Origin of the sequence: Lactobacillus sp. UCMA15818 (assembly GCF_030400225.1) — a bacterium.
GTDB lineage: Bacteria > Bacillota > Bacilli > Lactobacillales > Lactobacillaceae > Liquorilactobacillus.
The window spans coordinates 173,014-230,684 of the sequence record NZ_VJYB01000001.1; the positions used below are offsets into that span (position 1 = coordinate 173,014).

Here is a 57,671-nt window from a genome sequence, read left to right on the forward strand (position 1 = left end):
GCATCCTGTGCACCTTCTGCGAGCTTGCCTTTGCGCGGTTTGACCGCAGCATATTCTGCACCATAAGTTTCGTGGATAAAAGCTGAGGCCTCATGCTTGGCAATATCAGAAATTCTGGTTGAATCCGTACGCATATAGGTTATTAATCCCACTGCGCCTCCTCTTCCAATATTAATTCCTTCATAAAGCTGTTGTGCAACCATCATCGTTTTTTGAGTTCTAAAATTAAGTGAATTATTAGCTGTCTGCTGCATTGTACTTGTGGTAAAAGGAAGTGCTGGAAAGCGTTTGCGCTCCTTGGGTGTAACTCGCGTCACGCTAAACATCTTATTTTTATCAATCTTTTGCATAATCTCCTGAACTTCATCATTATTATGCAATTCATTCTTCTTGCCGTTTACACCATAATAATCAGCATTAAATTTAGTTCTGCTAGCTTGGAATTGTGCATCAATTGTCCAATACTCTTCCGGGATAAATTCGCGAATCTCTTGTTCACGTTTAATAATCAGATTCAAAGCAATTGACTGCACACGACCAGCACTCAATCCCTTTTTTATTTTTGCCCAAAGTATTGGACTAATCGAATAACCTACTAGGCGATCAAGCACGCGCCTTGCTTGTTGTGCGTCCACAAGATCCATGTCAATTGCACGCGGATTTTTGAATGAATTCTTGACTGCATCCTTGGTGATCTCGTTAAAAACAACTCGATTCTTGTCTTCAGGATTTAAACCTAACAGATAAGAAAGATGCCAGGCAATTGCTTCTCCCTCTCGATCCGGATCGGCTGCAAGGTAGACATGTGCAGCTTTCTTGGCCTCTCTGCGTAATTCTTTGATAACATCACCCTTACCACGTATTGAAATATAATGGGGCTCGTAATTGTGCTCAACATCAACACCCATTGTACTTCGCGGTAAATCTCTGATATGGCCTAAACTAGCCATAACCTTGTAGCGAGATCCTAAATACTTTTCAATTGTTTTAGCCTTTGATGGAGACTCAACAATCACAAGGTTTTTCTTAATTTTTCGTTTTGTTGTTGTTGTTTTCTTCTGGGTCTTAGGCATCGACCAGGCTCCTTTTTAATATCTTTTTTTAACATATAAAAATCGCTAATAACTTTAGACCATTACCATAGGCCTTGTCAAGTATTTCGAAATTCTTCAATGATATCCAACGCATCTAAGACAGGTTTTGCTCCAGCCTTAATGAGCTCATTGGTACCCACAGACAAGGTAGAATTGATTGGACCAGGAACCGCAAGAACATTGCGATTTTCTTGTAGTGCAAGATTTGCAGAAATTAGACTACCACTGTGGTGTCGGGCTTCAACAACTAATAAAGTTTGCACCAACCCCGCAATAATTCGATTCCTCGCAGGAAAATGAAATTTTCTTGGACCAGTACCAAGTCCATACTCACTAATCAACAGTCCTTCACACGCAATTTTTTGTTGCAATCCACGATTTTGACTAGGATAAAAAATATCTAACCCTGTCCCGATAACTGCAACTGTTCTACCACAATCTGCAAATGTCTGCAAATGTGCTAGGCTGTCAACTCCCTTTGCCAAACCGCTCACAGTTACAATCTTAGCTGCGATAACAGCTGGCAGCAGCTTTGCGAGAACGACTGTTGAGTACGTACTATTTTGGCGCGCACCTACTACCCCTAATAATTTTCGCTTATCTGCAATCAGAGATAAATCCCCACGATAAAAAAGTACGTTCGGTGGATTGTAACTCTCCAATAAACATTGTGGATATACAGAATCAATTATTGTAATAGCCTTACTATGATACAAATTGCGATCAACTGCAAGTTCTAATTCAATCGAATTAAATTTTTTCCAAAAAAGATTGCGTTGAAAATTTGTAATTCCAGCCAATTCTTCTAATTTTTTGATGTCTGGGATAGCTTGGTATTTCTTTACCCAGTCACATACTCTTTTTACTTTGGAAACACTGAGAAGATTGCTCAGATGCAATTTTATTATAAACTCTTTTATCTCCATAGAATCACCCTTTAAAGTGTTTTCTATAAAAATACGCATTTGATTAGAAATTGGACTTAATCGGTTCAAAACTTCTCCGGTGGAGCGGCGTTATCCCATACGTACTCAATGCATCAAGGTGTCTCCTTGTACCATAGCCATCATTTGATTTAAAATCATATTGTGGATATAATTCATCGTAAAAATTCATCAGGTGATCACGCCAAACTTTTGCAACGATGCTCGCTGCAGCAACACTTACACTCTTTGAGTCTGCCTTAATCAACTTTACTTGTGCGATCGGTGAATCGATATCCATTGCATCAATAATCAACTGTTGTGGTTTACGTGAGAGACCATTAACCGCTTTTAACATCGCAACGCGTGCGGCTTGGTAAATATTGACGGTGTCTATCTGATAATTGTCGCAAACTCCAACAGAGACACTAAGTGCCTGCTCAATAATCTGACTATACAGCCTTTCCCTTGTTTTTCTTGTCAATTGCTTTGAATCATTAACTTCAACAATTCCAAAATCATGCGGTAAAATAACAGCTGCAGCTACAACTGGACCGGCCAACGGTCCTCGACCAACTTCATCAACCCCACAAACCAATTGCTTTCCAGCCTGCCAAAAAGCACGTTCATAGCTAAAACGATTTTTGAATGCTTCTAGTGCAGCTTGTTTCTTAATTTTTCGTTTTTCATATTGAAGCAACAAACTTTGCACACCTTTACGAGTATCACCGGCTAATTCTTTCAACAAATCTTGCTGTGGGTTGATAGCGATTAATGCCTTTATTTCACTAATTGATTTTTTCTTATCCATCATGTCTCTGAGTACTTTCTGGTACTGCATCAAGTGTGTATCTACCTAATTTACCCTTTCGACACTCCAATATCATTCTTTCACTTGCTTTATCATAATCATCCTTGAATCCGCTTTTTTTAGTTATCAACAGCAATAAGTCCACTGTTGAAAGTGATAGTTCACTGTCTGCCAAGTGATAGCGTTCCTTAAGACTTGCAGGAGCAAATTGCCGAAAATGTTCAAGCAAATATAGTGCAACATCATCTTTAGCATACAATGTTTCTTTAATTGCACCAGTCAATGCTAACTTTTTTCCAATCATTGGGTCTTCAAATTTTGGCCATAAAATTCCAGGTGTGTCTAATAAAAGCATATCTTTTCCAGCTTTAAGCCATTGCTGTGATTTTGTAACCCCCGGACGATTACCGACTTGAGCTACATTTTTCTTAATCAAATGATTAAGCAGTGTCGATTTACCAACATTTGGAATACCAATGCACATTACCCTAATGCGTTTATGCAGTATTCCTTTTTTTGCTTGCAATGCAAGTTTATCAGCAAGCACTTGTTTAATTTTTTCCTCAATAATTTTTAAACCGATGGCTGTACTGTTAACCGCAATTGCTGGTTGTTTCTGTGTTTCATAATATCTAACCCACCCAGCTGTGGTCTGTGAATCTGCTAAATCTTTTTTTGTTAACACTAAAATGCTTGGTTTATTTTGCAGAATCTGAGCCAATTGCGGATTACGTGATGACTCTGGTAATCGTGCATCAACAAGTTCAAGCACAATATCAACCTGTTTTATATTTTCTTTGACTTGACGCAGAGCCTTAGCCATGTGACCTGGAAACCATTGAATAATTGCCATAAATTTTAATCCTTTCGCTATATAACTAATTTAATTGGGTTAGGTCAAAAGTTAGAGTTTGATCTAACCTCATTATTTATTCCGTATAAACGTGTTCCATAAGTCAAAATTTCCGTCTAACTCGAAATTCACCGACCTATGGAACACTCCCTCTAATTTATGTTGATTACATTATCGCCCAATCAAGCGAATCTTAATTAGCGGCCAATAAACAATGATTGCCCGGCCTTTGATCCAACTATCTTTGACTGGCCCAAATGTCCGTGAATCTTTGCTTATTCGTCGATTGTCACCAAGTACAAAGTATTCATTCTTTGGTATTTTAGATTTCCCAGTTAGTTCCTTTAAAGTGAAATCTGATGTGTACGGTTGGTGCTTGGCCGCGAGTATTCTTTTTAGAAAATTCTCCTTGACGCGTTTACCATTTATACGCAGCACATCGTTTTTATACGATAAACGTTCCCCAGGCATTCCAATAATCCTTTTGATATAGGTCTCTCCATTAGGCATTCTGATGATAACCACATCAAATCGCTGGAGCTTCCCAAAATTCATTACAAGAGCCTCTTCTTTTGACTCAAGTGTTGGCTCCATCGAATTGCCATCAATTTGAAGTGGTGTAATTAAAAATGAGCGGATAAAAAGTGCGCTAAGAACTGCAATTGATGTAAGTAAAATCCAATAGCTCCAATGAAATCTTTTTATAAAGCGTTTCAAAACTTTCCCTCCAACAATTTAACTACTTCTTTTTGAATTCAATTAAACACATTTCTTATCAGAACTCTATCTTCCTTAACCTTAACAAAAAAAATGAAATTGTGCGAGTATTGTTTTATTACAAACTAAAACAACGACCCATCCCTCATGGAGATAAGACGCTGCTATTTAATGCTGAAGAGAACAATGAAATGCCCATTCATCATGAATTATTAATCTTAAAGTTAATTACCATTAAGTTGAGAAATAGCTGTCTTAAGTGCATTATCACTGTCAGCAACTTTTTCTGCAGCTAATTCTTCAAGTTTGTTAACCGTTTCTTTATCTATATTGCCATTAACAGTCAGCTTATTATCAGTCTGGAATTTCTTCACAGCAGTGACTGTTGAATCACCATAATAACCATTTGCTGATCCTACACTATAATTCAAAGCATTCAAGATAACTTGGGCTTTCTTAACCTGGTCGGAAACTTCACCTTGAGTGTACGTCTTCTTTGTACTAATTGCTGTTTGGTAAGCATAGCTTGGATAATCGGCTTTAATAGTAGGCTGCAGTCCCTTATGATTAATCCAAGAACCATCTGGCGTCAACCACTTAGCAATTGTCATCTTAAGTTCTGTTTTATCAGTAAAGGGTAGCGTTGTCTGAACAGTTCCTTTACCATATGACTTAGTTCCGATTAATTTAATATTAGCCGATTGATTCAAGGCCGCAGAGAATATTTCAGCCGCACTAGCACTACCACTATTGATCAAGACAACCGTTTTTTCGGTAACCTTGAACCCTTTGTCATACTTTTTGCCAGCCTTATATACTTGAGCTGCTTGACCACGTTGTTGAACCTGTAAGATTGTCTTGCCGTTTTTCACAAACATTGAAGACATAATAAGGGCTTGAGTCATCAAACCACCAGGGTTATCTCGCATATCAATTACGAAGGACTTGGCCCCTTGTTTGCGCAAACTCTTAATTTCTGCCTTGAATTCAGCAGCAGTTTTTTCAGAGAAAGTTGAAACTTGGATGTATCCAATCGTTTTGTTCTTCTTAAGAAGATGCCCAGTTACCGTCTCAACCGGAATTGTTGCCCTTGTTAATTTCTTGGTAAAGGTTGAGTCACCACGTTTAATAGTCAATGTAACACTTGTTCCCTTTTTACCTCTAATCAATGCGATTGCTTTGGTCAATGAGTAGCCTTTAATTGATTTACCGTCAATCTTCAAAATAATATCATCAGCTTGCAAGCCTGCTTTTTTAGCAGGAGTTCCCTTAATCGGAGCAATTATTTGAACATAAGCACCTTTCTTTTGGACCTCAGCACCAATTCCTGTAAAACTGCTTGAAATTGTATTGTTCAATGATTCAGTTTCATCTTTTGACATGTATTCCGTAAATGGATCGCCAAGCGCATTAACCATTCCCGACAATGCACCATTTTCAAGTTTTTGCTTGCTGACAGATTTGTAATAGCCACTATAAAGTGATGAAAAAACCGTTTCAATTTTGCTCATTGATTGATTTGTTTCAGTTGCCGCTGTTAATTTTTGATTCATGTAATAAAAAACTCCACCACCACCAATTAACAGGGTTACTAAGCTGGTTATAATCAAGGTTAATAGGCTATATTTACGCCTGATCTTCTTTTGTTTTTGTTGCTTTTTTGAGTTCTCTTTCTTTTCCACTTCTATTACCTCAGCTTTACATATAATTTAATTCATTTTATCAAGATACGATTCCCACGCTTCATCAAAAATAGTCATTGACGGCAGATAATTGCCGTTTAATTCAAGATACTGTGATAGTTCATCATAAATCTGTGACTGCTTTGGAAAGGATTGATCATAAAAAGCATTATTAGCAAATTGTGCAACTTCCTTATGACTGTCCGGATCTCTTTCAGTCATCAAATATTGATAAAAACTCAAGCGATGCATAAAAGACCTCCTTATTTTAATGGAATTGAAAGAGTAAAATGAAAGTTATTATCTTTCAAATCAATGGTTTTAGCTTTGATGCTAATTCCCTTTGCCGTTGCAAATTTATTAAGATTAAGCCCGATTCTGTCTTTTTTAGCATCAATTGTAATTCCCTTACTGAGCTTATAATGATTTTTCACATAATTAAGTATGAAAGAAGGCGGGGCGCTTAAAGAGCCTATCCCTACACCCTTTGCAAGCAACACAATATTACCATCTTTTGTGACTCTAGGGGTTGTGTAAAGCGAAAATGAAACACTTTGCCCTAATATTTGGGTTGTCCCCACCATAATAGCAGCCGAATCACTAACATAAAAACGATACCTAATGTTATTTTTTTGCTGCTGTTTTTTCAAATAATAATTAATTGTACCATTCAATTGTTTTCTATTCATCTGCACATTAATTGTAGTGTACTTACCTGTCCTAGCCGTTTTTGCAATCACTTCTTTTTGCTGTACAGATTGTGTGGTTATCTGTTTATAAACAAATAGCGTAGTCCCCAAAACAAGTGCAGCCAAAACAACAAACGCCCACTTCCAATAATTTATCTTAGCCTTTGTTTTTATTTTCTTTGGCCGTTTCAACTCACTCACTAATTATTCACCTCATTCAACCAAGTTTTTTTATGTTTCATCATTACTGCATACAATCGTTCTGTCATATAATTATACCCTTTTAAATTCGGATGAAAATGGTCATCAGACGATAAATAATTATTTTTCTCTTCTTTATTAGATACAATTTGTGTAAGCTTATTCCCATTGAGTTTATCTAAATCAGTTACGGTCGTCGTCTTCAATTGTGATGTTTTACCCAAATACTGACCTTCTGACAATTGCTTATTGATTTGCACCATATATATATTGCGCTTCTTAGCAATTACTTGAAGGGTCACATTATTCCACTCATTAGTGTACTTTTGCAGCTGCGTTAGTCTTGGAAAATATACGTAGAACGGATTATAAACACTGTAAATAAATACCGGTGCTTTTGCATTATATATTCTGACTGACTGTAGCAGTTTATTCAATTTATCAGTATAAACTTTTTCTGCGCTTGCCATAACTTTTGTGAAATCAGCGGAAGACAGTGATGTAAAATTTTTCTGTAATGTCTGCATTAAATCATTTCCACCAACAGTTAATACAATCACATCAGCATTGCTTAACTGCTTTTGCATACTTGCACTTTTTTTTAGCCGCTCTAATATCTGATCACTGCGGTCCCCAGCCTTACCGAAATTTTCGGTTGCGACACTTAACTTATTATTTTTCTTTAACTTTTCTTGAATCAGGTGAACGTAGCCGCCTTTATTAGTGGTATCTCCTACACCTTGTGTTAATGAATCTCCCAAGGCAACTAATCTGATCTTCTTCTTTTGTTTAGTTTGCTTACTTGCTGCTTGTTTCGAGCTTGAATCAGTTCTTTGATTAACTTTCGTCTCATTTGAACCAAAAGCAAAGGAGAATAGCAAATAAAAAATAAGTCCTAAAATACAGCAAACAATAACCGGAACAAGATTTTTTATAATTTTATTCAAAAAAGTATCCTTTCCAACAATTAAAGAAATTTAAACGTGCTAATTATAACAGAGTTTTTTCAAAATTTCATAAAATCATTTATTATTTAATATATTTTTACTATTTTTTGTTAGGATTTATCCTAATTATTCCAATTTCAATAAAGAAAAGACTTTGAATTTGCACTAGGCCTGACTAAACGTAGGGAAGGGATTGGGTCAAAAGTTAGTTTTTGGCCTAATCCCTTCATTGCTTAAGTATAGATATTTTTCATAAGGTAAAACTATCTAGTTTGAAGCATTGCATAGCAAAGAAAATCTATTTACTAACTTCATGTTAGTACTAAAATCTTGCTGTCTTGTAATCATACTCTTTTTAAAGCTCCTCTATGCTTTCCTTTGATAGACTTCGAAAATATGTGGAAATTTGTTTTTTTCATCGATAGTTCCAACTACTTGTTTGATTAATTCAAAAGTATCCATCTGAAGTTCAGGCATAAATGTATCTCCAGCAAACTTTTCTTTAATCCGCGTGACATATAAGCAATCAACGGCATCTGCAAATTCTGCAAAAAGGGATGCTCCCCCAATGATGAAAACAGTGCTATCTTCTTGTGCAAGGATTTTTTTTAAATCTTCACTCTTATTTACAACGGTTATTCGTTGATCATCTTTATATTTATTACCAAAATCAGTCGATCTAGTTAAAACATAATGATGTCTCTTTGGTAAAAATCCAGGGAAACTATCAAAGGTCCTGCGACCCATCACAATTGGATGATTCTTTGTAACAGCCTTAAAATATGCCAAATCAGCAGGTAGTGTCCATGGTAAATGACCATCAATCCCAATATGATGTTGTTCATCTTCTGCCCAAATATATGCTAACATTTTATATTCTCCTCAGATAATAATTACACTGCAACAGGTGCTTTGATGGCAGGTGCAGGAGTATATCCTTCTACCTTGATATCAGACATCTCAAAATCAAAAACACTGCTTTTATCAGGATTCAACCATAGTGTTGGCGAATCCTGAGGCGTCCGGGTCAATTGCTCCTTTATCTGCTCAATATGATTATTGTAAATATGTGCATCTCCCAAAGTATGCACAAATTCCCCAACCTCAAGACCAGTCTCTCGTGCAATCAAATACGTTAATAATGCATAACTTGCAATATTAAAGGGAACTCCTAAAAAGACATCGGCACTGCGCTGGTAGAGCTGACAACTTAATTTACCATCAACAACATAGAATTGGAACAGGGTATGACATGGAGGCAGCGCACTCGTTGGAACATCTTCTGGATTCCATGCAGATACAATTAGCCTGCGTGAATCGGGTGTATTTCTAATGCCATCGATAACATCCTGAATCTGATCAATAACTTGACCATCCCTTGTCTTCCAGTGACGCCACTGAGCTCCATAAACATCCCCTAAATTACCGTATTTTGCAGAGAATTCATCGTCAACTAAGATCCGATCACAAAAGAGCTTTTTTTGTTCCTTGTAATCAGCTGCAAAATTCAGATCAACAAGTGCCCTCCTGCCAAAATTTGTCATATCTGGTCCAGTATATTCATCACTTTCAATCCACTTTTTAAATGCCCATTCATCCCAGATATGGTTTTTATGTTGCAATAGAAACCGAATGTTAGTATCCCCACGTAAGAACCATAGTAGTTCACTTTTTACAAGTCCAAATGCGATCTTTTTAGTTGTAAGAAGAGGAAAACCGCGGCTGAGATCGAAGCGCATTTGATATCCGAAGAGACTTTTCGTACCTGTACCAGTCCGATCATCTTTTTGATGTCCTTTTTCTAGAATATCATTTATAAGTTGCAAATATGGTGCCTCAAGGATTGCCATAAATATTCCTCCATTATTCAGATTATTTCGTAAACTGACTTAGGTATTCCCAGCGTGCCATTTTTGTATCAATCAACTGATCATGCTCATCTATTTGCTTTTGTAAATCAGCTAATTCACCATAGTTAGTTCCATCCGTATTGTTCATTTTTTTCGTCAATTGTGCTTTTTCATTTTCTAAAGTATCAATCAAATCTTCAATTTTTTCAAACTCAATTTTTTCAGCATATGTCAGTTTTTGTTTTTCTTTCTTTACAGTATTTCCTTCTTTTTCGCCAGACTTAATTTGTGCTTTGCGATTCACGTTCTGCTGTTTTTCAAAATCACTGTGCTGACTTAAATAATCTGTAAATTCACCCGTGAAGCGGTCAATCACACCGTTACTCTTAAAAATTAATAAGTTTGTAGCAACCTTATCAAGGAAATAACGATCATGCGAAACTGTAATCACGGTTCCATTAAAATTGCTAACATAATCTTCCAAAACAGTCAATGTAGCAATATCCAAGTCATTTGTCGGCTCGTCTAATAGTAAAACATTTGGCTCACTCATTAATAACTTCAACAAATAAAGCCTGCGCTTTTCACCACCCGAAAGTTGCCGAATCAATGTTCCATGCATAAACCGTGGGAACAAAAACTGTTCTAAAAGCTGCGTTGTACTTAATTGTAGGCCGTGTCTATCAGTTACACTCTGGGCAACTTCGTTTAAATAACCGATCAAACGTTTATCTTCTGGAATTGGTTCAGTCTGCTGTCGATAATAAGCAATTCTGACTGTCTCGCCAATTTCTAAAAGGCCTTCATCAAGCGGCAATTCCCCCGCAAGCGCATTTAAAAAGCTTGACTTTCCTGCACCGTTGGCTCCTGTAATCCCAATTCGAGCACCAGCCTGTACCAATAAACTAAAATTATTGATAATCACGTGATCAGCAAGTGCTAATGATGCATTCTTCAACGAAATAACCTTTTTACCAAGCCGCCGCTGGCCTAAAGAAATATCAACAGCACCCTCATCTTTAGTTACTTTCAGATTTTCTTCGAGTTCGTTAAAACTGTTAATTCGGGCCTGTTGTTTAGTTGTCCGTGCCTTTGCACCAGTTCTCATCCATGCCAGTTCTTTTTTATATAATTGTTGCTGCTTGTGTTCAAAGTCAGCTTCTTTTTGAACACGTTGAGCTTTTTGTGCGACGTAGTCTTGATAATTACCTTGATATGGATAAAGACTACCAAAGGATAATTCTAAAATCTGTGTGGCAATCTGATCCAAAAAATATCGATCATGTGTAACTACGAGTAATGCACCTCTGTAGCTTACTAAATAGTCTTGCAGCCAATTGATTGAGTCGAAGTCAAGATGGTTAGTCGGTTCATCCAATACTAGTAAATCGGGTGCTTGGATTAAAACTTGGGCTAACCCGACACGCTTTTTCTGCCCACCAGAAAGTGTTTTAATTGCAACATCAAGCTGTTCCAAATGAAGTTGATTAAGAATTGTTTTTACATCACTCTCTGCGCTCCATGCATCTTCACGGTTCATGGCTGCTTCAGCATTATCATATCGTCGTTGAGCTTTAGGAGCATTCGGATTTTGGCCATAAGCAACAATAGCAGCTTCATAATCACGAATAGTTTTAAAAATTGGAGCAGCTCCTTCGAAGATAGCGTCCATGACTGTTGCATCTTCATCCAATTCGGGAATTTGCTTCAGATAACTAATTCGGTAATTATTGGGTGCATTCAATTCTCCACTATCCGCACCGTCTTCCCCAGTTAAAACATTTAAAAGTGATGTTTTTCCAGAGCCATTAGTTCCAATCAGACCTATTCTGTCATGTTCGTTGATTAGAAAATTAAGATTTTCAAAAAGTGTTTTTTCACCATAAGTTTTGCTCAAATTTTCAACACGTAATGTCTGCATTTTTCCACTCTTTCACTATCAATTATTCTTGATTTTTACCGCTGCTGCTTCTAATGAACCTAATTCGTTCCTTAACTCACCGCAGACGACTTTTTTCTCAATTATCGCTAAAGTCTTACCTAAAAATGACCCAGGAGTAAACTGTAAATCCTTAATCAAATTTCCGCCATTAATAGCCAACTCTTTTTTATTCTTAATTGGTAAAGCCTCATACCTACTCTGAATAACAGCAATATCTCTTGAAAAGCCTAACATACTTGCAACTGAAGCAGCCGTTTCAAATGCTGGTAACCCAATTGTATATAAATTCCATGCACTAATTTGGTTGGCTCTGAACAAGTTGAGCGCTGAAAAACTACTTTGAACATCTACTATCAACTCATTGGAACATTTCCATGATTTTAATAATCTACTGATCTGCTTATGATCATCATCCAGTGCCAAATAACATACAAGTGTCCATGCAGCAACATCATTTTTGAAATGTAGCTGTGCGAGAGAAAGCATGGTTTTAAGTACCTGTTCCATTGTATTGAACAGTGGACAGTACACAAAAAGCTTTGTCTCAAGGAATCCAGCTATTCCCTTTTTTGGATTCTTCCCCAAAAGTAATTTAGTCCATTCAACATTGATTCTCTCGACAGCGATTTTTTCAAGCAAGTGTGCATTCTCAGCAACTGCATTCAAAGTAGCTTCCTCAATTTCAAAATCAAGTTGGCTAGCAAACCGAACAGTCCGCATCATGCGTAAAGCATCTTCATGGTATCTTTCATTAGGATTACCAACGGCCTTTATCAAACCATTTTTTAAATCCTCGAGACCACCAAACAAATCAATCACCTCACCATCAAGACTGAGAGCCAAAGCATTGATGGTTAAGTCTCTGCGTTTGAGATCATCTTTGAGCGAGCGAACAAATTGGACACTGTCTGGTCTTCTATAATCTTGATAGGTTGACTCGGTTCTGAAGGTAGTCACTTCATAGCCTTCACCATGGTCAAGGATGGTCACAGTGCCGTGCGCTATTCCGGTATCAACTGTCTTCCTAAATATCCGCTTGATCTCTGCGGGGTAGGCACTTGTAGCAATATCAACATCATGCAGTGGTAAGCCTAACAGGGTATCACGTACCCCACCTCCAACAAAATAAGCTTCAAACCCTGCATTGCGAATCTTTTCAAGAATAATTCTAGCTTTTTGGAACTCAAGGGGCAGCTTATTTAATTTCATAGGAGGTTCTCAAGTCCTACAAGCAATTCATCATAGTCTCTTATCTTCTTCACTGCTACTGCAACCCCTGACATAAATGAGATACGGTCAAATGAATCTTGTCTAATTGTCAATGCCTCGCCTTGTCCACCAAACAAGACCTGCTCATGTGCAACATAGCCTGGTAAGCGGACACTATGGATACGCATCCCTTCATAGTCAGCCCCACGTGCTCCAATCAAGCTTTCCTTTTCTTCAGGATTTCCTTGAATTTTTTGCTTGCGAACTTCCGAAATTAGTTTTGCAGTATTTAATGCTGTCCCGCTAGGTGCATCCAATTTCTTGTCATGATGCATCTCAATAATTTCTACATCTGGTAAATACTTTGCTGCCTGTTGTGCAAATTGCATCAAGAGCACAGCAGAAATTCCAAAATTAGGCGCAATCAATCCCCCAACTTTATTTTTCTTTGCGATTTTTTTTAGTTCATCAACTTGATCATTAGCTAAGCCAGTTGTACCAATAACTGGTGAGATATTGTGTGCAAGAGCAAATTTAACATTTTCATACACTGAAGCAGGTGATGTGAAATCTATCCAAACATCTACTTTGCTTTCATCGATTTCATCTGGTTTAGTGTAAACCGGCACATCTTCATTTTTAAAATCAGGTAATTCACTAAGATTTTTTTCAGTCGCTCTCGGATCATATACCCCAGTCAACTTAAAATCTGCATTCTCTAAAACCATTTTTGTTGTTGTATTGCCCATCCGACCTTTAAAACCAGCTACTAAAACCTTAATCATAACTATCATCCTTTTCACTTTTGTTTATTCTTATTTATTCTAACAGATTGTTGCTTTGCCTGCATCTGCAAGAATAATGAAATTCTGCTTAGCAAGTGCTCAGAGAAGAGCTATTTTAATAAAACTTATGTTATGCTCTTAAAAGACACTAAGTTCTTGGAGGTAAAAAGATGTATTCAACTGATTCAAAAGTTCGTCTAATTGATTTTATTATGATTGCTTTTGGCTGTGGGATGTATGCTTTTGGTTTCGTCATGATTAACATTGGTAACGACCTAGCTGAGGGTGGTGTAACGGGTATTTCGCTCATCACTCGCTATTGGCTGCATATTGACCCCGCCTTTACAACACTTGCAATTAATATTCCTTTAGTAGTTATTGGCTATAGATATCTCGGGAAAAAGGCACTTATTTATACCGTGTACGGCACCGTTTCACTTTCAATCTTCATCTGGTTATGGCAAAGACTGCCATTCTCAATTAATATTCACCATGACTTATTTATCGCTGGGATACTAGCTGGTGTGCTTGGAGGGATTGGCTCAGGAATTGTTTATCGTTTTGGCGGTACAACAGGTGGTGCAGATATTGTTGCACGAATTTTAGAGAAAAAGCAAGGTATCGCAATGGGGCGAACCTTGTTGATCCTTGACTGCATTGTTTTAACTGCTTCGCTAAGTTACCTTGATATCAGAAGGATGATGTATACCTTGCTAGCATCATATGTTTTTTCGAAAATTGTAACCTTTACTCTTGAAGGTGCATATACTGCACGAGGTGTCATTATAATCAGTAATCAATATGAACAAATTACAAAAGATATTATGGATATTTTGGAACGTGGTGTGAGCCATTTACAGGCAACAGGTGCATATTCAAATGAAACAAGACCGGCAATTTATTGTGTTGTCAGTCCAAGTGAATTGATGACTTTAAAACATATTGTAGCTAAACATGATGAAAAAGCTTTTGTTTCTGTCTTAACGGTAAATGAGGTCTTCGGCGAAGGATTTAGTTATTCTATCCCGAAAAAAAGAATTTTTAAGTTAAAGAAATAAGAGCCTGGACGTTATCAATCAATTCCTATGCACTAATAATAGATTACAAAGGAAGTATTTAGAGCTGGATCAAGGATAAAAACTTGCTCCGGCTTTTTTCATCTAAATTAAACATGGTTCATAAGTTAAAATTCTTTACAGCTAACCTTGAATTTTAACTTATGAACCATGTTTTTCTTAATTACGAATTATTCTGCATTCATGCGCACAACGAAAAATTTGTTTTACTGCCTTGATCAAACAAAATGATTCTGATTCTGATTTTGGATTATTGGTTAATACTTACTAAAAATCTTCAAGTAATTCATCCTCAAAATCTTGCATTTCCAAATCATCAGGTGCAAGTTCGAGATAAAGAGCAACATTTTCACGAGCTGCTTCAAGATTACCAACTCGTCGATTCAAAATGGCAAATTCTCTGAGGAATGTTGGATTATCATCGTATACACGCCTAGCTGCCTGATAATATTTAAGTGCTAGTTCATCATTATCAAGAGCATTATATGACTTTCCAAGATTCCAATAAATTTGCGGATCTATTTCGTCATTTTGAACAAATGAACTCAAAAAGTCAATTGTTTCCTGATACTTTTGCCGACTGACTAACAAATTACTGAGTTCAATTACTAATGTCAGACTGTCTGGTTCTAACTCGAGGGCTTTTTCTAGATACACCTGTGCTTCGTCAGGCTGTTGCAATTTCAAGGAAACCGCACTAGCCTTTTCATACAATTTAATATTGTATTGATCTACCCGTAGCCCCTCTTGCAGTGTCTCAAGTGCATTCTGCAAAAAGCCCAGTTGCTCATATGCAGTTGCTAAGAATGGATATAGTGTTGTGTAATCTTTATTATCTTTTTTTAGCTTTTTAAAACTTTCAATAGCATCTTCATAATTTTTGACTTGGAGCTGTGTAAACGCAATCTGGAAACGCGTATCTGGACTAATTTGCTCATCCTCTAATTGTTCAAAATATCCCAGTGCTTGCTCAAATTTGCCAACTTCCGCATATGCTTGTCCAAGACGCTGAACCATTGACACACCTGCTAATTGAGTAAATCCCATCTTGACTAGTGCCAAATATGATTCAATCGCCTTTCCAAATTTCTTAGTATTAAAATAAAATTCTGCTAGTCCAAAGATAACCGCCTCTTCATTTGGGGCAATCTGCAGTGCCTCCAGCAACTTGTGCTCACTGACTTCCAGTAAGCCTTGCGTTTGATACAAATCTGCTGCAACCAAAAGTGAATTCACATAGGCATCAGAATCAGGCTTAATTGCAGATAAATACTCAAGTGCCTCATCATCATGCCCATCACTGACTGCAAGATCTGCCAATTGTGCACGTAAAATATCCTCATCTGGAAATTTGATTAGTAACGATTTATATGCTTTTACCGCAAAATTAGAAAAGCCAAGCATATATAAATCTTCTGCCAAATTATAAATATCATCTGGATCAGCTTGCTTAAGAACCAGCTCAAAAACTTGAGCTGCTTCTTCAATGTTTCCTTCTTCAATTAAATTAACTACATCTTCAGAACGATTCATAAATTCCCCTTTTTCATTTGTTTATTCAGTAAAGTTAGTATGAAAAACTATAGGTTAGGACAGTGAAAAATGGCAAACAAATAAGACTTTATTTTAAAAGTACCAAGTCGATTTCTGGTTCTAATAAAAAAAGAGGAGGAAGTGTGATGTAAGCCCGGAAAATCTTGACTTATGTTACACATTTACTCGCAATAAATAAATAGAAGGGCTCGATCAAAATTTAACTTTTGACCTAGCCCCCTGACGAATAAGTATTAATGCTTATTTAACAGCATCTTTTAAAGCTTTACCTGGCTTAAATGCAGGTACTTTGCTTGCAGGAATTTGAATTTCTTTACCAGTTTGTGGGTTGCGACCTTTACGGGCTGCACGATCACGTACTTCGAAGTTACCAAATCCGATTAATTGAACCTTTTCGCCTTCTGCTAACGTAGTTTGAATTGTTTCAAAAACTGCGTCAACAGCAGTAGTTGCATCTTTTTTTGTCAAACCTGTCTTTGTTGCAACTGTTTCGATTAATTGTGCTTTGTTTGCCATGTGTTTCACCTCCTCATACGAAGAAATAGGCACAGATAATAAATTATCTGTTGGCGTAATTTCGCCCTTATCATAATGACGAAACAATGACTAACAAATCATTATCTCTTTAAATAAGATAGCATATAAAGCCTAACATAACAAGGTTTTTCACCTTTTTTTAAGAAGTTTTAGCTTTTTGATAATTGTAAAATACTAGCGAAAAACTAAGTCTAACATATTGAGCAATTAATTAAAACTATTTACGCTTGCGCTCAATTATATGAACAGGTGTACCAGTAAAATCAAATGAATCACGAATTTGATTCTCTAAGAATCTTTGATATGAAAAATGCATTAACTCAGGATCGTTAACAAAAACAATGAAAGTGGGTGGTTTGACCGCAACTTGTGTTGTGTAATAGACTCTAAGGCGCTTGCCATGATCAGTTGGTGTAGGATTACGTGCAATTGCATCCATGATTACATCATTCAACACAGCTGAAGCTATCCTTCGTTGATGATTATCATTGATTTTCTTAATTAACTCAGGAAGCTTATCTAATCTTTGTTTCGTCACCGCTGAAACAAAGATTATCGGTGCATAGCTAAGATACTGAAACTCTTGGCGAATTTTTTCCTCAAATTCTGTCATCGTGCGATTATCCTTCTTTAACGTATCCCACTTATTGACCAAAATAATAATGCCTCGCCCTGCTTCGTGAGCATAACCGGCAACCTTTTTATCTTGTTCTCGGATTCCCTCTTCAGCATTTAATACTACCAATACTACATCTGAACGATCAATTGCTCGCATAGCACGCAAAACGGAATATTTTTCAGTATTCTCATAGACCTTCCCTCGTTTTCTGATCCCTGCAGTATCAATAACTGTGAACTCGTCACCTTGAGTTGAAATAAAGGGTGTATCAATTGCATCTCTGGTTGTTCCCTCAATATTTGAAACAATCACACGATTTTCACCCAAAATAGCATTTACAAGTGATGACTTGCCAACATTAGGGCGGCCAATTAAACTAAATTTGATTGTGGTATCTTCTTCTTCAACTTGTTTTTCTGGAAAAGAATGACAGATTTTATCAAGTAAATCACCAACACCTATTCCGTGTGTACTGGAAACAGCTAATGGTTCACCAAAACCAAGTGAATAAAAATCAAAAATATCTCCTCGTAATTCTGGATTATCAACTTTATTAACTGCCAAAATAACAGGCTTGTCAGACTTATAAAGAATTCGAGCAACTTTTTCATCAGCATCAGTTATGCCTTCGCGAACACTAACAACAAAGACAATTACATCAGCCTCATCAATTGCAATTTCAGCCTGTTCTGTTATTTGAGTCAGAAATGGTTCATCACCAATATCAATTCCCCCAGTATCAATTAAACTAAATTTCTGTCCGAGCCATTCACTGTGAGCATAAATTCTATCTCTCGTAACTCCAGGAACATCCTCGACAATTGAAATTCTTTCTCCCGCAATTCTATTAAAAACAGTTGATTTTCCGACATTGGGACGACCAACAATTGCTACAACTGGATTTGCCATTTTTGCAACCCTCTTTTCTATTTAAAATTAAAACATACTTATATCAGCAAAAAAACGATAGATTTGTTCAACAATCTACCGTTTCCATACTAAAGAATAACTACTAGATTTATCATACTAGAAAAATATACAATCAATTAATCTTGATCCTTGTTCTTCAAATCACCAACAAGGTCACCTAGTGTAAAGCCAGTGCTTTCATCTGGAAGATCAACTTTTTCTTCAGAAACTGTCTCTCTTTTCTCTCCACCAGCAACACTTGGCTTTTCTTCAAGTGCTTTAATTGAAAGTGCCAATCTATGTTCATCTGCATGGACATTTAAGACCTTAACCTTAATTGTCTCACCAGAAGTCAAAACTTCATTTGGTGTAGCAATATGCTTGTGTGAAATTTGAGAAATGTGCACGAGACCTTCAACACCTGGGAACACCTCTACAAATGCACCAAAACTTGTAAGACGCTTAACTTTTCCTTCAAGGATATCGCCCTCAGCAACTTTTTCTGTAATATTATCCCATGGTTGTGGTAATGTCTGCTTAATTGAAAGTGAAATTCGATCCTTTTCAGCATCCACTGAAAGAACCTTAACCTTAACGGTTTCGCCAACCTTCAATACATCAGATGGCTTGTTAACACGTTCAAATGAAATCTCTGAAACGTGAACTAATCCATCTACTCCTCCTAAATCAACAAATGCACCAAAACTTGTTAAGCGTGCAACTTTTCCTTCAACAACATCACCTACAACTAGATTGGCTAATATCTCTGCCTTCTTAGCTTCATGAGCTGCCTTAACAATTTCCTTATGAGAGAGAATTAAACGATTCTCACTTGGTTCAATTTCGATAATCTTTAGTTCAAGTTCTTGATTCTTATATTGATTTAAGTCCTCAACAAAACGATCATCAACCATTGATGCCGGAATAAAGCCACGAACACCAGCATCAACTACTAGACCGCCCTTAACAACTTGTGTCACAGGAGCAGTAATTGTTTCACCTGCTTCAAACTTCTTTTCAATATCATCCCAGACCTTGCGTGCTTCAAGACGGCGCTGTGATAACAAATAACTGCCGCCTTCCTTGTCAGAACCAATACGGGAAATAACAACTAGGTCGATTACATCACCGATAGTTACATCGTCTGAGACCTCTTGATCGGGTTTCAAGCCAAGTTCCTTAAATGGAACTACACCTTCAACTCCTGCCCCTTCAATTCCAACAATAACTTGTTTAGCATCATCAACGGCCAAAACCTCGCCCTTAACAACATCACCAATTTTTACTTCATTCACGCTATTTAAAGCTTCTAATAAATCCTTGTTTGCTTCTGATTCACTCATGGATCATGTCCTCCTTAACGACTCAACTCTAATCTCTATTCTAGCTGAATTCAATCAAAAATTCCAGTTAAAATACACTTTTAGTTAGATTTCAAGCTTTTTTTTCAATTATTTCCATTATTTTGTTAACAACTTGCTCAATTGTCAGGTTCGTTGTATCTAATTGAACGGCATCAGCAGCTTTTGAAAGCGGTGAAATCGTTCTGGTAGAATCTTTACGATCTCTCTCTTCTATCTCTTGTTCAAGAACCTCAAGCGGTGTTTGGATCCCTTTTTCAATATTTTCCTTATATCTTCTCAAGGCTCTTTCCCGTACACTTGCCACCATGAAAATTTTGATTTCAGCATCAGGTAAGACTGTTGTTCCGATATCGCGGCCGTCCATTACAATTCCACCAGCATTTGCAATCTCTTGCTGCAAATCAGTAAGAGACTTGCGGACTGGAACCTGCGCAGCAACTGTGGATACGTTATTGCTAATTTCAGGCATTCTAATTTCTTCTGTGACTTCTTTTTTATTCACAAAGACTCGTTGCCCAGTAGCAGATGGTATAAATCTAATATTGATACTGTGTAAAAGTACTCTTAGTGATTTCTCATCATCAAGTCGAATTCCATCATGAATCGCTGCCCAAGTAACAGCACGATACATTGCTCCAGTATCACAGTATATGTAATTTAATTTGTGTGCAACAAGCTTTGCGACCGTGCTTTTCCCTGCCGAAGCTGGGCCATCAATTGCAACTTGTAATAACTTCCCCATCTTGACTAAACCTTCCTATCAAAACATTATTTTCTATCACTGCTAAATAGAGTTAAACCAAAAATCAAATTTTACTCTAATATCTTTCTTGCTTTTTAGCTAAATGTCTTCCATAAATCAAAAAAACCGTCTAACTTCAATCTTAATTTTATGCTGCACATCCATTATTTAATACGAATTGACTCACCTGCAGTAAGTGTTGAAGTTGAACTCAATGTTGGATTCAGTTCAAGCAGTTCTTGCATTGTCAAACCATTATTAACAGCAACACGATAGATTCCTTGACCAGCAACAACCGTTACATATTGAGCGCTCGTTGATGAAGAACTGGCTGTGCTTGTGCTATACGAACTAGAAGAACCTGCTGTTTCGGTCGAACTGGCTGCTGCTACTTCACTTGAACTACTTGAAGAAGCAGCTTCTGTATATTCTTTAGTAGAGCTGGAAGATGATGATTCGGCAGTTGAACTTGCTGAACTTTTCTTAGCCGATGATTCTTCCTTTGAACTGCTCTTCTTACTAGAACTTGATTCAACAACACCTACATTATCACTACCTCCAGAAGAAGATTGTGATGTCTTTTGCGAAATAAAATAAAGTGCGACCGTTCCCAAAATAATTGCAATGAACACAACTAACAATGATGTGGTTAGTACGCTGTTGGCCCGGTTACTCTTTCGACTTGCTGACCGTGAATAGTTACCACTCTTGTCGCGAGCGTTGTCAAAAGATTTATCCCAAGGCTGTTGTTGGCCTGGAGTTTTTCGACTCATACAAATTTCCCCCTCAAATAATCATTTATTATTCTACCATACGTTACCGTAGCAAGTCATAATTCTTTACTTAAGAATTACGTTTAATTACTAAGTCCTAAAGAAAGAATCAAGAGTTACCTTATAATTTGGCAGTGAATCACTTTGATATTTCCTTTTTTCAAATTTAAACTCATTTAAATTCAATTGTTTTCCTTTCAGCTGGCAACATTTGTCATCATGTCTAGGCAGCATATTCTCTCCGAAGTATCTCAGTATGTATTTTCTTCTGCAGCCTTCAGTTGCAATATACTGCAAAAGTACATTCAACTTCTCAAATTTTTCCTTACGCCTTTTGAAAAAAATATTTTTAATCGTGTCAATCTTCATATTTTGGTCAAAATAGTACTGCAAAACTTGATCCTTGCTGGACAGATTATCCTGCTTTTTTAGATTGTTAAAATTATCAATATCAAATTCATCTGGTAAACTATCTATGCTAAGCTGTTGTTGCAATCCATTATCTGTTTTTGAGTACAACAAGATTGCAATGCTTTTTTTCCCATCTCTGCCAGCTCTTCCAATTTCTTGGACATAGCTTTCTAAATCACTTGGAAAATGGTAATGGATGACATAACGTACATCCTGCTTATTTATTCCCATCCCAAAAGCACTAGTAGCACAGACAATATCTAATTGATTCTCCATAAACTGATGCTGAATTGTATATCGGCTCATTACACTTAAATCTGCGTGATATGGTGCTGCACGCAGATTTGTCTTCATTCCTATCATTTCACTAATTCTATCGGCTTGCTTTTTACTTGAAAAATAAATCAAACCCGGTCCAGTGAGCTGAGAAATCAATTCTATCAAGTACTTATTTTTCTCTGTGACAGTTGGTGATTCATGGACCACCAGGAATATATTAGGACGGTCAACAGAGTAGCGAATTGTCCGTGGTGTCTCACTGCTGTCAAATAAACTAGTCTGGATATCTTGTGCAACTTTATTCGTCGCTGTTGCAGTCAAGGCTAACGTTAGCGGATTATGCAATAATTTTCGGAAATGCTTGATCTGCAAATAATCTGGGCGAAAATCAGGTCCCCATTGAGAAATACAGTGTGCTTCATCGACAACTAAAAGCCCAATATCGATTGTTACTAGTTGAGCTGCGACTTTATCATTTTTTAGCATTTCTGGTGATAAGTAAATAAACGAATATGACGCAAGATTATGCAAAATAAAATTTCTTTCGCTATATGACAATTCTGATGTCAATGCAGTAACTTTTTTTTCGCCAATATATTTCAATTGTTCTACTTGATCATTCATCAAAGACAGTAGCGGGGAGATTATCAAGACTGTCTTCTTAAGAATTTTGCCACTTAGCTGATAACATAATGACTTACCCATACCTGTTGGCAAGATACCTAACGTTGAATGATTGGCAAGCAAATTTTTGATGATTTCAAGTTGTCCTTTTTTAAATTCGGAATATCCAAAATATTGTTTTAGTAATCCCTTTAATTGCAGATCATTCAATTTTTTTACTCCTTTCAATCTGAAATAGCCTAAATTTAAAAAACTCAATTCGATTGTCCAACTGCTCATAACTCCAGTCAATTGCCACACCCGAAAAAGCACCTTTTAGAATGGCATAATCATTCGCGGTGATTAGCCTACTATATGCAAAATCATCGCGAAAAATTGCACTTTCCAGCAAATGTTCTTTAATTGTACTCAATTTTAAGTTACGCTTTTTTGCAATTTGCTCTAGACTCTGATTTTCGTTAAACATTTGATAAGTAATCAAAGTACTCTTGGATAATTTCTCCGTAATATTCAAGGGAATTACCAGTTGCCTAAAAACAGAATCTTCCTTTAAAAGAAAAAAAGCAAATTGCGTGCTTAGATCACGCCATAGCGAGATAACATCTTCCCGTGAAAAATGCGGCAGCAAAACCGCGACTTGTTCAGCTGTTTTTCCTATAATTCCATGACCACTGAAGAAAACCATAAAAACATTAGCCTCTTCTTGCGAGAAATGTGCTAAAAAACAATTGAGTAATTGCTTTAAAACCTTAGCCAATTCATCTTTATTTACTATTGTCTGATACCAACTCTTAAAAAAGAACTGTGCTCTAATTGAAGAACCAACCACGTAGTAATGATGATTATGATATGACAGCTCAGATATCACTTGAATCACTAACGGCAAGAGTTCAATCCATTGCCTTTCATTTATATGCTGAAAAAGTGAGGGTTCAGTTATTATGTAATTCTTCTTTTGATAACTTTCTTTCTGAATAGTTCCCGTTTCTGATAAGACAAGGCCTTTCGGAGCCGCTACAAGATATTTTGCCTTGCGCAAATTATTTATTTGTAAATCAAATTGTTTTTCATTTAATTCAGGTTCAACATTCAACCAATCTAACAGATGATACTGCATTCCCCAATATAGGCTTGAGACAGTTCTCTTATTCCCTAATACTTGCCTGATTACTGCACTCCTTCTTGGTTGGGTATTCGAGAAAAAAAGTAACCATTTTTTTTCGTTCACTAATAAGTCTCCTTTATATATTCTACAATTATTCTACAATATTAATACGTATTTAGTTAGTATCGTTACTTTTATCTGCAAAAAAATAAAAAAAACAGAACTAGAAGTTTTTTTACTTCTAACTCTGCGTAAAATCGATCCAATAATGTTACTTCAGTACAACCGATTGCTTAACAATCCAGTCCTTCATCTTAATAAACAAGGTCCAAAATACTATTCCGACCAAAAGTCCCTTAATCAAATTGAAAGGAACAACTCCAATTAACACAAACTTTGCCAATGGCATAGATAACTTCATCCCTAATACACTCATATACAGTGGCATAATTACAAAATAGTTGGCTAATGATAAGATTACCGTTAAGCTCATCGTCCCCAAGAAAACAGAACGAACAATATTCCAGATACGCGCATCGTGATGCTTACGCAACGCATAAAAAATTGGTAATGTAAGTGTCATCGAAGCAATAAAGTTAGTCACCACCCCAATTAAATTATCAATCGATGGACCAGAAATTAAAAAATATAGGATTGAACGAATTAAAGCAATTTCAATTCCTCCAAGCGGCCCAAGAATAAACATTCCAAAAAGAATTGGTAAATCTGAAAAATCAACCTTCATATAAGGAACTAGCGGAACTACCACAAAAGATAAGAACATTAACAAGTATGAAATACCTGCTAAACTAGCGGAAATAACATAACGACGTGTAGCTGTATAGACCATCAAAAAACCTCCTGATGTTCATCTTCACGGATCTTATTTGAGATACAAAAAAGCCCTGCTGATCAGAGACCAACAGGGTTCAATTGACTTTTACAATCAAATAAGCCCTATCTTCTTTATCCAGACTTTACTGTCGGTTTTGGATTTGCACCAAATCAACTGCACGAATGCAGGTCGCGGACTGTCACCGCCGGTCGGGAGTTTCACCCTGCCCCTGAAGATAAACCATATTATTTTTATTACAACTAAATCTTAGCATTGTCTAAAGAATAATGCAACCATTTATTTACTTACTTTTTAGACGCTTAATTTCGTCATGTGTTAACTCTCTAAAATCACCAGAGGTTAAACCATCTAAGGTCAAAAAACCATATGTTTCACGTTTTAATTTTTCAACGGGATGACCAATTGCATCAAACATCTTTTTAACTTGATGATACCGACCCTCGTGAATTGTCAATGAAACAAGAGCCCTTTTCTTTTTCTGGTCTGCTGATAACAATCTTGCTTTTGCTGGTGAAGTCTTTTTTCCCTCAACCATCATACCCAAGCGTAGTTTCTTAAAGTCTTCATTTTCAGGTATACCGGAAACCTTAGCAACATAGGTTTTATCAATCTTGTTTCTTGGGTGCATTAACTTGTTGGCCAAATCACCATCATTAGTCATCAAGAGCAACCCAGAAGTATCATAGTCGAGTCTTCCTACCGGATAAATTCGTTGCTCAATCTTCTTAAAATAATCAGTTACAACTTTCCTTCCCTTATCATCACTTGCTGCAGTGATAACCCCACGTGGTTTGTAGAAAAGAAAGTACACCTTCTTCTCAGTATCCAAAGTCTTCCCAGCAACGACAACTACGTCACTGCCTGATACCTTTGTGCCAAGCTCATTGACCACTTTACCATTCACAGAGACCATCCCATCCAAGATCATTTTCTCAGATGCTCTCCTAGAAGCTACGCCTGCATTAGCCATAACTTTTTGTAAACGCTCATTTGATTCCATATTTGCTTCTCCTATTTTTTCATTCGCCATCTTCGAGGGTCTCATTAAATAAGTCTAATAAATTTTGTTCACCATCATTTAACACACCTTCTTCAGATACTTCCGGCAAAGATGGTAATTCGTCTAATGAATGTAGACCAAAATAATTCAAAAAATTTTCTGTTGTTTTATACAAAATTGGGCGCCCTGGTGCATCAAGGCGCCCAGCTTCTTCAATCAGTTCAAATGCCAGCAGCTTTTGGATTGAACCATGGGATTTAACTCCACGAATCTCATCAATACGTACACGCGTAACCGGTTCCTGATATGCAATAATTGCAAGCGCTTCTAGTGCTGCCCGTGAGAGAACAGACATATTAGGAGCTTCGAAATAATCCCGTAAAAGGTCTGCATATTTGCTCTTAGTAGCCAAGCGATAGAATTCATTAGTTGTAATTACTTCAAGGCAACAACCTTGATCGGCTGCATATTTTTTATTTAGCAGGTTAATCTGTTCTATCACAGCCGGCTTCATCAAGCCAGTCAATTGTGAAAGTTGTGCCAAAGATATTCCTTCATTTCCCGCAACAAAAAGAAGAGCTTCAATCTCTGCTTGAATTGTTGGTTGCATTAACTACACTCCTCAAAATAATGGTATCTAAACTCTTTTTTTGAATTATCTCAATTGTTCCTCTTTTTACTAGTTCCAGCATCGCTAGAAAAGAAGTCACAACTTTTCCAACTTGGACTTCCTCTTCAATAATCAAGGAATCAAAGGAGATAACAACCTTCTTCGATAAGTGGTAAAGAATATTTGCCATTTCGCCCTCTATTGTAAAATGTTCTTTCCTAATACTTCCTTTTTTGGCAATAACAATCTTTTTTCTAGTCATTAGCCGTATAAAAGTTTGCTGTAAGAGCGTCACAGGCTGACTGCCGTTGAGTAAAACCTTACGTGTTCCAGTTGGTTCATCCGACTGTTCTCTCGTATAATGTAAAGCCCTTGATTCAAAGAGTTCATCCAAGTTCTCAGCTGCCATCTGATAACATTGATGCTCCAAAAGCTGTTGCACGAGTTCTAGCCTTGGATCGTCAACTGTCCCATCATCTTCAAACTCATCATGATGCGGTAAAAGCAGCTTGCTTTTTATATTTAATAATGTGGAAGCCATAACTAAATACTCTCCAGCTATATCCAATTCCATTGTCTGCATTTGATGTAACTGATCAATATACTGTGAAGTTATTTCTGCCATCGGAATATCATAAATATTCATTTGATTCTGCCGTATAAGATGCAGTAATAAATCTAAAGGTCCCTCAAAACTTTTTAGTTTAAAGGTCAGCTTCTGATTCTCAAAACTAGTCGCCATCGTTATGATGCTCCCACTTGGTGATTAGTCCTGCTGTTTCGAGACTTCCCATCATCTTTCTTCCAGGATATAGCTCACATAATCCACTAAGCATATTGAAACTGACTCCTTCATTTCTTTCTGTAGGTGTTATTGCAATGTGCCGTACCATCAAGATATCATCCGAAATTTCAACACCGATAACGCCAATAAAATCACCATTATCGTTCTTCCAGAGATAAAGGCAACGTTCATCTGCACCACTATACCAATTCAATTCAGTTTTCAGATGTGAATATTCCTTCAAGTCTGGGATAAATGAAAGTAATCCCATCGTTATTTTTTCATAATCATTTTTATACTTATAAAGCATGATGACCTCCTGTGGTCGCAAGAAAGTATTAATAAGTAAAGTTGCGTCAACTTTATCATAATTTTATTCTATAAACAATTTATTCTAAGCACGCGGGTGATATTTCCCATAAATTTCTGCTAATCTTCTTTTCGACAAATGGGTATAAATCTGAGTTGTTGCAATATCTGAGTGTCCTAAAAGCTCCTGAACAATCCTTAGATCTGCTCCATTTTCTAAGATATGCGTTGCGAACGAATGCCTCAGTGTATGCGGAGTAACATTCTTTTCTATTCCAGCCCTTAAAACATCTGCTTTTAGATTTTTCCAAATTCCTTGTCTCGTCAACTTCCTACCATGATGATTTAGAAATAGAAAATTACTTCGCTGTTTCTTCAATAACTGTGGGCGAATGTCATTCAAATACCTCTCAACCCATGAAATGGCCTGATCCCCAATTGGAACAATTCTTTCTTTTTGGCCCTTTCCAATTGTTTGAATCAATCCCAAACTTAGATGCAAATCTGCAAGCTGAATATTTATTACTTCACTGACACGCAATCCAGTAGCATACATCAATTCCAAAATAGCTCGATTTCTAAGTCCAAGAGGTTTTGATGTATCAGGCGAATTCAGGAGTTTTTCAACTTCGGCTGTTGAGAGTACCTCGGGAAGATGTTCACTTTTTTTGGGAGCATCAATTAATTCCATTGGATCACTTTGAATAATACCTTCTTCAACCATATATTGAAAAAACTTTCTTAGGCTCGTCACAGATCGTACTATTGAACTTGTAGCCTTCTGCTGGTTAGATTCCAATTCCAGAAAATCGACAATGAGTTGCCTTGTAATAATCTTAAAATTATCAACTTGTCGTGTTTTAAGAAAGGCAATAAATTGCATCAAATCATTTTGATAGCTATTAACCGTATTTTCAGAAAGTCCCCGCTCTACTTTTAAATAATGTATATAATCTAAAATAGTATTTTTAATAAACTCACCCTCATTAATACTGCTTTAACGGCTCTTCTTCGCCAAGCAATCTGCACAGATACCATGAAAAATCAAACGATGATCTGTTACCTCGAAACCAAATTTGTTTTTTACCTTTTCTTCAACATCTAAAAGCAAGTCTTCATGAACCTCTTGAATTTTGCCACACACTTTACAAAGTAAATGATGATGAAAATGGCCCTGATCAGACAACCTTAAATCATAACGCGACATGCCATCTTCAAAATTAATCTTGTTCACTATTCCAAGTTCAAATAAAATCTCAAGTGTTCGATAAACGGTAGCTAGACCAATATCCTTCTCTCTTTTTCGCACGAGGGTAAATAGCTCTTCTGCAGAAAGATGTTTCTCATAGTTATGTAAAAGAGTGCTGACAGTAGCACGTCTTTGCGGCGTTAGTTTCAGACCAGCTTGATGGAGTTGAGATTCAATGTCAGTTATTTGTGTTTCCAAAAATTCCATTGCATTAACTCCTTCTTTCTTACATCAAATAGTTATTTCTCGTTAAGATACATCTTTCCATCGGATTGCTTTACCAATCCGGCCTTCATTAAATGCCCGACAGCCCGCTTGAATTGCCCTTTACTAACCCCAAAATAATCTTTAATATCTTCTGGTTTAGATTTGTCAGTGTAACTTAGCACACCTTCAGAATGCTGTAACGCTGCTAAAATCATCTGAGCATCATCACTGATTGCTTCATAGGCTCTTCTACGTAGTGAAAGATTCAATGTTCCGTCCGGTCTAATTCCAATTACACGAGCATTAAGATGTTCACCTAGACGTGGTTCACGGTCTCGTTCACTTGGATGAATAAAACCCAATTCAAAATCTGGAGTTATTACGTGAGTCCCTGCCATTTTTAAACGGTAAGCAACTGCTTCCACATTTTTATTTTTCATACTATCATCTGCTTTGCCAGAAATCCCTTTGAAAATTTCTTCACTTGCAATTGACCCCCAAAGGCGGCCCTTTGAATCAACTCTAAGAGCAATCATCAAACTATCGCCCTTCTTGGGCCAGAGATTTGTCAACTCAGGTAGTTCATCTAATGAAACCGCGACATCCTTATTTGGTAACCCAATATCAACAAACACACCTAAGTCACGCCTGCTGGAAACAACTTCTCCAAATGCATAACGACCAATTTGGCTAGTTGGAATTTTTTTTGTTATCTGCATTTCATGATTCTCATTTTCATATGCAAACCCAGAAATTAAACTACCGTTACCCAGTTCTGATTCAACCTCTTCTTTATCAAGTCTAAAAGTTGTCCCTTCACACTGTAAGAAATATAAATCATCATTTTGATCAGTTACACGAGCTTCTATAATGTGGCCAATCATTTTATCTTTTTCCATTATTTTCCTCCATTAGTTAAGACTCACATGTAACAAACTCATTATACAATAAGCAATTCCAGAAGCAATTACAGGTCCAGCAGCAACACCGCGCAAGAAGACGACCCCGATTATTGTACCAATCACCAAAGCAACTGTCACTTGTGGAGAAACTGACAGCAAGGAAACTCCTTGACGAGACAAAACTGCAACCAAAATTCCACACACAACTGAAATAAGACCTACAGGTGTTTTAAAAATCTGAATTAAGTCATTAAAAGTTATTTGTCCAGTAGCGATTGGGATAAGAATAGCAACCGAAATGACTGTTACACCCCAATTGATACCCTTTGTTTGTATTACAGGCATCCATTCATTCGTAAATGGAATTGCTTTCAATAACAAAACAACTACTGCAGCAATTGTAAGCGATGTATTCTTCGCAAAAAAAGCAACTAAAAAAATAATTCCCAAAAAAATCCAACTTTCCATTCTTTCACCCCAAAGTATATATTCGCTACCTATTTTACCCGAAACAATTATAAATTGCTAATTAATATCTAAATTTACTCAACAAAGCAACAAAAAACATCATTCCAAAAGTCACATTCTGCTGAAAACCTGCATACTTTTATTCCAACAAAATAAAAAAGCCATACCAACAGTTTTCTTGGTACAACTTTCCTATTGAGTTATGTGCTAAAATCAGAAAAAGTAACTTCGACTGCACATACTTCTCTTAATTAAGATTCAAGTTTGAATTTCAATATCCTAAAGCGCGCTTGAAGCACCACGATAAACAATTCCGCGACGTGAATCAACCGTTACAACTTCACCATTCGAAATCAATGATGTTGCATTTTCAGCGCCAACAATTACAGGAATTCCCATAGAGATACCCACAACAGCAGCATGTGATGTCAATCCACCGTTTTCAACGATTAAAGCACTGGATTTTTCAATAGCAGGAAGATACTCTTTGTCAGTTGTTTTTGTAACTAAGATCCCACCTTCAACAGCATTTTTGTTTGCCTCTGCAGCTGAACCAGCTACAACAGCTTTTCCAATAACTGTTTCATCACCAACACCTTGACCTACAACAAGCTTTGAACCGATTAATTGAATCTTCATAACATTTGTTGTACCTTTTTCTCCAACTGGCACACCAGCAGTAATCAAGATCAAGTCACCTTCTTTAGCAAAACCAGCCTCTTTAGCTTTTTCTGTTGCTAAAGCAAACATATCATCAGTTGAAGCAGGAGTTTCTGCAAGAACAGGATGAACACCCCAATTGATTGATAAGCCACGGCGAGTACGATCATCAAATGTCACAGCTAAAATATCAGCATCTGGACGATACTTCGAAATCATTTGTGCTGTATGACCTGACTTTGTAGCAGCAACAATTGTCTTGATTCCAAGATTGTTAGCTGCTTCGGCAACGGCACGACCAACAGCTTCTGTGACATCTGTTTTGTCAAAATCATTAATTGAGAATGTATGATGTTCACGTAAAGTATTCTCGGCTTTGATGTCAATCCTTGCCATCGTTGCAACTGATTCAACAGGATAGTCCCCGTTTGCACTTTCGCCAGAAAGCATCGTTGCATCAGTACCATCAAAAACAGCATTAGCAACATCAGAAGCTTCGGCACGTGTAGGACGTGGATTTTCTTGCATTGAATCAAGCATTTGTGTTGCAGTAATAACTGGTTTGCCAAGAGCATTACATTTCTTAATCAATGTCTTTTGAACCAACGGAACATTTTCTACAGGAATCTCAACACCCATATCACCACGAGCAACCATCAAACCATCAGAAACCTTGATGATTTCATCAAAGTTATCAATACCTTCTTGTGATTCAATCTTAGGGAAGATTTGTACATGTTCCATATGCTTTTCTTCAAGTAATTCACGAATATCTAAAACATCTGCTGGTTTACGAACAAAACTAGCTGCAATAAAGTTAATTTCATTATCCAAACCAAAACGGATATCGTCTGAATCTTTTTCAGTGATACCTGGTAAATTGATTGAAACGCCAGGAGCATTAACACCCTTACGTGAACCTAACACACCAGCGTTCAAAACTTTACATACTAATTCTTTTTTGTCTTGATCGATTTTTTCGACTTGCATATCAATTAAACCATCATCAAATAATACATGGCCACCTACATGAACGTCATCAATCAATCCAGGATAAGTAACTGCGATCTTCTCACGAGTTCCTTCGATAGAACTATCCATTGAAATACGAACCTCATCGCCGATTTCATAATGAATTTTGCCTTCTTTTTGAACAGTTGTCCGAATCTCAGCACCCTTGGTATCAAGCATGATACCAACCATTTTTCCTGTAATCTTTTCTGCTTCATGAACGAGCTTCATACGTCCTAAGTGTTCTTCATGATCACCGTGAGAAAAGTTAAAGCGGAATACGTTGGCACCTGCTTCGATTAACTTAACAATTGTTTCCAAACTATTACTAGCTGGACCAAGTGTACTTACGATCTTGGTTTTCTTCATGAGTAAAATCTCCCCTTTGAATAATTTTTAAAGACGACTTTAATGTCAATTCTTTACAAAGTTATTAGTGCATTAAAAACGAAGACGATCATTTAAATCAAGTAATGATACGTCAGTGATATGCTTATGGTTCTCTAAAGTATCGATGATATCAGTTGCAACCAATTTGTTGTCTCTAATACCAATTGCTAAGCCGCCTTTTCCTTCAAGCAGCAGGCGAATAGCATAATCACCAAACATACTTGCAAGAACACGATCTTTTGCGGTTGGACGTCCACCACGCTGAATATGACCCAAAGTAATTGCACGGCTGTCAAAATTGCCATATTGGTCAAGTTGTTTCTTAAAATCTGCCGCAGACATAACACCTTCAGCTAAAACTATCAACCCATGATCTTTGCCATTTTCATAATTGCGTTTAAGATGTTCAGCAATTTTCTTAACATCATGGTCACGCTCTGGAACAACGATTGCATCTGCATCGGCAGCAATTCCTGCCCACAGTGCGATATCTCCGGCTCCGCGTCCCATAACTTCGACAACAAAAGTTCTCTGATGAGAAGTAGCTGTATCGTTAATTCTGTCAAGTGCATCAAGTGCAACATTAACCGCCGTATCAAAGCCAACAGTAAAATCAGTCCCTGGTATATCGTTGTCAATAGTTCCTGGTACTCCGATTGAATTGAAGCCATGCTGTGTAAGGCGTTCAGCACCATGGTAAGAACCGTCTCCACCAATTACAACTAAAGCATCAATTCCAAACTTCTTAAGCTGCTCAATTCCCTTAAGCTGAGTCTTTTCTTCTGCAAACTCAGGAAAACGAGCCGAGTACAAAATCGTACCACCACGGTCAATGACTCCATCCATATCCTTTGAATCTAATTGACGGATATTTCCAGCAACCAATCCCGCAAAACCATAATTAATACCATAAGCTTCCAAGCCTGCTGAAATGGCCGAACGAGTAATCGAACGGATTGCAGCGTTCATTCCAGAAGCATCTCCACCACTTGTTAAAATACCTATGCGTTTCATTTTTTTCACCTCAAGTAAATATAATGGAACAACACATTCTCCAAGGGTTATAGTATCACTTTTAGAAGAGAATGTCTTGTAAAATTATAAATTAAATTCAATTTATCACATGATATTTTCATTTGCTTTCATTTTGAAAGACGACATTGCTTCTACCAATCAAATTTACCAGCTGATCTTCCAGTTCTTGCGACCTGTTTACCCAGTATTTTTCATCTAAAACCCATTTCACAGCTCGTTTTTCTTCATACAAAACAACTGGGACTGAGCCTGTGTGTAACTGTAATATTTTTAAAAGCTGCTTGTTTATAACGTCTGAATCATTTGCGGCCAGCCTTAAAAATAATCTTCTTTTCATTTCTGTTTTCAGTTTTTCCGCTGCAACCATCGTTGAAACAATAATCTGTATTTTTTGATTACGTTTTTCACTCTTTCCAGCAACAAGATAAACCTGATTTGTCTGCAAATCATTACTAATCTTTTCAAAAATGTTTGGAAAAAGGGTTAACTCGATTTCACCAGTCTGATCCTCGACCGTCAAAAAAGCCATTTGCTCGCCATTTTTTGTTCGGATTATTTTTATCTTCTTAATTAAACACAAAATTTTCTGTTGCTGATTTTCGTGGATATTTGTGATTGTCTCCACATTATGCAGCTGTGCAATTTCTGTAAATTGTTCCACCGGATGAGCCGAAAGAAAAATTCCAAGATATTTTTGTTCTCCAGCTAGAATCTCTGCTAAAGGAAGTTCATCATATTCTTCTTGTTTTGGTGCAAGCAGTGATAACAATTCGCTGCTTGCACCACTTAGCTCCACATTGCTCATCTTTTTACTAAGATTACCCAACAACGTTGCTCGATTAACAGAAAATACATCAAAAGTACCAGAATATATCAAGGCTTTCAGCGGTTCTTCCTTCAAGTACTTGTGATTAATTCTTCTTATGAAATCGTCAAATGAACTATAATGACCTGCGCTTTTGCGTTCCTCAATGATTTCCTTAATAAAGTCTCTACGCAGAGTCTTAATATTACCTAAACCGATAATCAAGTTCTTTCTTCCAGAGAATGTATAATAATTGCTTCTATTTATATCTGGCGTTTCAATCTGCAATTGATGCTGTTTTGCTTCAATTATAAAGTCTCTTGTCTTGACCCCATCACCGATAACGGAATTCAGAACTGCTGCAAAAAAGGGGGCCGCATAATGAACTTTTAAAAATGCAAGCTGAAATGCTATTTTAGAGTAGGCAACAGCATGTGAACGGTTAAAGCCATAATTAGCAAAGCGTTCAATGTAATCATAGACTTGTTCTGCATTTTTTGAAGAATACCCCAGTTTTGTGGCACCATTAACAAATTTCGATTTCAGTTCTTCAATCACACTAGCCTTCTTCTTGCTCATTGCTCTTCGCAATATATCAGCCTGACCTAAAGTAAAGCCACCCATTATGGAAGCAGCCTGCATAACTTGCTCTTGATAAACTAATATTCCATACGTATTCTTCAAAATTGGAATCAAGGAATTATCTGGATAAATAATCTTTTCTTTGCCATGCTTACGTGCTATAAAATGTGTAATATTTTCCATAGGACCAGGCCTGAACAATGCATTTACAGCGGCAATGTCTTCAAAAGAGGTTGGATAAAGATTCCGTAAAACATTGCGAATACCAGATGATTCAAACTGAAATACTCCACTAGTATCAGCTTTTTGAAATAGTTCCAGTGTTTTTTCATCATTTAGCGAAATCTTATTAATATCAATAGCCTGACCAAAGCTTCTCTTCACTGCCGACAATGTATTATTTAAAATCGTCAGGTTTCTTAATCCTAGAAAATCAATCTTAAGCAATCCCACACGCTCAACATCGTCCTTGGTATACTGTGTCAGCAAAACATCATCATTACCCATTTGCAATGGCACAACTTTTCTCAGATCCGTATCACTCAAGATCACTCCGGCAGCATGGACAGAATAATGTCTTGGTAAACCTTCTAGTAATGATGCAGTTTTAAATAAAAGATGATTACGTTCACTTTTATTAATTAAATCATGTAACTGAGAAGATTTCTTTGCTGCTTCCGGCAACGTAATCCCAATTTGGCTAGGAATTACACGACTCCAATTGTTACTTTCTAATTGCGAGAAACCCATGACTCGTGCAACATCACGCAAAGCTTGTTTTGCTCCAAATGTCCCGAAAGTAATTATTTGTGCCACATGGTTTTCACCATATTTTCTATTAACATATTCAATGATTTCTTGTCTCCGGTTATCTGGAATATCCAAGTCAATATCAGGCATTTGCGCCCGTTCTTCATTCAAAAAGCGCTCAAAAAGTAGATTATATTTGATTGGATCAACATCTGTAATCCCTAAAAGATATGAAACCAGCGAACCTGCAGCAGAACCTCGACCTGGACCAACAAGTATTCCATGCTCATGAGCATAGTTTGTAACATCCCAAACAATCAAGAAATAGTCAGCAAATCCCATCTTCTTAATAATATTTAGTTCCTTATTCATTCTCTGTAGATATTTTTCATTCACATCATTTGTTCGTTCATGCAACTTTATTTGCATTCCATTGTTGCATAATTTTTTCAAGTAACTATTGGCATTAATATTTTGTGGCGTCTCAAATTTAGGAAGCATTACTCTCCTTGGCACAAAATCAAATGTAGCTCGTTTAATTAACGAAAGCATATTTTTAAATGGCTCGACTCGCTTTTTTTCCATATAATTCCGTTTAATATCATTTAGTGGTTTTAGCCATGAATTCCCATCAAAATCATTTGCATGCTGCAATTCTTTGCTATCTAGCTGTTTACCCTGCTTAATTGCGTCCATAACCTTACAAACAAACAACCCGTTCTTTTCCAAATATTTGACCGATTCAACAGCAACAGCTTTAACATTCAGTTCATTTGCATATTGCAATGTTTTGCCATACAAAGCGTCAGACGTTTCTATACTTATTCCTATATATAGGTTTTCTTTTGCTAAATTTACCATTTGCTGCAAATTTTTTTTTGCAAGTTCATCCTTACCATTTAATAAATTGTTGGTAAGAAAACTGTTAGCGGGTGGAATTATTATAATTATATCTGTAAAAAGAGCAGGATTTTCACTGATTATGAATTCTGTAGAATTTTTTGCGAGTAATAATTGTTTTTGAGTCGAAATTTGAATCAAATTATGATAGCCATTTTCATTTTTTGCAATTAAAATCAATGTCTCTTTTTTTTCAGTGGATATCTCTAATGTCATCCCTATAAGTGGTTTGATTCCCTCAGCCTGACATGTGTCATAAAATGAAATAGCTCCGTACATAACATTAATATCAGTTAAGGCTAGTGCCGTATAACCCTTTGATTTAGCATTTATGACAATATCTTTTATTCGAATTGAACTTTGCAACAAACTATAACTGCTAATCACTTGAAGTGCTGCACCACTCATATATCACTCAACCCCTTATCATCTTGTCTAATATTATAACAATACTCTTTTAAAAAAACATCTTCGACTTTTTTAGGGTGTCAAATTGCAAAAATTGTGCTAAACTACACTTATATTGTGAGGTGTTGATTAGATGACTAAACAGTTAACAATTTTGTTTTGGGGCTTCATCTATGGTGAAGTCATTGGATATATCAGTGCTGCACTTTCAGGTGGCACATTTTCACCACTATTTAGCGGACTCTTTGCAATGGTAGTTGGAATAGTCATGGTAAATGGACTAAACTATTTTGTAAAGTCTCCAACCAAATAAACAAAAGAAACAATAAAGGAACCTGATCAAAGTATAACTTTTGATCTGATTCCTTTATTGTTTTTATGCAGATCATGTAGAGCACAATATTTCTTTAAGGTTGCTTTTATTCTGTAATTCCAGCTGACTCAAAAATCAAATTATATTCTGCACCTAATGTAATTGTAACTAGCGAGTGTGGCATAATTTTGCCAGCAATTATCTCTTTAGCAAGTGGTGTTTCTACATTATTTGTGATAAACCTTTGCAGTGGTCTTGCTCCATAGGCAGGATCATAGCCTTCTTTTGTAATCCACTGCTTAGCTTCATCACTAATTTTAAGCTCGATTTCTTGCTCACTAAGTCGATTTGATAACAAGTCAATGAACTTAGCCACAATTTCTTCAATCGCTTCAAAACTCAACGGTGCGAACATTATAACATCATCAATTCTATTCAAAAACTCAGGTTTAAAGTGCTGCTGTGCCAATTTCATTACCAATTGTTTTGTTTCAGCTGTGATTTTACCATCACCTGCATTATCCAGCAAAATATCCGACCCTAGATTTGAAGTCATGATTATAATAGTATTCTTAAAATCAACAGTTCTTCCCTGACCATCCGTCAAGCGTCCATCATCAAATACCTGCAATAAAATATTGAATACATCTGGATGTGCTTTTTCAACCTCATCCAATAAAATAATTGTATACGGATTTCTTCTGACAGCCTCGGTTAATTGCCCACCTTCCTCGTAGCCGATGTATCCAGGGGCAGCACCAATTAACCGCGATACTGACTGTTTTTCCATATATTCACTCATGTCAATTCTAACCATGTGTTTCTCAGAATCGAATAAATTTTCTGCCAGTGCTTTAGCAAGTTCTGTCTTCCCAACACCCGTTGGCCCTAGAAACATGAAGGTTCCAAGTGGCTGATCAGGATCTTGCAAACCAGCACGAGCGCGGATAACCGCATTAGCAACTGCATCCACGGCTTCATCTTGCCCAATTACACGTTTATGCAAAACCGTTGGTAAATTCAAGAGTTTTTCCCTCTCTCCTTGAACTAACTTTGCAACAGGAATACCTGTGGTTCTGCTGACAACTTGTGCAATTTCATTTTCAGTTACTGATTCCTCAACTAACCAATTATCAGGTCGCTCAACTTGTTCTAAGTCTTTCAACTCTTTTTCAATTTGTGGAATTGTTGCATGCTGCAACTTAGCTGCTAATTCTAGATCATAATTATTTTCAGCCTCTTCAAGCTCATGCTTTGCTTTGTCTAATTTGGCCTTTTTGCTGCTAACTTTTTGGATGTCTTCTTTCTCATTTTCCCAGCGCATTTTTAAAGTATTGGCTTTTTCACGTGTTTCCGCTAATTCGCTTTGTAATTCTGTCAGTCTTTTTTGAGATGCCACATCTGATTCCTTCTTTAATGCAGCCTCCTCAACTTCCTGTCGCATCAATTGATGTGTGACCTGATCAAGTTCAGTTGGCATTGAATTCATCTCAACTCTAATAGTTGCACATGCTTCATCCACCAAATCAATCGCCTTATCTGGTAAATAACGATCTGTTACATAACGATTTGATAATGTGGCAGCTGCCACGAGTGCATTATCATGAATTCTAACGCCATGATGAATCTCAAAACGTTCACGTAATCCACGTAGAATTGAAATCGTATCTTCGACCGATGGTTCTTGCACTAAAACTTTTTGGAATCGCCGTTCAAGCGCCTTATCCTTTTCCATATATTCACGATATTCATCTAAGGTCGTTGCTCCAATCAAGTGCAGTTCACCCCGTGCAAGCATCGGTTTCAACAAGTTACCAGCATCCATACTTCCCTCAGTCTTACCTGCTCCAACAATATTGTGAATCTCATCAATAAAGAGAATAATCTGACCTTCACTTTTAGTGACTTCCTTTAGCACTGCCTTAAGCCGTTCTTCAAATTCACCACGATATTTTGCACCCGCAATTAATGACCCCATATCTAAGGAAAAAATCTTCTTATCTTTTAAATTTTCTGGAATATCCTTGCGTACAATTCTTTGTGCTAGGCCTTCAATAATTGCCGTCTTCCCAACACCAGGTTCACCAATTAATACAGGATTATTTTTTGTCTTACGTGATAAAATCCTGACAACATCCCTAATCTCTTCGTCACGCCCAATAACAGGATCTTGTTTCCCACTTCTAACTTGTTTTACAAGGTCAATCCCATATTTTTCCAGTGCCTTATAATTTTCTTCTTGATTCTTTGATGTCACTTTTTCTCCTCCCCGCAAGTCATCGACCACTTCTTTTAATTTTTTCTCCGTCAATCCTTGCCTTTCAAGATATACCTTCAATGGATGACTTTTAAGCTTCATGAGCGCTAAAATCACTGTGTCCAAAGCAATATATTCGTCACCCTGTTTTTTTCTTAATTGTTCCGCTTCCTGCAATAATCTTGCTAGATTCTGACTAAAATTTTGGCCATATGAAACTTGACCTTCAACAACTGAGACTCTATCCAGCTCCAAATCAATCTCTTTTTCTAGCAAACTCACGTCAAGTCCAGACCGCTGAAAAAGATCAGCTCCAAATTCACCCGGTTGGATAATTACTTTGAAAAGTTCTGGAATATCAATTTCTTGATGATGTCTAGTCATAGCTACTTGTTGTGCCTCAGCAACTGCTGACTGGACAGCACTTGTTAACCGATCTTCTGGCATAAATTTCACTCCATTTCATTTTTTTATTCACAATAACGCCGATTGAATAAATACTCCAATCGGCGTTTGTTTTTTGGGGTGTCATTGTACAACACGCCTTTATTCTATTATTATAATACGAACATAGGTTTGTGTTAACTGTTTTGCTCATTAGTTAATTTAATAATTTCGAGAAGGACATCAGTTGCTTTTTCCATGACTTGTACTGAAACATATTCGAAGCGTGAATGCATATTTTCGCCACCCGCAAATAAATTAGGCGTTGGCAACCCCATAAATGAAATCTTAGAACCATCAGTTCCGCCACGCACAGGATAAATTACAGGTGTGATGCCTAGGTTATTCATAGCCACTCTTGCTAGCCCAACAACATTCATATCTTTTTCAATTACTTCACGCATATTATAATATTGATCTTTTAGGTCTAAAATAAGTCTTGGTTCAGCAAATTGTGCGTTCATTTTGTCCACTATTTCTTTGAATAGTTCTTTCCTAGCCTCAAATTTTGAACGGTCATGATCTCTTATAATATATGACATCTGTGCTTCATCAACTGTTCCATCTAACTGTAGTAGGTGGAAGAATCCTTGCCGTCCTTCAGTTTTTTCAGGAACTTCATCTTGAGGCAATTGATTTTGAAAGTCAATTGCAAGTTGCAAGGCATTAATCATTACATTTTTAGCTGTCGCTGGATGAACATTTTTACCAATAATCTTTATTTTTGCTCCAGCTGCATTAAATGTTTCATATTCAAGCTCGCCTAATGGACCACCATCAACTGTATAAGCAATATCGGCACCAAATCCTGCAACATCAAAATGATCAGCTCCTGTTCCAATTTCTTCGTCAGGTCCTATGCCAACTTCAATCTCGCCATGCTTGATTTCTGGATGTTTGGCTAGATATTCAACTGCCGTAATAATTTCTGCAACACCCGACTTATCATCAGCACCTAACAATGTACTTCCATCGGTTGTAATTAAGTCATGACCTTTATATTTTTTCAAATTTGGGAAATCCTTAGGATCAAGTGTTAGTGTGCCAGTCTCATCTAATTTGATTACGGATTCACCATCATAGTCTTTTTGAAGTTGTGGAGAAACATTTTTTGCATTGAAGTCTGCAGTATCCATATGTGCAATAAATCCAAGCTTTTTTACATTTTTATTATCCGTATTAGCAGGTAGTGTTGCAAAAACATAGCCATCTCTAGCAGAAATTCTAACATTCTCCAAACCAATCTTCTTTAACTCTTCTGCAATATTCCTTGCAAATTCTACCTGTGTCGCTGTTGATGGAATCGTCGTTGAATTCTCATCAGATCGAGTTTCTTTTTTTACATATTCTATAAATCTTGGAACCAATTTTTCATACTTTGCCATTAATAATTTCTCCTTTTATATAAACATGAATGGATCCGTATTTATCGCAGATTGTACTACTTTAATTTGCCATCCATATTCGTTATTCCATTGCGCAAACAAATTTTGCAAATGCGGTTTGCAGATTTGCTCAATATGGTGTCCGGGGTCAATTGCTGTTAACCCACTTACAATTATATCATGTCCTGTATGATAAGAAATATCACCAGTTATATAAACATCGGCTTTTTTTCGCAAGGCATCTGTGTAGAACTGACCACCGCTTCCACCAAGAATTGCAACTCTTTTGACTTTTTGTGTTGTATCTGCCGTCACGACTCGTAAATGCAAAACATCAAATTTTGTCTTGCAATATTCTGCAAATGCACTGATTGTCATTGAACTTTTTAAATCACCGATCCTGCCCATTCCATACTTAGTTCCGTTTCCTTGAACTGCAAATAAGTCAAATACAGGCTCCTCATAGGGATGCACCACTCTCATCACTTTCAATATTTTAGAACAAATTCTCTTAGGAAAGACAACTTCAATTTTGTCCTCAGCAACTTCTGTTGGTTCTAATAAATTACCAATCGTCGGATTGGATGCAGCTTGTGGTGTAAATCTTCCTGTTCCGCTAATCGTATATGAACAGTCTTGATACTCGCCAATCGTGCCAGCACCAGCATCTGTTAACGCATTTCTGACAGTTTCCGCAGATTTCTTGGGTACAAAAACTGCCAGCTTAAATAGGCTGTCCTCATGTTGCGATAAAAGAATTTCAGTATCTTGCAAGTCAAGTAAGCTAGCAAGCCAATCATTCATCCCACCATTTGCATTATCAAGATTAGTATGTGCAGCATAAACTGTAATATTATGTTTAATTAATTCTGCGTACATTTTATTTTGTGGATTAGTCAAGTCAAATTTCTTTATTGGCCGAAAAAGAGCTGGATGATGAGCAAAAATGAAATCAACATTATTTTTAACTGCTTCAGTAACGACTTCTGGGCGCACATCCAGTGTCACCATTAATTTATGAACACTCTGCTGCATACTACCTATTTGAAGCCCCACTGGATCTCCTTCTTCTGCCCAGCTTTGCGGTGCAAATTGTTCAAAACGTGCAACTATTTCACTGACACTAGTCATCTAATATCCCTTCTATTCGTCTAATTTTAGCTAGCATTTTTTGTTCCTGTTCGCTTGGAAACTCTTTTGCTTTTTTCATTTCTTCGAGAACATACTTGATTTTTTTCAGTTCTTCTTGCCATTTTGTAATAAAAGCTGTATTTTTTTGTTGCCTTAAGAAGGGACCAAATTCCAAATCCTCTGTTGTTAATTCAAATGATTCTTCATCATATTGAGCAGTAATTATCTCATAGATATGCTGATCTTCTGCTAAAATCTCTTCCGCAATAATCCTATAATTATTAATTAAAAGCCAATTGCGAACCTGTTTTTCACCAACATTTGGCTGTAGAATCAGTAATGGATGAGTGGTCAATTTTAACTTGCCCTTTTCAAGAATCTCGCTAATCAAGGGTCCACCCATTCCACAGATTGTGATCACATCAATACTATCTTCATTATTAATAACTGCTAATCCATCGGCATGACGAGCCTTAATTAAATTAGTTAATCCTTCTTTTTTAATTTCATTAACAGCATTTTGATATGGTCCTTCAACCACTTCGCCGGCAATCCCAAAAGCAAGTTGGTTATTCAATCCTAGGTATGCTGGCAAGTAAGCATGGTCAGATCCAATGTCAGCCAGTCTTGCATTCTTAGGAACATACGAAGCAACTCGCAAAAGCCGCTGTGATAAATGTCTTGCATCCATTAAAAACACTCCTTCTTATAACTAAAGTATAGCGAAGATTTGGCAATAAAAAAAGATGAAAGAAAAGGATATTTTATGCAAAAAAAAAAGACTGACTTAAGCAATTGTCTCGTCGCAGTCTTTACAATGAATTAATTCAAAAATTAAGTTCTAGCCTATTCTCTTTGTTTATTCCATATATCGAAGTTTTACTAACTTCCTTTTTGTAAATACACTAATTATTTCAGCCTATTTCCAATCTCAAGTGCCAACTCAAAAAAGTCATAAACTGATGGGGTCCGTGCACGTTCATCGCTTCTTCTATCCCAAACACCCGTTTCAATGTTCAAATGATCTGCTGTGTAAAAAAACTGATAAACATTTTTGTGCCGATAATGCGCCCAAGCAGCAACAGCCGAAGCTTCCATATCAACAACTGAGCAGCCCATCGCAATTCTTTCTTTTGCTTTTTCTGGTGTTTCACGGAAGAAAGCATCTGTCGTCCATGTTTTAGCAGTCGTATAGCTAACATTCAATTCATCAAGAATTTTTATCAATTTCGCGACTGAGTTTGGATTCATCTGTATTTCATCACTCGCAGGTACATAGTGAAAGCTAGTTCCTTCATCCCTGATTGCACTAGTTGGAATAATTAGTTGATGTGCGCCAATATTTTTGTCCAAAACGCCACATGTTCCAAACAAAATCACATTTTCGATTCCACCAGACATCAATTCTTCCAATCTGCCAATTAAAGCTGGCGCACCCAAGTCAGCACCTGCAATGGTAAACTTTTGCATGCCAAACTCATAACTTCCAATTACTGCATCTTGGACAATACTATGTTGAATACCTATCTTTTGATAGTTTGAATCTTGAAATATCCGTTGATTTATATTCTTATCAAATGGCATTATTAATGTTTTGGGCAAACACTCTACTGTTTTTTCTAAATCACTTTCCCAAGGAGTAATTATTCCTTCATTAGCATCAAATTGTTCCAATAACATGGGTAATTCCTCCACAACCAAATTAATTATTTAGTTGATACTAACATAGATCATTACTCCTAACAATATCAAAAATTGTTTATTTTGTCGCAGCATCCAAACCTTGTTTTAGATCCACTAACAAATCTTCAGCTTGTTCGATACCTACGGATAAACGAATCAACTCATTTGAAATTCCATTTTCCAGCCGAATTTTCTCTGGAATGGAACCATGTGTCATTATTGCTGGGACCTCGACCAAGCTTTCAACTGAACCAAGACTCTCAGCAAGTGTGATTAATTGCAGTGATTCAATAAATTTCTTGACCGAAAGTCCTTTTTTTAGTTCAAAAGAAAGCATCCCGCCAAATCCCTTCATTTGGTTCTTGACTACTGCAAAATCTGCAGAGGTTTTATCACCTGGATAATAAATTCTGGCAACACGCTGATCTTCTTTTAAAAATTGATAAATTGCTTCAGTATTGCGCTGATGAGCGTCCATTCTAACTGCTAATGTCTTAATCCCACGCTGCAATAACCAGCTATCCTGCGGTCCTAAAATTCCACCAATTGCATTTTGCAAGTAACCTACCTGCTCTGCTAGATCCTGACTATTGACCACCACTAAACCAGCAACCAAATCACTATGTCCACCTAAATATTTTGATGCACTATGGACAACAATATCTGCTCCCAAATCTAATGGACGTTGAATATAAGGTGTTGCAAATGTATTATCGACAATTGTTAGTAAATCATTTTTCTTTACTAGCTGCGAGACCTTCTTAATATCAGTAATCCGCATCAAAGGATTGGTTGGCGTTTCAAGATAAATTGCCTTTGTATTCTCTTTAATTGCTGCTTTAACCTCTGCAATATTGCGTGTATCGACCGTTGTAAATGTTAAACCAAGTCTTGTCAAAACTGTATTAATTAATCTGAAGGTCCCACCATAAACATCATTACCTACAATAATATGATCCCCTGCTGAGAAAAGTGTAAATATTGTGTGAATTGCAGCCGATCCAGATGCAAAAGCAAAACCCGCAGTTCCATTTTCTAGATCACGAATTAAGTTTTCTACGGCTTTCCTAGTAGGATTACCTGTTCGCGAATATTCATATTCAGGTGTTCCTCCGAGTTCTTTTTGTGCATACGTTGATGTCTGATAAATGGGCACTGTAACTGCACCAGTTGACTTGTCTTGACTGATTCCACCATGAATTAGTTTTGTATTGAATTGCATTTTTATTAACTCCTTTTAATCATATATTTTTTGACTTAAATAGCGTTCACTACTATCTGGAAAAACTGTCACAATGTTACTGCCAGTGGGCAATTTTTCAGCTAACTTCAGACTGGCGGCCAATGCAGCACCGCTCGAGCTTCCAGCAAAAATACCATAATCTTTTGCAAGTTTTTTGACTAATCCGAATGCTTCTTGATCACTAATTGTATAAATATAATCAAGATTCTCCTTTTCAAGAAAAGGTGGAATAAATTCAACTCCAATTCCCTCTGTCCGGTGACTATGTTTTGGACCACCGTTTAAAATCGATCCTTCAGGTTCGACAATTGCTGTTTTGATATTTTTATCTTGCTCCTTAAAATATTTTGCCATTCCAACAAAAGTTCCACCACTACCAGCACCAGCTACAAAAGCACTAATCTGCAAGTTATTATCCTTCATTTCAGTATAAATTTCTGGGGCAATACTGTGATAATAAGCATCAGGATTATCCAAGTTTTCAAATTGCATGGGTACATAACTATTAGTACTGCTTGCCTCAAGATTCCTCGCTTTTTTGATTGCACCTACAATGCCATCTTCACTAGGTGTATGTACAATCTTTGCTCCAAGCGCCTGCATCAGCGTCTGCTTTTCTTGACTGAATTTCTCTGGAACAACCAATATGGTCTTCATTCCATAATACGACGCTGCCATTGCAACCCCAATACCAGTATTACCAGCAGTTGGTTCGATTACAGTCATTCCCTTTTTGAGTTTATTTTCCTTGATTGCTTGCTCAATCATATAAAAACCAAGTCGATCTTTGATGCTTCCTCCTGGATTACTTGACTCGATTTTTGCAAAAATATGGGAGCCATTGGCAACGTCAACACTAAGTTCCAGCAGCGGTGTATTTCCAACTAATTCTTCAACAGTATGATAGATCATCGTAAGTCCTCCTTATTTTTAGAAAAGAAAAAGGGGCTGGGTCAAAAGTTAACTTTTGATTCAGTTTCTCTATTTATTACGTATAAACATGTTTCATAAGTCAAAATTCTCCGTCTAACTTCGAATTACTCATAGTAAAGTGCTTGCTATGTTCGTAATTTCGAGCTAGTACTCAAATTTTCCCGACTTATGGCACACTCCCAAAAGAAAAAGGCACGAATCTATTAAGATTCGCGCCCTAGCCTGGAAAGCTCTTCAAATGGAATTTTTCTTAACTCAACCTACAAAAAGATTCCAACTCAAAGCAGCCATTTCATCCACACTAACACGCGGAATGAGACAGCAACATGCATTATTCGTCTTTTTAAAGTTAAATACACCCATTTGTTAAACCCCTTCTCCTGATAAGTTGAATATTAAACCATCTATTTCCAAAAAGCAAGTAAATTTTATTCTAAAAAGTCTTTTAATTGCTTTGAACGTGAGGGATGTCGTAATTTGCGCAATGCCTTTGCCTCAATCTGACGAATACGTTCGCGCGTAACACCAAAGACCTTACCTACTTCCTCAAGTGTACGTGTCCGACCATCATCTAAACCAAAACGAAGACGCAAGACATTCTCCTCACGATCAGTCAATGTATCAAGCACACTCTCAAGCTGCTCCTTCAATAACTCATATGCAGCATGATCAGCAGGGCTGGTAGCGTCACGATCTTCAATAAAGTCGCCTAAGTGTGAATCATCCTCCTCACCAATTGGAGTCTCCAAAGATACTGGTTCTTGCGCAATTTTTAAGATTTCACGAACTTTGTCTGTCGGCATATCCATTTCAGCACCAATTTCTTCTGGCACTGGTTCACGCCCAAGGTCTTGCAGCATTTGTCTTTGAATTCTGATTAATTTATTGATTGTTTCAACCATATGGACAGGAATACGAATTGTACGAGCCTGATCTGCAATTGCACGTGTGATTGCTTGCCTAATCCACCATGTCGCATAGGTAGAAAACTTGAATCCCTTGCGGTAATCAAATTTTTCAACGGCTTTCATTAGTCCCATATTGCCTTCTTGAATAAGGTCAAGGAAAGACATTCCACGACCAACATAACGCTTGGCAATTGAAACAACTAGGCGTAAATTAGCCTCGGCTAACCGCTGCTTTGATTCTTCATTGCCCTCCTCAATCTTCAATGCTAAGGCAACCTCTTCATCAGCTGTCAACAAGTTCACGCGTCCAATTTCCTTAAGATACATCCTGACTGGGTCGTTAATCTTGACCCCCGCAGGTGCCGACACATTCTTATCTTTTGCTGCCTTTTCAGCAACACCTGAAGCAGCCTTTAAACTATGTTCACTTGGTTCACCTTTTTCATCAACAACTGAAATACCAGAGTCTTCAAGCTTCTGAATCAATTCATCCATCTGACCAGAATTTAAGCTAAAAGGAGTAACCAGTTTTTCACTCAAATCATCATAGTTAATTTCTTTTGATGCTTTATATTCTTTAATTAACTCATTCAAGGCTTTAATATATGCTGCACTTTCAGTTCCATTATTCATATTCTCTGCCATGTTGGGCCTCCTTATAATGATGCCGATTTATTCATTTGCTGCTGTTGAAGTACTGCTACCAACTTTATTGTCAAGCTAGTAACAAGTTCACTGTTATTAACTCTTTTTGCATCTGCTAATTTTTGCTTCAATTCCGTGATTACCTGTTCAAGTGGTGACTGCCTGCTTATCACATCAATGCAATCTTCAAATTCTTCATCACTTGACTCCAAAGCATAATTATCCAATTCAAGACTTACAATAAGTTGCCTAGTACGCTCATTGTCCAAAAAATCTAAAAATCGGGCAGTTTCGTACTCGGCATATACATTAAAATATCCTTCTGAAATAATATAAATTAACTGATAATCATCATGAACAAATGAAAAGTCTGCATAATTTTTCATTCTGATTCGTGTATTCTGTTCATGCAATATCCGATATAATAATAAACGCTCTGCACGCTCAACCCTTGAATATTTTTGTGAATCAGCAGCATTTAGATTACCAGGATATCTTAGATTATTATCTTTAGCTGCTTTAAGTTGTATTTGAGGCTTGAGCTTCCCAATAAACTCACGCAATTGAAGTTTCAAACTCTCTTTTTCGAGTGAGAATCGAGTTGCTAGCTGATTAAGATATAAATCCTGCTCAACTGGTGATTCAATAACTGCCAATTTCTGCATTATATTTGCAATATAAGCAAGTTGATCACTCTCATTTGCCAAGTTTCGATCCTTTTGATAATAGCGCATATAAAAAGCAATCTTCGTCTCATGCGCATCGGATATAAGTCGCTCAAATCCAGCTTCTCCATATTTTTGTACATATTCATCAGGATCTAGCTTCTCCGGGATTCCGATTACTCCCAATTTTAATTTGGTTACAGGTTCAAGTAATTCTAATGCCCGTGCAATTGCGTTTTGTCCAGGGTCATCACCATCATAGCACAAAAATAATTCATTGGTGGATCTTTCAAGCAGGTAAATTTGTTCATTAGTTAAGCTTGTTCCCATGGAAGCAATTCCATTTCTTACACCTGAACGATAAGCTGCTAGAACATCCATGAACCCTTCAAATAAAATAGCAAATTTTTTTTTCCTGATTTCACTTTTAGCCTTGTCAAAATTAAAAAGAACCTTCCGTTTATTAAAAATTTCTGTTTCCGGACTATTCAAATACTTAGGCTGTTTGTCAACTTTATGCAATAATCGGCCAGAAAAGGCAATAGTAGAGCCTTGATCATCCCTGATTGGAAATAAAACACGATTACGAAAGCGATCGTTCATGGTTCCATCGCCATATTCCACAAATAATCCAGACTTTCTCAGTAATTCAATATCAACCTTTCGTTCTTTGAAGAAAGCTTCAAGTATTGCTTTTTCAGGTGCATATCCTAAATTAAATTCACCAATGAGATCATCATTTAGACCACGCTCGTGTAAATAACCAAGGGCTTCTTCACCGATTTGAGTGTTAATTAAGATGTGATGATAAAGCTGAGCCGCATCTGTATGAATTTGCTTTAACCTGCGCACGTTAGAAAATTCTTCATCTGAAGCATCGAAGTCTTGCATAATTTCCCCATCAATTTCAACATTACCTAATTCAGCAACTTTAAGAACTGCCTCGGGAAAACTAATATTTTCAATATCCATAATAAATTTAAAAACATTCCCACCTCTATGACATGAAAAACAGTGAAAAATCTGCTTTTCTTCTGTCACTGAAAAAGACGGTGTTTTTTCTTCGTGAAAAGGACATAGGCCAAATAAATTCCTGCCCGACTTACTTAGCTGAACATATTGCCCAACAATATCAACAATATTAACATTATTCCTGACATTCTCAATCACTTGTTCAGGTATTCGTTGGCTCACAAAATCACCTCGCTTCACTCTCATAGTATAAAAAACAGACTTAAAGAAATAACAGGGAGTGTGCCATAAGTCGGGAAACTTGAGTACTAACTCGAAATTACGAACATAGCAAGCACTTTACTATGAGTAATTCGAAGTTAGACGGAGAATTTTGACTTATGAAACACGTTTATACGGAATAAATAGAGAAACTGAATCAAAAGTTAAATTTTGACCCAGCCCCCTATTTTTTCAATAAAACACTCTAAAAACAATCATTTCTAATTATACAATAATACGAATAAAAATCAAAGAATAAAGAAAATGCAACTAAAAGTCTAAGACACAGCCGTGAATAGACCATCCTTATTTAACATTTAATTTTGTTAAATCTCCTAATTTATAGGCAAATGCAGCATATAAGCTTAACTGCTGCAATCGATTATTACGGACGTTCATATCTTTTACCATCACCATTGTCTCATCAAAATAATTATTAATAACAACGCGCATTTTTCGTAATGTCTGGAATACTTCTTCAACATTATCGAAATTTTCCTTTTCAACTTCAGTTACTTTATCTGAAAAGATTTTTTCGGCATCATTCTCAAATAATTCAGGTTTAAGCAGAATATCTGCCGGCAATTCTGCTTTTTTAGCAAGCCGCATGACACGTGTAGTTGCCTCAACTGTCTCCTTGAAATCCTCATCGACACTATGAACTTTAAGAACCTTAGCTGCCGCAATCATTTCTTTAAACCCATTAATCGTTTCAGCTGTCACGGTCTCAATTACATCGAAATTATAATGCTCTGCCTCAAGAATCTTCTTGATTCGTTCAACAATAAAACTCGTAACTTCTGTTGCTGTGTTATCAGCAGGAATAATTTTTTGATATAATTTCGGATTTGCTGCCGCATTTTTTGATACAGCACCAAATAACTGAACTGCAGACAATGACCAATCTTGATCCATCACTATCCGCGCTATCCCAGCAGCCTGTCGCCGAAGTGCATAAGGATCGTTTGATCCAGTTGGAATCATTCCTGCTGCAAAGAATGCTGCTATACTATCGAGCTTGTCGGCAACCGCCAACAAGGCTCCTACAGCTGTTTGTGGAAGCTTGCCTTCAGCAGAAATCGGCATGTAATGCTCTCTGATTGCTGTCGCCACTTCCGGTTTCTCACCCATCAACAGCGCATACTTTTCCCCCATTACACCTTGTAGTTCTGAAAACTCACCGACCATTCCCGTTACAAGATCAAACTTATAGATTTGAGCAGCACGCTTCAAATCAGATTTACTTTCTTCATCAAAACCTAAGTAATCTGCAAGAATAGCACTAAGCAGTTGAACACGCTCCATTTTTTCAAAAGTTGTTCCGATTTTGTCATGGAACATTACCTTCTTTAGACGTTCAACATAAGCTGCAATCGAATTTTTTTGATCTTCATGAAAGAAGAAAGCTGCGTCTTCAAGTCGTGCGGTCAAGACCTTCTCATTTCCTGCAATTACGGTATCAATATTATCCGATACACCATTTCTAACAGAAACAAAATTAGGCAATAACCTGCCAGCTTCATCTTGAACATAGAAGAAGCGCTGATGATCTTTCATCGAGGTAATCAGAACTTCATCAGGAATTTCTAAGTACTTTTGCTCGAACTCACCCGCAAAAACCGTTGGATATTCAACCAGGTTATTAACTTCTTCAAGCAAATCATCATCAACAATAATTCGCCAGTCATTCTTGGTTGCTAGATTCTTAATCTGTTCGACAATAAGGTTCTTCCTTGCCTGACTGTCAGCAATCACATATTCAGAGATGAGTACTTCAGGATATTCAGCCGCATTCTTAATCGTAACTGCTTTACCTAAAAAACGATGACCTTGCGTAATATTGCCAGATCTCACATCCAAAATATTAAATGGCACAACTTCATCATCTAATAAAGCAATAATCCATTTTAATGGACGTACAAACTTAAAATCGTTGCTCCCCCACCGCATCATTGTGGGAAATATCATTGCTGTAATCACTGTTTTAATATCACTAAGAATTTCAAATGCTTTTTTGCCAGCGATAAACTTATTTACATAGGCGTATTCAACACTCTTTAATTCCTTAAAGAAAATATCATCGGGTGTCATTCCTTGCCCACGTGAAAAACCAATTGCCGCTTTAGACCAGTTGCCCTCAGCATCCTGTGCAATTTTTCTAGCAGGTCCCTTGGCTTCTTCTTCAATGTCCGCTTGCTGGTCAGCTAAGTTTAAAACTTTAATTGCCAGGCGACGTGGTGTTGAGAACGTTTCAATACTCTCAAAAGACAAACGTTGCTCTTTCAGAAATGAACTGACACGCTCTGTAAATTGCTGCGCACTTGGAGTTACAACATGTGCTGGAATTTCTTCCAAACCAATTTCCACTAAGAATGTATGAGTCATCTTATTTGTCCTCCTTTAATAAACTTCGACGCAGTTTTTCGTCTTTAACCAATGGAAATCCCAATTTTTTACGTTCTGCCACGAATGCTTTTGCGACATCTTTCGCCATATTTCTAATACGGGCTAAATAACCAGCACGTTCCGTTACTGAAACAGCACCTCTTGCATCTAACAAGTTAAAAGTATGACTGCATTTCAAAACATAGTCGTATGCAGGATGGACAAGTCCATTTTTTATTTGTTTTTTTGCCTCTTCTTCGTATGCATCAAAGAAGTTAAGCAGCATTTCTTGATTACTTTCTTCAAATGAATACTTTGAATGCTCATATTCAGGCTCACCGAATATATCGCCATACTTAACACCATCTGCCCATTCTAAATCAAAGACAGAATTAACATCTTGAATATATGACGACAAACGTTCTAAGCCATACGTAACCTCTGCAGCAACGGGTCGAACTTCAAGCCCACCAACTTGTTGGAAGTAAGTAAATTGTGTAATTTCCATTCCATCTAACCAGACTTCCCAACCAACACCGGCACAACCCATTGAAGGGTTTTCCCAGTTATCTTCAACAAAACGGATATCGTGCTCTTGGGGGTCGACTCCCAGAGCACGCAAACTATCAAGATATAATTCCTGAATATTAGAAGGTGAGGGCTTCATGATTACTTGGAATTGATGATGTTGATATAAACGATTCGGGTTTTCACCATAACGGCCATCCGCGGGTCTTCTAGATGGTTCAACATAGGCTGCATTCCAAGGTTCAGGCCCAATTGCACGCAAAAATGTGTAGGGACTCATCGTACCTGCACCTTTCTCAGTATCATAGGATTGCATCAACATGCATCCTTGTTTTGACCAAAATTGCTGTAAAGTCAAGATAATATCTTGTAAGGCTAACTTCTTTGACATATTTTTCCTCCTAATTTTACCATTTATCTACTGAAAATGGTCTGGACACAAAAAAGCCTATATAACCACAATCAGCGGTTACATAGGGACGATTTCTATTAATCGCGGTTCCACCCTACTTCTAGCATACACTAGCAGCTTCATTCATGTTATGAAGATTCCAAAAATGCCAATGTCAAATCTCATTTGTCCGCTCACACTAACCCGAACTCGCTGCTAAACAAAATATAGACACCCTTTTTCATCATTACCTTCACATTTATCTACCAAGTAAGAATAGTCGTTTACATGCTTTTTGTCAATCCTTAGTTTGCTTCTCTTGCTGATTGTGCAAAATTTCTTTCGGCCATTTTTCCATCTCATCAATAAAATGTTTGGCTTTGATATTAACACCAACCTCATTGTTATATATTTGGTCAAGAGCAGCTCGTAAATTCTTCTTGGTATTGTCTTTAACATTAATATTGCCAATCTTTAAAATATCAACTGCACTGAATTGCCTCAAGAAGAAAATAGTTCTTTTATCCAAATGCATTCTCTGTGGATCCACGTGCCAATGGTTTCGGCATAATAAGCCACCCAAGCTCTGCGAAAAATCAAATTCCCCCTGATTTTCGGCACAGACTACACAATTTGCTAGATTTGGCTTAACACCAAAAAAGCCGAGCATTTGCACCTCAATCATATTAGTCAGAATTGCTGCATCAATCCCATCGTCAATCAACTTTAATACATGTACCAATTTTTCATACCAGATATTTAGTGGAACTGCATCTCCAAAGGCAACTTCTCCAAGCCCAAGGATATATGAAGCATAAGCATTCAGCACAATGTCGTTGCAAATGGTTTGGAACTGTTTAACTTCCTTCACTGCAGAGATAAAAGAAAGCCCACTATCATTGATTGTTCCAATAAAGGTTGCCGAAGTGAACGGTAAGATAGCAGCAGCCAACTTAAATCCCCTTTTTCTTGCACCCCTTACGAAAAACATTTTGAATCCATAGTGATCTGTCAGAATCTTAACCAGCATATCTCGTTCACGATAATCCTTGCGATAAACAACGATTCCGGAAAATTCAGCCATTTTAGTGGTTCCCACAGATCTCACCTCAGTATTCATAAAATTATCTTTTAATAGTCATCTTGCTTATAACCAAGTGCTTGCAAATCGGCCTTCTTGTCTTTCCAGTTAGGCTGGACCTTTACCCAAAGTTCAAGATAAACTTTATCACCAAGCAGCTTTTCGATTTCCTTGCGTGCTCTTGTTCCAATTGTCTTAAGCATCTTGCCGCCTTTGCCAATCAGAATACCCTTTTGTGATGAACGTTCAACAATAATCGTCGCCTGTACCAAGACTTTCTCTTCATCTTCGCGCCTAATTCGTTCAACAACCACTGCTACAGAATGAGGAACTTCTTCATGCGTCAAATCTAAGACCTGTTCACGAATCAATTCACCTGCAATAAAACGTTCTGGATGATCAGTTATCTGGTCATCAGGATAAAATTGCGGCCCTTCTGGAAGCATATTGCTGACTGTACTGACTAATTCTGGGCAATTAATACCTTGCAATGCAGAAATAGGATACACTTCAGTAAAATCTAACTCTTCGCGGTAGCTTTCGACAATGCCTAGGAGTGCATCTGGATGAATTTTATCAATTTTATTAATTACCAAGAAAATTGGCTGTTTAACTTGTTTCAACCGCTTAATGATAAATTCGTCTCCACGTCCTTTTTTCTCGGTTGCATTAACCATGAAGATTACAGCATCGACTTCATTTAAAGTTGACAATGCCGATTCAACCATAAAATCTCCCAGACGACTATGAGGTTTATGAATTCCCGGGGTATCAATGAATACAATTTGTGTCTCATCGGTTGTATAGATTCCCTGAATTTTATTTCGTGTTGTTTGTGCTTTATCACTCATAATCGCAATTTTTTCACCGATTACTTGATTTAAAAAAGTCGACTTACCAACGTTTGGCCGTCCGATTATTGCAATAAAACCAGAATGTTTTTTTGTTTGCATTTAATATCCTTTCTAAGAAAAAAATACATGCCATAGATAAGGCAAGAAGATTGTGAGTCCAACAACTAAAGAAAATAATGAAGCAATTAGTACAGCTCCCGCAGCAATATCCTTTGCTTTTTTCGCCAACTGATTGCTTTGCGTTCCAACAATCAGGTCAACCACATTTTCAATCGCAGTATTAATCAGTTCACATACTAAAACAATAGTAATACTCAAACCAAGCCATAACCATTCAATCATGGTAACTCTAAAAATTAAGGCGGCAAGGATTACCAAAACTGTCATGACAGAATGAAAACGCAAATTACGCTCCTCTTTCCAAGCAGTCTTTAAGCCCTGATATGCATGACAAAAAGATACCCAAAAATGATGATGTTTCCAGTTAGCAGCACGTTTATTTTTTAAGTCCATAGGCATCCAAAATCTCACGTTGTAGTCCAAACATGACTTCTTCATCTTCCTTACGCATGTGATCATATCCGTTCAAATGTAAAAAACCATGAACAACTAAGAATCCAAGCTCACGTTCTTCAGAATGCTCAAGATATTCCGCTTGCTCCTTGACTTTATCCATTGAAACCATAATATCACCAATATTTTTGGGAACATCGAATTCTTCATCATCAGGAAGAATTATTGGTAAATCATCTTCACTAGTTTCTTCAATCGCAAAACTAATAACATCGGTTGGCTTATCAACACCACGATATTGTTTATTTATTTCATGTATTCGCGGGTTATCCATCAAAGTGACTGACATTTCTGTGTCATCAGGCAGTTTAATATATTTCCCAGCATACTCCAATACATTCTTCACCAGCTCAATTCTTTCTTCAGAAACTTTATCTGTTTCATCAAAAACCTCTAAATCCATTAATTTAACCCTCTTCTTCACCTTGTTTTGAATATGCATCAATTATTTCTGCAACCACAGGATGACGTACAATGTCAGCCGCATCAAAATTAACAAAACTAATATGAGGCCGTCCTACCAATATCTTCTCCGCATCTACGAGTCCACTCTGATTGTGCCCCTTTGGTAGATCAATTTGCGTCTTATCACCATTGACAACCATCTTAGAACCAAATCCAAGTCTCGTAAGAAACATTTTCATTTGTGCTCGTGTTGTATTTTGTGCCTCATCTAGAATTACAAAAGCATTCTCAAGCGTACGACCACGCATATAGGCAAGCGGCGCAATTTCGATGATTCCACGATCTAACAAGCGCTCAGTGTGCTCCTTACCTAAAACACTATACAGAGCATCATAAATTGGGCGCAGATAAGGATCAACCTTTTCTTTTAAATCACCTGGCAAAAAGCCAAGTGATTCACCAGCCTCAACCGCAGGCCTTGTTAAAATAATTCGTTCAACTTCATTCTTTTTTAATGCAGCCACGGCCATGACAACAGCTAAAAAAGTCTTACCTGTTCCAGCAGGCCCAATTCCAAAAACCAAGTCATTATTAGTGATTGCCTGCACGTATTGGCGCTGGCCGTAATTCTTAACTCTAATTGGCTTCTTTTTTTGGTCTCTTAAAAGTATATCAGTGTATAAATCCTGAAAGTATGTCAATGTATCTCGCTTTGCCATCTTGATAGCTGACAAAACATCGGTACTGTTAATTGCAACTCCTTGACTTAGCAAATCACTTAATTGTTTCAAAATCGCTATGGTCTTATCAACTGACTCCGATGAACCGCTAATCTTGATAACTTCACCAAAAGGCTTAACAACAACCGCTTCGCTTTCTTCAAGCAACTTGATATACTTATCATGAGTACCCAATAGCGCAACACTTTGCTGTGGATCCTCTAATCTGAATTCCTTTTCAACTAATTGTTCTTCCGTCAATCCGCATGGGCTCCTTCAAATAACCATATTATGCTTAAATCATAGCATAAATCCATTATCTAATAAAGTCCACTAGTCTATATAAGACCAAAGCGAAATGAATCATCACAATACATATTGCAAGTCTTCGAATACCACCTTAAAAATTGAGAATTGTAAAATATTTTCAGTCATATATGAATTGATACTTAGCAGTAAGAAGACAATCTTTGTAGAACATATTTAATTAAAAGGTGATACAAACTGCAAAAAAATTGTACCAAAACCGAAGTTTCAGTACAACCTTTTCTACTAACTATATCTACATTAGTTCAATAATGATTTTACAACTGAGTTAACAATCTTCCCATCAGCTTGACCCTTGAGTTTAGGCATAACTGCACCCATTACTTTACCAAAATCAGCTTTAGATGTTGCTCCAACTTGTCGAATCGTTTCTTCAACAATAGACTTTACATCGTCCTCACTAAGTTGCTCCGGCAAATAACGTTCGACAATCTCGATTTCCTTCTCAAGTGCAGGGACTAAATCGGTACGGTCAGCTGCTGTAAATTCATCAACTGAGTCCTTACGTTGCTTTAGTTCACGAGACAAGACACTAACTTCTTCATCAGAGGTCAAAGTACGACCAACCTTAATCTGTTCATTAGTTGCTGCAGCTTTTAGCATGCGGACAGTACTTAAGGTTTCTTTGTCGTGAGCCTTCATCGCAGTCTTCAAATCATTATTCAATGAATCAAGTAAGCTCATCAGTTCTACCCCTCCTTAGGAATTAGAAACGACGCTTGTTCTTACGCTTTCTTGCTGCTTCTGACTTTTTCTTACGTTTCACACTTGGCTTCTCGTAAAATTCACGCTTACGGTATTCTTGTAAAGTACCTGTTTTTGAAACGGTGCGTTTGAAGCGACGAAGAGCATCATCAAGAGATTCGTTTTTACGAACGACTGTCTTTGACATATTGTTTCCCTCCCTCCGAGCTTTAAAGTAACCGTCTAATCTTGTATAAAAACA

At 37.1% G+C, this 57,671-nt stretch carries 54 protein-coding genes and 1 riboswitch (1 of these 55 running past the window's edge); of the genes, 2 read left to right on the forward strand and 52 right to left on the reverse strand.

Annotated features, from left to right (window positions below):
- From topA to dapB, 14 genes are all read right to left on the reverse strand, one after another.
- Nucleotides 1–1,073, reverse strand: the 5' portion of a protein-coding gene (gene topA / locus FFX44_RS00815; RefSeq protein WP_289976959.1) for a type I DNA topoisomerase. The gene continues 1,033 nt to the left of window position 1, outside the view; only the first 1,073 of its 2,106 coding nucleotides appear in the window; it begins with the start codon at nt 1,071–1,073; the stop codon falls past the left edge of the window.
- Between the two features lie 77 nt (nt 1,074–1,150).
- Nucleotides 1,151–2,020 carry a DNA-processing protein DprA gene (dprA, locus tag FFX44_RS00820; RefSeq protein ID WP_289976960.1) on the reverse strand — a complete coding sequence of 290 codons (870 nt, stop codon included), beginning with the start codon at nt 2,018–2,020 and terminating at the stop codon, nt 1,151–1,153.
- Nucleotides 2,021–2,063: 43 nt separating this feature from the next.
- The gene (locus FFX44_RS00825; protein ID WP_289977697.1) at nt 2,064–2,831 is read right to left on the reverse strand and encodes a ribonuclease HII; all 768 of its coding nucleotides are present in this window, start codon (nt 2,829–2,831) and stop codon (nt 2,064–2,066) included.
- The gene (gene ylqF / locus FFX44_RS00830; protein WP_289976962.1) at nt 2,821–3,681 is read right to left on the reverse strand and encodes a ribosome biogenesis GTPase YlqF; all 861 of its coding nucleotides are present in this window, start codon (nt 3,679–3,681) and stop codon (nt 2,821–2,823) included. The genes FFX44_RS00825 and ylqF overlap by 11 nt, the downstream gene beginning before the upstream one ends.
- 171 nt (nt 3,682–3,852) lie before the next feature.
- Nucleotides 3,853–4,398, reverse strand: coding sequence for a signal peptidase I (gene lepB / locus FFX44_RS00835; protein WP_289976964.1), 546 nt, complete (start codon nt 4,396–4,398; stop codon nt 3,853–3,855).
- A 224-nt stretch (nt 4,399–4,622) separates the two neighbouring features.
- Nucleotides 4,623–6,080 (reverse strand): S41 family peptidase, encoded by a 1,458-nt coding sequence (locus FFX44_RS00840; RefSeq protein ID WP_289976966.1) that lies wholly within the window; start codon nt 6,078–6,080, stop codon nt 4,623–4,625.
- A 27-nt stretch (nt 6,081–6,107) separates the two neighbouring features.
- Nucleotides 6,108–6,332: a YozE family protein gene (locus tag FFX44_RS00845; protein WP_289976969.1), complete on the reverse strand. Its 225-nt coding sequence runs from the start codon at nt 6,330–6,332 to the stop codon at nt 6,108–6,110.
- 11 nt (nt 6,333–6,343) lie between these two features.
- Nucleotides 6,344–6,970 carry a YpmS family protein gene (locus FFX44_RS00850; protein ID WP_289976972.1) on the reverse strand — a complete coding sequence of 209 codons (627 nt, stop codon included), beginning with the start codon at nt 6,968–6,970 and terminating at the stop codon, nt 6,344–6,346.
- Nucleotides 6,970–7,917, reverse strand: a complete 948-nt coding sequence (locus FFX44_RS00855; protein ID WP_289976973.1) for an SGNH/GDSL hydrolase family protein — start codon at nt 7,915–7,917, stop codon at nt 6,970–6,972. Before FFX44_RS00855 ends, FFX44_RS00850 begins: the two co-directional genes overlap by 1 nt.
- 366 nt (nt 7,918–8,283) lie before the next feature.
- On the reverse strand, nt 8,284–8,787 hold the full coding sequence (locus FFX44_RS00860) for a dihydrofolate reductase (protein WP_289976975.1): 504 nt from the start codon (nt 8,785–8,787) through the stop codon (nt 8,284–8,286).
- A gap of 23 nt (nt 8,788–8,810) precedes the next feature.
- Nucleotides 8,811–9,767, reverse strand: coding sequence for a thymidylate synthase (locus FFX44_RS00865; RefSeq protein WP_289976977.1), 957 nt, complete (start codon nt 9,765–9,767; stop codon nt 8,811–8,813).
- A gap of 22 nt (nt 9,768–9,789) precedes the next feature.
- Nucleotides 9,790–11,688, reverse strand: coding sequence for an ABC-F family ATP-binding cassette domain-containing protein (locus FFX44_RS00870; protein ID WP_289976979.1), 1,899 nt, complete (start codon nt 11,686–11,688; stop codon nt 9,790–9,792).
- A gap of 18 nt (nt 11,689–11,706) precedes the next feature.
- Nucleotides 11,707–12,918: a CCA tRNA nucleotidyltransferase gene (locus FFX44_RS00875; RefSeq protein WP_289976980.1), complete on the reverse strand. Its 1,212-nt coding sequence runs from the start codon at nt 12,916–12,918 to the stop codon at nt 11,707–11,709.
- A complete protein-coding gene (gene dapB, locus FFX44_RS00880; protein ID WP_289976981.1) occupies nt 12,915–13,703 on the reverse strand; it encodes a 4-hydroxy-tetrahydrodipicolinate reductase in 789 nt (262 codons plus the stop codon). Before dapB ends, FFX44_RS00875 begins: the two co-directional genes overlap by 4 nt.
- A gap of 170 nt (nt 13,704–13,873) precedes the next feature.
- Here dapB and FFX44_RS00885 point away from each other — a divergent pair, with 170 nt between their 5' ends.
- The gene (locus FFX44_RS00885) at nt 13,874–14,761 is read left to right on the forward strand and encodes a YitT family protein (RefSeq protein ID WP_289976984.1); all 888 of its coding nucleotides are present in this window, start codon (nt 13,874–13,876) and stop codon (nt 14,759–14,761) included.
- 285 nt (nt 14,762–15,046) lie between these two features.
- Here the strand turns inward: FFX44_RS00885 and FFX44_RS00890 are convergent, their stop codons facing one another.
- The 20 genes from FFX44_RS00890 to dnaE form a co-directional block, all read right to left on the reverse strand.
- Nucleotides 15,047–16,312: a tetratricopeptide repeat protein gene (locus FFX44_RS00890; protein WP_289976986.1), complete on the reverse strand. Its 1,266-nt coding sequence runs from the start codon at nt 16,310–16,312 to the stop codon at nt 15,047–15,049.
- 261 nt (nt 16,313–16,573) lie between these two features.
- Nucleotides 16,574–16,849: an HU family DNA-binding protein gene (locus FFX44_RS00895; RefSeq protein WP_289976987.1), complete on the reverse strand. Its 276-nt coding sequence runs from the start codon at nt 16,847–16,849 to the stop codon at nt 16,574–16,576.
- Between the two features lie 238 nt (nt 16,850–17,087).
- Complete coding sequence (gene der / locus FFX44_RS00900) at nt 17,088–18,398, reverse strand: ribosome biogenesis GTPase Der (RefSeq protein WP_289976989.1); 1,311 nt, start codon at nt 18,396–18,398, stop codon at nt 17,088–17,090.
- A 137-nt stretch (nt 18,399–18,535) separates the two neighbouring features.
- A complete protein-coding gene (rpsA, locus tag FFX44_RS00905) occupies nt 18,536–19,741 on the reverse strand; it encodes a 30S ribosomal protein S1 (RefSeq protein ID WP_289976992.1) in 1,206 nt (401 codons plus the stop codon).
- 91 nt (nt 19,742–19,832) lie between these two features.
- Complete coding sequence (gene cmk / locus FFX44_RS00910) at nt 19,833–20,504, reverse strand: (d)CMP kinase (RefSeq protein WP_289976993.1); 672 nt, start codon at nt 20,502–20,504, stop codon at nt 19,833–19,835.
- 164 nt (nt 20,505–20,668) lie between these two features.
- Nucleotides 20,669–21,277: a LysM peptidoglycan-binding domain-containing protein gene (locus tag FFX44_RS00915; RefSeq protein ID WP_289976994.1), complete on the reverse strand. Its 609-nt coding sequence runs from the start codon at nt 21,275–21,277 to the stop codon at nt 20,669–20,671.
- Nucleotides 21,278–21,367: 90 nt separating this feature from the next.
- The gene (locus tag FFX44_RS00920; protein WP_289976995.1) at nt 21,368–22,801 is read right to left on the reverse strand and encodes a RecQ family ATP-dependent DNA helicase; all 1,434 of its coding nucleotides are present in this window, start codon (nt 22,799–22,801) and stop codon (nt 21,368–21,370) included.
- Entirely contained in the window at nt 22,794–23,819 is a 1,026-nt protein-coding gene (locus tag FFX44_RS00925) for a helix-turn-helix domain-containing protein (RefSeq protein ID WP_289976997.1), read from the reverse strand. Before FFX44_RS00925 ends, FFX44_RS00920 begins: the two co-directional genes overlap by 8 nt.
- Nucleotides 23,820–23,967: 148 nt before the next feature.
- Nucleotides 23,968–24,546, reverse strand: a complete 579-nt coding sequence (locus tag FFX44_RS00930; RefSeq protein WP_289977000.1) for an ECF transporter S component — start codon at nt 24,544–24,546, stop codon at nt 23,968–23,970.
- Nucleotides 24,547–24,651: 105 nt separating this feature from the next.
- Nucleotides 24,652–24,772: riboswitch (FMN riboswitch) on the reverse strand.
- A 60-nt stretch (nt 24,773–24,832) separates the two neighbouring features.
- Nucleotides 24,833–25,582: a pseudouridine synthase gene (locus FFX44_RS00935; protein WP_289977021.1), complete on the reverse strand. Its 750-nt coding sequence runs from the start codon at nt 25,580–25,582 to the stop codon at nt 24,833–24,835.
- Nucleotides 25,572–26,162: an SMC-Scp complex subunit ScpB gene (gene scpB, locus FFX44_RS00940; protein WP_289977023.1), complete on the reverse strand. Its 591-nt coding sequence runs from the start codon at nt 26,160–26,162 to the stop codon at nt 25,572–25,574. Before scpB ends, FFX44_RS00935 begins: the two co-directional genes overlap by 11 nt.
- Nucleotides 26,134–26,904, reverse strand: a complete 771-nt coding sequence (locus FFX44_RS00945; protein ID WP_289977025.1) for a segregation/condensation protein A — start codon at nt 26,902–26,904, stop codon at nt 26,134–26,136. The genes scpB and FFX44_RS00945 overlap by 29 nt, the downstream gene beginning before the upstream one ends.
- Complete coding sequence (locus FFX44_RS00950; RefSeq protein ID WP_289977027.1) at nt 26,894–27,256, reverse strand: N-acetyltransferase; 363 nt, start codon at nt 27,254–27,256, stop codon at nt 26,894–26,896. Before FFX44_RS00950 ends, FFX44_RS00945 begins: the two co-directional genes overlap by 11 nt.
- Nucleotides 27,257–27,340: 84 nt before the next feature.
- Nucleotides 27,341–28,228 carry a site-specific tyrosine recombinase XerD gene (gene xerD / locus FFX44_RS00955; protein ID WP_289977698.1) on the reverse strand — a complete coding sequence of 296 codons (888 nt, stop codon included), beginning with the start codon at nt 28,226–28,228 and terminating at the stop codon, nt 27,341–27,343.
- A 24-nt stretch (nt 28,229–28,252) separates the two neighbouring features.
- On the reverse strand, nt 28,253–28,711 hold the full coding sequence (locus FFX44_RS00960) for a Fur family transcriptional regulator (protein WP_289977028.1): 459 nt from the start codon (nt 28,709–28,711) through the stop codon (nt 28,253–28,255).
- A 32-nt stretch (nt 28,712–28,743) separates the two neighbouring features.
- Nucleotides 28,744–29,610, reverse strand: a complete 867-nt coding sequence (locus FFX44_RS00965) for a S1-like domain-containing RNA-binding protein (RefSeq protein WP_289977029.1) — start codon at nt 29,608–29,610, stop codon at nt 28,744–28,746.
- A gap of 12 nt (nt 29,611–29,622) precedes the next feature.
- Nucleotides 29,623–30,081 carry a DUF441 domain-containing protein gene (locus FFX44_RS00970; RefSeq protein ID WP_289977031.1) on the reverse strand — a complete coding sequence of 153 codons (459 nt, stop codon included), beginning with the start codon at nt 30,079–30,081 and terminating at the stop codon, nt 29,623–29,625.
- 279 nt (nt 30,082–30,360) lie between these two features.
- A complete protein-coding gene (gene pyk, locus FFX44_RS00975; protein ID WP_289977032.1) occupies nt 30,361–32,121 on the reverse strand; it encodes a pyruvate kinase in 1,761 nt (586 codons plus the stop codon).
- 72 nt (nt 32,122–32,193) lie between these two features.
- Complete coding sequence (gene pfkA, locus FFX44_RS00980; RefSeq protein ID WP_289977034.1) at nt 32,194–33,156, reverse strand: 6-phosphofructokinase; 963 nt, start codon at nt 33,154–33,156, stop codon at nt 32,194–32,196.
- A 118-nt stretch (nt 33,157–33,274) separates the two neighbouring features.
- On the reverse strand, nt 33,275–36,622 hold the full coding sequence (gene dnaE / locus FFX44_RS00985) for a DNA polymerase III subunit alpha (protein WP_289977035.1): 3,348 nt from the start codon (nt 36,620–36,622) through the stop codon (nt 33,275–33,277).
- Between the two features lie 133 nt (nt 36,623–36,755).
- Between dnaE and FFX44_RS00990 the strand changes: the two genes are divergently transcribed.
- Complete coding sequence (locus FFX44_RS00990; RefSeq protein ID WP_289977037.1) at nt 36,756–36,935, forward strand: YjzD family protein; 180 nt, start codon at nt 36,756–36,758, stop codon at nt 36,933–36,935.
- Nucleotides 36,936–37,041: 106 nt separating this feature from the next.
- Here FFX44_RS00990 and clpB read toward each other — a convergent pair whose 3' ends face one another.
- From clpB to rpsU, 18 genes are all read right to left on the reverse strand, one after another.
- Nucleotides 37,042–39,639 carry an ATP-dependent chaperone ClpB gene (clpB, locus tag FFX44_RS00995; protein ID WP_289977038.1) on the reverse strand — a complete coding sequence of 866 codons (2,598 nt, stop codon included), beginning with the start codon at nt 39,637–39,639 and terminating at the stop codon, nt 37,042–37,044.
- A gap of 134 nt (nt 39,640–39,773) precedes the next feature.
- The gene (gene pepT / locus FFX44_RS01000) at nt 39,774–41,021 is read right to left on the reverse strand and encodes a peptidase T (RefSeq protein WP_289977040.1); all 1,248 of its coding nucleotides are present in this window, start codon (nt 41,019–41,021) and stop codon (nt 39,774–39,776) included.
- Nucleotides 41,022–41,036: 15 nt separating this feature from the next.
- The gene (locus tag FFX44_RS01005; protein ID WP_289977044.1) at nt 41,037–42,152 is read right to left on the reverse strand and encodes a Nif3-like dinuclear metal center hexameric protein; all 1,116 of its coding nucleotides are present in this window, start codon (nt 42,150–42,152) and stop codon (nt 41,037–41,039) included.
- Nucleotides 42,145–42,843 (reverse strand): tRNA (adenine(22)-N(1))-methyltransferase TrmK, encoded by a 699-nt coding sequence (locus FFX44_RS01010; RefSeq protein WP_289977046.1) that lies wholly within the window; start codon nt 42,841–42,843, stop codon nt 42,145–42,147. The genes FFX44_RS01005 and FFX44_RS01010 overlap by 8 nt, the downstream gene beginning before the upstream one ends.
- Nucleotides 42,844–43,061: 218 nt before the next feature.
- The gene (locus tag FFX44_RS01015; protein ID WP_289977048.1) at nt 43,062–43,832 is read right to left on the reverse strand and encodes a nucleoside phosphorylase; all 771 of its coding nucleotides are present in this window, start codon (nt 43,830–43,832) and stop codon (nt 43,062–43,064) included.
- Between the two features lie 79 nt (nt 43,833–43,911).
- Nucleotides 43,912–45,057 (reverse strand): aminotransferase class I/II-fold pyridoxal phosphate-dependent enzyme, encoded by a 1,146-nt coding sequence (locus FFX44_RS01020; RefSeq protein WP_289977050.1) that lies wholly within the window; start codon nt 45,055–45,057, stop codon nt 43,912–43,914.
- Nucleotides 45,058–45,072: 15 nt separating this feature from the next.
- Nucleotides 45,073–45,990 carry a cysteine synthase family protein gene (locus FFX44_RS01025; protein WP_289977051.1) on the reverse strand — a complete coding sequence of 306 codons (918 nt, stop codon included), beginning with the start codon at nt 45,988–45,990 and terminating at the stop codon, nt 45,073–45,075.
- Between the two features lie 449 nt (nt 45,991–46,439).
- The gene (gene rpoD, locus FFX44_RS01030; RefSeq protein WP_289977699.1) at nt 46,440–47,552 is read right to left on the reverse strand and encodes an RNA polymerase sigma factor RpoD; all 1,113 of its coding nucleotides are present in this window, start codon (nt 47,550–47,552) and stop codon (nt 46,440–46,442) included.
- Between the two features lie 23 nt (nt 47,553–47,575).
- The gene (gene dnaG / locus FFX44_RS01035) at nt 47,576–49,423 is read right to left on the reverse strand and encodes a DNA primase (RefSeq protein ID WP_289977053.1); all 1,848 of its coding nucleotides are present in this window, start codon (nt 49,421–49,423) and stop codon (nt 47,576–47,578) included.
- Between the two features lie 345 nt (nt 49,424–49,768).
- The gene (gene glyS / locus FFX44_RS01040; RefSeq protein ID WP_289977055.1) at nt 49,769–51,847 is read right to left on the reverse strand and encodes a glycine--tRNA ligase subunit beta; all 2,079 of its coding nucleotides are present in this window, start codon (nt 51,845–51,847) and stop codon (nt 49,769–49,771) included.
- A 1-nt stretch (nt 51,848) separates the two neighbouring features.
- A complete protein-coding gene (gene glyQ, locus FFX44_RS01045; protein ID WP_289977057.1) occupies nt 51,849–52,766 on the reverse strand; it encodes a glycine--tRNA ligase subunit alpha in 918 nt (305 codons plus the stop codon).
- Nucleotides 52,767–53,064: 298 nt separating this feature from the next.
- Entirely contained in the window at nt 53,065–53,865 is an 801-nt protein-coding gene (gene recO / locus FFX44_RS01050; RefSeq protein ID WP_289977058.1) for a DNA repair protein RecO, read from the reverse strand.
- Between the two features lie 32 nt (nt 53,866–53,897).
- Nucleotides 53,898–54,800 (reverse strand): GTPase Era, encoded by a 903-nt coding sequence (gene era / locus FFX44_RS01055; protein WP_289977059.1) that lies wholly within the window; start codon nt 54,798–54,800, stop codon nt 53,898–53,900.
- 12 nt (nt 54,801–54,812) lie between these two features.
- A complete protein-coding gene (locus FFX44_RS01060) occupies nt 54,813–55,214 on the reverse strand; it encodes a diacylglycerol kinase family protein (RefSeq protein ID WP_289977060.1) in 402 nt (133 codons plus the stop codon).
- The gene (ybeY, locus tag FFX44_RS01065; protein ID WP_289977061.1) at nt 55,198–55,677 is read right to left on the reverse strand and encodes an rRNA maturation RNase YbeY; all 480 of its coding nucleotides are present in this window, start codon (nt 55,675–55,677) and stop codon (nt 55,198–55,200) included. The genes FFX44_RS01060 and ybeY overlap by 17 nt, the downstream gene beginning before the upstream one ends.
- Before the next feature lie 4 nt (nt 55,678–55,681).
- A complete protein-coding gene (locus FFX44_RS01070; protein ID WP_289977063.1) occupies nt 55,682–56,659 on the reverse strand; it encodes a PhoH family protein in 978 nt (325 codons plus the stop codon).
- Nucleotides 56,660–56,965: 306 nt separating this feature from the next.
- The gene (locus FFX44_RS01075; RefSeq protein ID WP_289977064.1) at nt 56,966–57,409 is read right to left on the reverse strand and encodes a GatB/YqeY domain-containing protein; all 444 of its coding nucleotides are present in this window, start codon (nt 57,407–57,409) and stop codon (nt 56,966–56,968) included.
- Nucleotides 57,410–57,431: 22 nt separating this feature from the next.
- A complete protein-coding gene (gene rpsU, locus FFX44_RS01080) occupies nt 57,432–57,617 on the reverse strand; it encodes a 30S ribosomal protein S21 (protein ID WP_003690207.1) in 186 nt (61 codons plus the stop codon).
- Nucleotides 57,618–57,671: the final 54 nt, after the last annotated feature.

Coding starts and splice junctions, on each gene's coding strand:
- FFX44_RS01025 (WP_289977051.1), bottom strand. CDS start 45,990: ATGATCTATCATACTGTTGAAGAATTAGTTGGAAATACACCGCTGCTG.
- FFX44_RS00845 (WP_289976969.1), bottom strand. CDS start 6,332: ATGCATCGCTTGAGTTTTTATCAATATTTGATGACTGAAAGAGATCCG.
- FFX44_RS01020 (WP_289977050.1), bottom strand. CDS start 45,057: ATGCAATTCAATACAAAACTAATTCATGGTGGAATCAGTCAAGACAAG.
- rpsU (WP_003690207.1), bottom strand. CDS start 57,617: ATGTCAAAGACAGTCGTTCGTAAAAACGAATCTCTTGATGATGCTCTT.
- FFX44_RS00965 (WP_289977029.1), bottom strand. CDS start 29,610: ATGGAAAAAGATAAAATGATTGGCCACATTATAGAAGCTCGTGTAACT.
- FFX44_RS00885 (WP_289976984.1), top strand. CDS start 13,874: ATGTATTCAACTGATTCAAAAGTTCGTCTAATTGATTTTATTATGATT.
- FFX44_RS00865 (WP_289976977.1), bottom strand. CDS start 9,767: ATGGCAATCCTTGAGGCACCATATTTGCAACTTATAAATGATATTCTA.
- FFX44_RS00895 (WP_289976987.1), bottom strand. CDS start 16,849: ATGGCAAACAAAGCACAATTAATCGAAACAGTTGCAACAAAGACAGGT.
- pfkA (WP_289977034.1), bottom strand. CDS start 33,156: ATGAAACGCATAGGTATTTTAACAAGTGGTGGAGATGCTTCTGGAATG.
- FFX44_RS01075 (WP_289977064.1), bottom strand. CDS start 57,409: ATGAGCTTACTTGATTCATTGAATAATGATTTGAAGACTGCGATGAAG.
- FFX44_RS00825 (WP_289977697.1), bottom strand. CDS start 2,831: ATGATGGATAAGAAAAAATCAATTAGTGAAATAAAGGCATTAATCGCT.
- FFX44_RS01015 (WP_289977048.1), bottom strand. CDS start 43,832: ATGTTATTGGAACAATTTGATGCTAATGAAGGAATAATTACTCCTTGG.
- dapB (WP_289976981.1), bottom strand. CDS start 13,703: ATGATTAAGGTTTTAGTAGCTGGTTTTAAAGGTCGGATGGGCAATACA.
- der (WP_289976989.1), bottom strand. CDS start 18,398: ATGGCAAATCCAGTTGTAGCAATTGTTGGTCGTCCCAATGTCGGAAAA.
- FFX44_RS01005 (WP_289977044.1), bottom strand. CDS start 42,152: ATGACTAGTGTCAGTGAAATAGTTGCACGTTTTGAACAATTTGCACCG.
- scpB (WP_289977023.1), bottom strand. CDS start 26,162: ATGCAACCAACAATTCAAGCAGAGATTGAAGCTCTTCTTTTTGTTGCG.
- pepT (WP_289977040.1), bottom strand. CDS start 41,021: ATGGCAAAGTATGAAAAATTGGTTCCAAGATTTATAGAATATGTAAAA.
- dprA (WP_289976960.1), bottom strand. CDS start 2,020: ATGGAGATAAAAGAGTTTATAATAAAATTGCATCTGAGCAATCTTCTC.
- ylqF (WP_289976962.1), bottom strand. CDS start 3,681: ATGGCAATTATTCAATGGTTTCCAGGTCACATGGCTAAGGCTCTGCGT.
- FFX44_RS00960 (WP_289977028.1), bottom strand. CDS start 28,711: ATGGAATTTTTGGAAACACAAATAACTGACATTGAATCTCAACTCCAT.
- FFX44_RS01010 (WP_289977046.1), bottom strand. CDS start 42,843: ATGGATGCAAGACATTTATCACAGCGGCTTTTGCGAGTTGCTTCGTAT.
- FFX44_RS00950 (WP_289977027.1), bottom strand. CDS start 27,256: ATGCTTTATAAGTATAAAAATGATTATGAAAAAATAACGATGGGATTA.
- rpsA (WP_289976992.1), bottom strand. CDS start 19,741: ATGAGTGAATCAGAAGCAAACAAGGATTTATTAGAAGCTTTAAATAGC.
- FFX44_RS00990 (WP_289977037.1), top strand. CDS start 36,756: ATGACTAAACAGTTAACAATTTTGTTTTGGGGCTTCATCTATGGTGAA.
- FFX44_RS00930 (WP_289977000.1), bottom strand. CDS start 24,546: ATGGTCTATACAGCTACACGTCGTTATGTTATTTCCGCTAGTTTAGCA.
- FFX44_RS00875 (WP_289976980.1), bottom strand. CDS start 12,918: ATGAAATTAAATAAGCTGCCCCTTGAGTTCCAAAAAGCTAGAATTATT.
- FFX44_RS00935 (WP_289977021.1), bottom strand. CDS start 25,582: ATGGCGAATGAAAAAATAGGAGAAGCAAATATGGAATCAAATGAGCGT.
- glyS (WP_289977055.1), bottom strand. CDS start 51,847: ATGACTCATACATTCTTAGTGGAAATTGGTTTGGAAGAAATTCCAGCA.
- FFX44_RS01060 (WP_289977060.1), bottom strand. CDS start 55,214: ATGGACTTAAAAAATAAACGTGCTGCTAACTGGAAACATCATCATTTT.
- glyQ (WP_289977057.1), bottom strand. CDS start 52,766: ATGTCAAAGAAGTTAGCCTTACAAGATATTATCTTGACTTTACAGCAA.
- FFX44_RS00890 (WP_289976986.1), bottom strand. CDS start 16,312: ATGAATCGTTCTGAAGATGTAGTTAATTTAATTGAAGAAGGAAACATT.
- dnaE (WP_289977035.1), bottom strand. CDS start 36,622: ATGAGTGGTGCAGCACTTCAAGTGATTAGCAGTTATAGTTTGTTGCAA.
- clpB (WP_289977038.1), bottom strand. CDS start 39,639: ATGCCAGAAGATCGGTTAACAAGTGCTGTCCAGTCAGCAGTTGCTGAG.
- FFX44_RS00870 (WP_289976979.1), bottom strand. CDS start 11,688: ATGCAGACATTACGTGTTGAAAATTTGAGCAAAACTTATGGTGAAAAA.
- rpoD (WP_289977699.1), bottom strand. CDS start 47,552: ATGAATAATGGAACTGAAAGTGCAGCATATATTAAAGCCTTGAATGAG.
- ybeY (WP_289977061.1), bottom strand. CDS start 55,677: ATGGATTTAGAGGTTTTTGATGAAACAGATAAAGTTTCTGAAGAAAGA.
- era (WP_289977059.1), bottom strand. CDS start 54,800: ATGCAAACAAAAAAACATTCTGGTTTTATTGCAATAATCGGACGGCCA.
- cmk (WP_289976993.1), bottom strand. CDS start 20,504: ATGGGGAAGTTATTACAAGTTGCAATTGATGGCCCAGCTTCGGCAGGG.
- FFX44_RS00945 (WP_289977025.1), bottom strand. CDS start 26,904: ATGGCGACTAGTTTTGAGAATCAGAAGCTGACCTTTAAACTAAAAAGT.
- FFX44_RS00970 (WP_289977031.1), bottom strand. CDS start 30,081: ATGGAAAGTTGGATTTTTTTGGGAATTATTTTTTTAGTTGCTTTTTTT.
- FFX44_RS00860 (WP_289976975.1), bottom strand. CDS start 8,787: ATGTTAGCATATATTTGGGCAGAAGATGAACAACATCATATTGGGATT.
- pyk (WP_289977032.1), bottom strand. CDS start 32,121: ATGAAGAAAACCAAGATCGTAAGTACACTTGGTCCAGCTAGTAATAGT.
- FFX44_RS00915 (WP_289976994.1), bottom strand. CDS start 21,277: ATGAGTCGAAAAACTCCAGGCCAACAACAGCCTTGGGATAAATCTTTT.